General features: G+C 34.3%; 57 protein-coding genes, 2 tRNA genes and 2 pseudogenes (2 of these 61 running past the window's edge). 21 read left to right on the forward strand and 40 right to left on the reverse strand.

Going from position 1 to position 57,671, the window contains the following annotated elements; genetic code table 11:
• A protein-coding gene (locus AAGD39_RS06270) for an HD domain-containing protein (RefSeq protein ID WP_341756500.1) crosses the window boundary here: on the forward strand, window positions 1-422 show its 3' portion. The gene continues 250 nt to the left of window position 1, outside the view; only the last 422 of its 672 coding nucleotides appear in the window; the start codon falls outside the window, past its left edge; it ends in the stop codon at window positions 420-422.
• Here AAGD39_RS06270 and AAGD39_RS06275 read toward each other — a convergent pair.
• From AAGD39_RS06275 to AAGD39_RS06330, 12 genes and pseudogenes are all read right to left on the reverse strand, one after another.
• Window positions 362-1,597 carry an MFS transporter gene (locus tag AAGD39_RS06275; protein WP_341756501.1) on the reverse strand — a complete coding sequence of 412 codons (1,236 nt, stop codon included), beginning with the start codon at window positions 1,595-1,597 and terminating at the stop codon, window positions 362-364. The genes AAGD39_RS06270 and AAGD39_RS06275 overlap by 61 nt on opposite strands.
• A complete protein-coding gene (locus AAGD39_RS06280; RefSeq protein ID WP_341756502.1) occupies window positions 1,572-1,727 on the reverse strand; it encodes a hypothetical protein in 156 nt (51 codons plus the stop codon). Before AAGD39_RS06280 ends, AAGD39_RS06275 begins: the two co-directional genes overlap by 26 nt.
• 96 nt (window positions 1,728-1,823) lie before the next feature.
• Window positions 1,824-2,315: a hypothetical protein gene (locus AAGD39_RS06285; RefSeq protein ID WP_341756503.1), complete on the reverse strand. Its 492-nt coding sequence runs from the start codon at window positions 2,313-2,315 to the stop codon at window positions 1,824-1,826.
• Between the two features lie 98 nt (window positions 2,316-2,413).
• Window positions 2,414-2,866, reverse strand: a complete 453-nt coding sequence (locus tag AAGD39_RS06290) for a lysozyme (RefSeq protein WP_341756504.1) — start codon at window positions 2,864-2,866, stop codon at window positions 2,414-2,416.
• Window positions 2,850-3,392 carry a hypothetical protein gene (locus AAGD39_RS06295; RefSeq protein ID WP_341756505.1) on the reverse strand — a complete coding sequence of 181 codons (543 nt, stop codon included), beginning with the start codon at window positions 3,390-3,392 and terminating at the stop codon, window positions 2,850-2,852. The genes AAGD39_RS06290 and AAGD39_RS06295 overlap by 17 nt, the downstream gene beginning before the upstream one ends.
• Before the next feature lie 28 nt (window positions 3,393-3,420).
• The gene (locus AAGD39_RS06300; protein ID WP_341756506.1) at window positions 3,421-4,401 is read right to left on the reverse strand and encodes a hypothetical protein; all 981 of its coding nucleotides are present in this window, start codon (window positions 4,399-4,401) and stop codon (window positions 3,421-3,423) included.
• A gap of 212 nt (window positions 4,402-4,613) precedes the next feature.
• The gene (locus AAGD39_RS06305) at window positions 4,614-5,012 is read right to left on the reverse strand and encodes a hypothetical protein (protein ID WP_341756507.1); all 399 of its coding nucleotides are present in this window, start codon (window positions 5,010-5,012) and stop codon (window positions 4,614-4,616) included.
• Window positions 5,013-5,154: 142 nt separating this feature from the next.
• Complete coding sequence (locus AAGD39_RS06310; RefSeq protein ID WP_341756508.1) at window positions 5,155-9,318, reverse strand: hypothetical protein; 4,164 nt, start codon at window positions 9,316-9,318, stop codon at window positions 5,155-5,157.
• A 1-nt stretch (window position 9,319) separates the two neighbouring features.
• Window positions 9,320-11,461, reverse strand: coding sequence for a hypothetical protein (locus AAGD39_RS06315; protein ID WP_341756509.1), 2,142 nt, complete (start codon window positions 11,459-11,461; stop codon window positions 9,320-9,322).
• A gap of 14 nt (window positions 11,462-11,475) precedes the next feature.
• Window positions 11,476-12,048, reverse strand: coding sequence for a hypothetical protein (locus AAGD39_RS06320; RefSeq protein WP_341756510.1), 573 nt, complete (start codon window positions 12,046-12,048; stop codon window positions 11,476-11,478).
• A gap of 72 nt (window positions 12,049-12,120) precedes the next feature.
• Window positions 12,121-12,690, reverse strand: coding sequence for a Panacea domain-containing protein (locus AAGD39_RS06325; RefSeq protein ID WP_341757256.1), 570 nt, complete (start codon window positions 12,688-12,690; stop codon window positions 12,121-12,123).
• Window positions 12,669-12,959, reverse strand: a pseudogene (locus AAGD39_RS06330) (integrase core domain-containing protein); the annotation flags it as partial. The pseudogene AAGD39_RS06330 and the gene AAGD39_RS06325, both read right to left, overlap by 22 nt.
• Before the next feature lie 1,127 nt (window positions 12,960-14,086).
• Between AAGD39_RS06330 and AAGD39_RS06335 the strand changes: the two are divergent.
• Window positions 14,087-14,839 carry an IS5 family transposase gene (locus AAGD39_RS06335; RefSeq protein WP_341756107.1) on the forward strand — a complete coding sequence of 251 codons (753 nt, stop codon included), beginning with the start codon at window positions 14,087-14,089 and terminating at the stop codon, window positions 14,837-14,839.
• Here the strand turns inward: AAGD39_RS06335 and AAGD39_RS06340 are convergent.
• The 18 genes from AAGD39_RS06340 to AAGD39_RS06425 form a co-directional block, all read right to left on the reverse strand.
• Window positions 14,823-16,577, reverse strand: coding sequence for a hypothetical protein (locus AAGD39_RS06340; protein ID WP_341756511.1), 1,755 nt, complete (start codon window positions 16,575-16,577; stop codon window positions 14,823-14,825). The two genes, AAGD39_RS06335 and AAGD39_RS06340, sit on opposite strands and share 17 nt — an antisense overlap.
• A 108-nt stretch (window positions 16,578-16,685) precedes the next feature.
• Window positions 16,686-17,156, reverse strand: a complete 471-nt coding sequence (locus tag AAGD39_RS06345; protein ID WP_341756512.1) for a hypothetical protein — start codon at window positions 17,154-17,156, stop codon at window positions 16,686-16,688.
• Between the two features lie 357 nt (window positions 17,157-17,513).
• Window positions 17,514-18,074: a hypothetical protein gene (locus AAGD39_RS06350; protein ID WP_341756513.1), complete on the reverse strand. Its 561-nt coding sequence runs from the start codon at window positions 18,072-18,074 to the stop codon at window positions 17,514-17,516.
• A gap of 54 nt (window positions 18,075-18,128) precedes the next feature.
• On the reverse strand, window positions 18,129-19,403 hold the full coding sequence (locus tag AAGD39_RS06355) for a phage capsid protein (RefSeq protein WP_341756514.1): 1,275 nt from the start codon (window positions 19,401-19,403) through the stop codon (window positions 18,129-18,131).
• A 200-nt stretch (window positions 19,404-19,603) separates the two neighbouring features.
• On the reverse strand, window positions 19,604-20,395 hold the full coding sequence (locus tag AAGD39_RS06360; protein ID WP_341756515.1) for a hypothetical protein: 792 nt from the start codon (window positions 20,393-20,395) through the stop codon (window positions 19,604-19,606).
• A gap of 3 nt (window positions 20,396-20,398) precedes the next feature.
• Window positions 20,399-21,406, reverse strand: coding sequence for an Rpn family recombination-promoting nuclease/putative transposase (locus AAGD39_RS06365; RefSeq protein WP_341756516.1), 1,008 nt, complete (start codon window positions 21,404-21,406; stop codon window positions 20,399-20,401).
• A 31-nt stretch (window positions 21,407-21,437) separates the two neighbouring features.
• Window positions 21,438-21,716: a hypothetical protein gene (locus AAGD39_RS06370; protein ID WP_341756517.1), complete on the reverse strand. Its 279-nt coding sequence runs from the start codon at window positions 21,714-21,716 to the stop codon at window positions 21,438-21,440.
• 7 nt (window positions 21,717-21,723) lie between these two features.
• Window positions 21,724-23,301, reverse strand: coding sequence for a portal protein (locus AAGD39_RS06375; RefSeq protein ID WP_341756518.1), 1,578 nt, complete (start codon window positions 23,299-23,301; stop codon window positions 21,724-21,726).
• Window positions 23,294-24,895 (reverse strand): hypothetical protein, encoded by a 1,602-nt coding sequence (locus AAGD39_RS06380; RefSeq protein WP_341756519.1) that lies wholly within the window; start codon window positions 24,893-24,895, stop codon window positions 23,294-23,296. The genes AAGD39_RS06375 and AAGD39_RS06380 overlap by 8 nt, the downstream gene beginning before the upstream one ends.
• A gap of 56 nt (window positions 24,896-24,951) precedes the next feature.
• Entirely contained in the window at window positions 24,952-25,656 is a 705-nt protein-coding gene (locus tag AAGD39_RS06385; RefSeq protein WP_341756520.1) for a hypothetical protein, read from the reverse strand.
• A gap of 42 nt (window positions 25,657-25,698) precedes the next feature.
• The gene (locus tag AAGD39_RS06390; protein ID WP_341756521.1) at window positions 25,699-26,088 is read right to left on the reverse strand and encodes a hypothetical protein; all 390 of its coding nucleotides are present in this window, start codon (window positions 26,086-26,088) and stop codon (window positions 25,699-25,701) included.
• Window positions 26,089-26,098: 10 nt separating this feature from the next.
• Entirely contained in the window at window positions 26,099-26,242 is a 144-nt protein-coding gene (locus AAGD39_RS06395; protein ID WP_341756522.1) for a hypothetical protein, read from the reverse strand.
• Between the two features lie 15 nt (window positions 26,243-26,257).
• Entirely contained in the window at window positions 26,258-26,533 is a 276-nt protein-coding gene (locus AAGD39_RS06400; protein WP_341756523.1) for a palindromic element RPE1 domain-containing protein, read from the reverse strand.
• Complete coding sequence (locus AAGD39_RS06405; protein WP_341756524.1) at window positions 26,499-27,035, reverse strand: hypothetical protein; 537 nt, start codon at window positions 27,033-27,035, stop codon at window positions 26,499-26,501. Before AAGD39_RS06405 ends, AAGD39_RS06400 begins: the two co-directional genes overlap by 35 nt.
• A 463-nt stretch (window positions 27,036-27,498) precedes the next feature.
• The gene (locus AAGD39_RS06410) at window positions 27,499-29,325 is read right to left on the reverse strand and encodes a DnaA N-terminal domain-containing protein (protein ID WP_341756525.1); all 1,827 of its coding nucleotides are present in this window, start codon (window positions 29,323-29,325) and stop codon (window positions 27,499-27,501) included.
• Between the two features lie 126 nt (window positions 29,326-29,451).
• Window positions 29,452-29,526: transfer RNA gene (locus AAGD39_RS06415), tRNA-Ala, on the reverse strand.
• 130 nt (window positions 29,527-29,656) lie between these two features.
• On the reverse strand, window positions 29,657-29,806 hold the full coding sequence (locus tag AAGD39_RS06420) for a hypothetical protein (RefSeq protein ID WP_341756526.1): 150 nt from the start codon (window positions 29,804-29,806) through the stop codon (window positions 29,657-29,659).
• Window positions 29,807-30,085: 279 nt separating this feature from the next.
• The gene (locus tag AAGD39_RS06425) at window positions 30,086-30,289 is read right to left on the reverse strand and encodes a hypothetical protein (RefSeq protein ID WP_341756527.1); all 204 of its coding nucleotides are present in this window, start codon (window positions 30,287-30,289) and stop codon (window positions 30,086-30,088) included.
• Window positions 30,290-30,748: 459 nt separating this feature from the next.
• Here AAGD39_RS06425 and AAGD39_RS06430 point away from each other — a divergent pair, with 459 nt between their 5' ends.
• The 10 genes and pseudogenes from AAGD39_RS06430 (at window position 30,749) to AAGD39_RS06475 (ending at window position 38,367) form a co-directional block, all read left to right on the forward strand.
• The gene (locus AAGD39_RS06430) at window positions 30,749-31,117 is read left to right on the forward strand and encodes a dihydroneopterin aldolase (RefSeq protein WP_341757257.1); all 369 of its coding nucleotides are present in this window, start codon (window positions 30,749-30,751) and stop codon (window positions 31,115-31,117) included.
• Window positions 31,104-32,504 (forward strand): annotated as a pseudogene (gene folP / locus AAGD39_RS06435) (dihydropteroate synthase). Before AAGD39_RS06430 ends, folP begins: the two are co-directional and overlap by 14 nt.
• Window positions 32,501-33,007: a dihydrofolate reductase gene (locus tag AAGD39_RS06440; RefSeq protein WP_341756528.1), complete on the forward strand. Its 507-nt coding sequence runs from the start codon at window positions 32,501-32,503 to the stop codon at window positions 33,005-33,007. Before folP ends, AAGD39_RS06440 begins: the two are co-directional and overlap by 4 nt.
• Window positions 33,004-33,669: a CADD family putative folate metabolism protein gene (locus AAGD39_RS06445; RefSeq protein WP_341756529.1), complete on the forward strand. Its 666-nt coding sequence runs from the start codon at window positions 33,004-33,006 to the stop codon at window positions 33,667-33,669. Before AAGD39_RS06440 ends, AAGD39_RS06445 begins: the two co-directional genes overlap by 4 nt.
• Complete coding sequence (locus AAGD39_RS06450; RefSeq protein WP_341756530.1) at window positions 33,659-34,396, forward strand: coenzyme F420-0:L-glutamate ligase; 738 nt, start codon at window positions 33,659-33,661, stop codon at window positions 34,394-34,396. The genes AAGD39_RS06445 and AAGD39_RS06450 overlap by 11 nt, the downstream gene beginning before the upstream one ends.
• Before the next feature lie 191 nt (window positions 34,397-34,587).
• Complete coding sequence (locus tag AAGD39_RS06455) at window positions 34,588-34,881, forward strand: IS110 family transposase (protein WP_341756531.1); 294 nt, start codon at window positions 34,588-34,590, stop codon at window positions 34,879-34,881.
• Window positions 34,882-34,917: 36 nt separating this feature from the next.
• Window positions 34,918-35,667, forward strand: a complete 750-nt coding sequence (locus tag AAGD39_RS06460) for an IS3 family transposase (RefSeq protein WP_341756532.1) — start codon at window positions 34,918-34,920, stop codon at window positions 35,665-35,667.
• Between the two features lie 498 nt (window positions 35,668-36,165).
• The gene (gene ltrA / locus AAGD39_RS06465) at window positions 36,166-37,428 is read left to right on the forward strand and encodes a group II intron reverse transcriptase/maturase (protein WP_341756533.1); all 1,263 of its coding nucleotides are present in this window, start codon (window positions 36,166-36,168) and stop codon (window positions 37,426-37,428) included.
• A gap of 44 nt (window positions 37,429-37,472) precedes the next feature.
• The gene (locus AAGD39_RS06470; protein WP_341756534.1) at window positions 37,473-37,949 is read left to right on the forward strand and encodes a DDE-type integrase/transposase/recombinase; all 477 of its coding nucleotides are present in this window, start codon (window positions 37,473-37,475) and stop codon (window positions 37,947-37,949) included.
• Window positions 37,950-38,055: 106 nt separating this feature from the next.
• Window positions 38,056-38,367: a transposase gene (locus AAGD39_RS06475; RefSeq protein ID WP_341756535.1), complete on the forward strand. Its 312-nt coding sequence runs from the start codon at window positions 38,056-38,058 to the stop codon at window positions 38,365-38,367.
• A 35-nt stretch (window positions 38,368-38,402) separates the two neighbouring features.
• Here the strand turns inward: AAGD39_RS06475 and AAGD39_RS06480 are convergent, their stop codons facing one another.
• Complete coding sequence (locus tag AAGD39_RS06480; protein ID WP_341756536.1) at window positions 38,403-39,101, reverse strand: M15 family metallopeptidase; 699 nt, start codon at window positions 39,099-39,101, stop codon at window positions 38,403-38,405.
• A gap of 508 nt (window positions 39,102-39,609) precedes the next feature.
• Here AAGD39_RS06480 and AAGD39_RS06485 point away from each other — a divergent pair.
• Complete coding sequence (locus tag AAGD39_RS06485) at window positions 39,610-40,245, forward strand: epoxyqueuosine reductase QueH (RefSeq protein ID WP_341756537.1); 636 nt, start codon at window positions 39,610-39,612, stop codon at window positions 40,243-40,245.
• Between the two features lie 412 nt (window positions 40,246-40,657).
• Here the strand turns inward: AAGD39_RS06485 and AAGD39_RS06490 are convergent, their stop codons facing one another.
• The 5 genes from AAGD39_RS06490 to AAGD39_RS06510 form a co-directional block, all read right to left on the reverse strand.
• A complete protein-coding gene (locus AAGD39_RS06490; RefSeq protein WP_341756485.1) occupies window positions 40,658-41,146 on the reverse strand; it encodes a DDE-type integrase/transposase/recombinase in 489 nt (162 codons plus the stop codon).
• 44 nt (window positions 41,147-41,190) lie between these two features.
• Window positions 41,191-41,901, reverse strand: a complete 711-nt coding sequence (locus AAGD39_RS06495; protein ID WP_341756484.1) for a reverse transcriptase domain-containing protein — start codon at window positions 41,899-41,901, stop codon at window positions 41,191-41,193.
• A gap of 626 nt (window positions 41,902-42,527) precedes the next feature.
• A tRNA-Arg gene (locus tag AAGD39_RS06500) sits at window positions 42,528-42,604 on the reverse strand.
• 42 nt (window positions 42,605-42,646) lie between these two features.
• A complete protein-coding gene (locus AAGD39_RS06505) occupies window positions 42,647-43,504 on the reverse strand; it encodes a M23 family metallopeptidase (RefSeq protein WP_341756538.1) in 858 nt (285 codons plus the stop codon).
• A gap of 8 nt (window positions 43,505-43,512) precedes the next feature.
• On the reverse strand, window positions 43,513-44,817 hold the full coding sequence (locus AAGD39_RS06510; RefSeq protein ID WP_341756539.1) for an APC family permease: 1,305 nt from the start codon (window positions 44,815-44,817) through the stop codon (window positions 43,513-43,515).
• Window positions 44,818-45,748: 931 nt separating this feature from the next.
• Here AAGD39_RS06510 and truA point away from each other — a divergent pair.
• Entirely contained in the window at window positions 45,749-46,594 is an 846-nt protein-coding gene (gene truA / locus AAGD39_RS06515) for a tRNA pseudouridine(38-40) synthase TruA (protein ID WP_341756540.1), read from the forward strand.
• A gap of 245 nt (window positions 46,595-46,839) precedes the next feature.
• Here truA and AAGD39_RS06520 read toward each other — a convergent pair whose 3' ends face one another.
• Window positions 46,840-47,331 carry a copper chaperone PCu(A)C gene (locus AAGD39_RS06520; protein ID WP_341756541.1) on the reverse strand — a complete coding sequence of 164 codons (492 nt, stop codon included), beginning with the start codon at window positions 47,329-47,331 and terminating at the stop codon, window positions 46,840-46,842.
• A gap of 255 nt (window positions 47,332-47,586) precedes the next feature.
• Window positions 47,587-47,844, reverse strand: a complete 258-nt coding sequence (locus AAGD39_RS06525) for a DUF2671 domain-containing protein (protein ID WP_341756542.1) — start codon at window positions 47,842-47,844, stop codon at window positions 47,587-47,589.
• Between the two features lie 145 nt (window positions 47,845-47,989).
• Here AAGD39_RS06525 and AAGD39_RS06530 point away from each other — a divergent pair, with 145 nt between their 5' ends.
• The 7 genes from AAGD39_RS06530 to gltX all read left to right on the forward strand — a co-directional run bounded on the left by AAGD39_RS06530 (window position 47,990) and on the right by gltX (window position 56,439).
• Entirely contained in the window at window positions 47,990-49,726 is a 1,737-nt protein-coding gene (locus AAGD39_RS06530) for an ABC transporter ATP-binding protein (protein ID WP_341757258.1), read from the forward strand.
• Between the two features lie 331 nt (window positions 49,727-50,057).
• Window positions 50,058-50,660, forward strand: a complete 603-nt coding sequence (locus tag AAGD39_RS06535) for a peroxiredoxin (protein ID WP_341756543.1) — start codon at window positions 50,058-50,060, stop codon at window positions 50,658-50,660.
• A gap of 443 nt (window positions 50,661-51,103) precedes the next feature.
• Window positions 51,104-51,292, forward strand: coding sequence for a hypothetical protein (locus AAGD39_RS06540; protein ID WP_341756544.1), 189 nt, complete (start codon window positions 51,104-51,106; stop codon window positions 51,290-51,292).
• A 210-nt stretch (window positions 51,293-51,502) separates the two neighbouring features.
• Window positions 51,503-51,802: a DNA processing protein DprA gene (locus AAGD39_RS06545; RefSeq protein ID WP_341756545.1), complete on the forward strand. Its 300-nt coding sequence runs from the start codon at window positions 51,503-51,505 to the stop codon at window positions 51,800-51,802.
• Entirely contained in the window at window positions 51,796-52,659 is an 864-nt protein-coding gene (gene dprA / locus AAGD39_RS06550) for a DNA-processing protein DprA (RefSeq protein WP_341756546.1), read from the forward strand. Before AAGD39_RS06545 ends, dprA begins: the two co-directional genes overlap by 7 nt.
• 1 nt (window position 52,660) lies before the next feature.
• Complete coding sequence (gene topA, locus AAGD39_RS06555) at window positions 52,661-55,090, forward strand: type I DNA topoisomerase (RefSeq protein WP_341756547.1); 2,430 nt, start codon at window positions 52,661-52,663, stop codon at window positions 55,088-55,090.
• A gap of 14 nt (window positions 55,091-55,104) precedes the next feature.
• Complete coding sequence (gene gltX, locus AAGD39_RS06560) at window positions 55,105-56,439, forward strand: glutamate--tRNA ligase (protein WP_341756548.1); 1,335 nt, start codon at window positions 55,105-55,107, stop codon at window positions 56,437-56,439.
• On the opposite strand, the gene dksA is transcribed toward gltX, so the two are convergent.
• Window positions 56,434-56,853 (reverse strand): RNA polymerase-binding protein DksA, encoded by a 420-nt coding sequence (gene dksA / locus AAGD39_RS06565; RefSeq protein WP_341756549.1) that lies wholly within the window; start codon window positions 56,851-56,853, stop codon window positions 56,434-56,436. The genes gltX and dksA overlap by 6 nt on opposite strands.
• 63 nt (window positions 56,854-56,916) lie before the next feature.
• A protein-coding gene (locus tag AAGD39_RS06570; RefSeq protein WP_341756550.1) for a tyrosine recombinase XerC crosses the window boundary here: on the reverse strand, window positions 56,917-57,671 show its 3' portion. The gene runs 190 nt beyond the window's last position; the window shows 755 of its 945 coding nt (coding positions 191-945); the start codon falls outside the window, past its right edge; it ends in the stop codon at window positions 56,917-56,919.

Genomic DNA, 57,671 nt, shown 5'->3' on the forward strand with positions numbered 1-57,671 from the left:
TATTTAAAACTGACATGATAGTTACCAGTTTACTGCATGATACTATTGAAGATACAGCCCTTACTGAAGAGATGATTGCTCGAATTTTTGGGAGTTTAGTTGCTAGCCAAGTGGAAGCTCTAACAAGGGTAAAGCCTTACGGTAAAATTAGCTCCAAAGAGACTTTGGATTTATTATCTCAACAAAAGAGATTTGATGTGGTATTGATTAAGTTATTTGACCGTATTCACAATCTACAAACACTAGGAGCTAAATCACCGGAAAAAGCACTGAAGATAGTTAAGGAAACTATATGCTATTTTATAGATATTTGTTACTATTTGGAAATACCAACAGCCGAACAACAATTAATAAATCTATGTTACAAAAATTTACCTATTACCCCTAACCCATTTGCTTTAGAGTACACATTTTTTGGGTAGATGATTTTAGCTGGTTTTGCTAGATTTTCAAAATGAGATAGTCCGTAAGTAAAACCGATCATTGTCGGAATCATAATAAACCATATTCCACAATTGCCAAAACACTCAATTAGGTAGACAAAACCAAAAGCACTAATAACATACATTAAAGCACGAGATACAGCAAATGTTATGCTGGCACAAGTAAAGCGTTTAAATATAGGAAAGCTTTTTAAACAAATGGGAGTAGCAGGGTCAAAGCATTTCTTCCATAAGATTATAATGAATTGAATCAGAAATAACTGATAAGGAGAATTAAGATTATTCAATAAATACGGACAAAATATCATAAAAATAGAAAATATTAGCAATATAATTTTTATGATTGATAATGGATATACTTTTAAACTTAAATAACATAATATTAATGTGGTTAACAGCTCCATTATACAGACAAGAAAATTATGGTGAATAACTTCAGGCAGTGTGTAACCAAAACTAGTTTGTAAAACATTACCACAATATATATAAATAAAATAAATACATACCGGTAAAGGACATTGTAATAAAAAGAAAGCTAGTACGGTTTTTTTATTAACTTTTTCTTGCCAAATAGGACGGTTATATAAAATATTTATATCTGTATTAGTTTTTTCAAAAACTTTTTTAATCCGACGTTTGGCATCAGCAAATTCGGGAGCTTCTCTAAGTTTGGTTCTTGCAACAGCACCAATCAGGGCAACTGCTGCACCTACCCAAAATGTTACACGCCAGTCAAAAGCATGCCAAGCAACAAGTGAGGCAATTGCTAAAGCCCCTAACTTTCCTAAGGTAGCACAAGCCCCTATAAATCCAACACTTGCATATTGTATTGGAGGGTGAAGCATCTCAGTCAAATAAAGTTCTGTCCCTACTATTTCACCTAGAGAAGATATACCTTGAATAGCCCGGCAGATGGTTACTAACCAAGCAGCTAAGATTCCTATTTGTTCGTAAGTAGGCAGATTAGCCATAACAACGCAAGCAAATGCCATCATGAAAGTTGTGATGATAACTGTTGCCTTACGCCCTATATTATCACCTACCCATCCAAATATTAAAGCCCCTAATGGTCTAAATAAGTAAGTTGCACAAAAAGCACCTGCAGAATACAAAGCCGTAGTGTGTGGATCAGTTTTTGGGAAAAAATAATTCATTAAGAAATCCCGCCATATGAACGTAAATCATCAAATCAAAATATTCAAGGAAAGTTCCTATTGACAGTAACCCTATAGTTTCTTTTTGTTCTTTGTTTAAACTTCTTTGTTCTTGAGGGTATCCTATCATTTTTCTTACCACCAATAGCTTGGATAATAATGATAACAAGAAAAAATAATATTAAAAGTGAAATAATAAATTTTAGTTAGTAATATTACAACAATCTTAATAAAGCCTAAATAACCTAGGAGAAGTCTCCTTGACATATTCACTATATATTTCAGGATAATCACTTTTAAACTTTGGTATGTCAAATGTTTTACGCGTGCAGTTTTTCCACGAGACAAGCATATGATCACCCATTTTTAGGTAAATATGGAATTGCATATAGTTCATTACTTCTAACTTTAAGCTATCTTCCTTGCAGAGTAGCTGTTGATGTATCTCCTCCAACTGATTCAGCTCTTTCACTTTTTCAGCTATTAAGTCATTTGCTTCAATAATATTCTGACTGGCAATATTATCATTATTGCTAGAAATAGCGTAGTGTTTTCTTGCCTGCTCAATAGTTTGGGGCATCACCTCAGGTGCAGTCTGTTTCTCAGTATCATTTACCACAACTTCTTGAGGTTTATTTTTCTTGTTGCTCAAATTAACAACATTTTGGTCTTGATATTGTTGTTGATTTCTTTCTATTTTTATCCTTGCGGCTTTCATTTTTTATCCTTGTTTATATGATGCTGTTTGTTTATAAAATAAATTCTCATATAACTAGATATGACAGGTAATTTTGACAACAAAATTACCTGTCATATCTAGTTCTGTAAAAATATTGCTCTTTCTAATAATCGTCTTTTTACCAAGCCCTTAAGCTTGACACCACGGGCATAAACCCATTTAGGGAATTCATCGGCAGCTGATAAATATTCACCTCGTAGCAGTTTTTGTCGTAAACTGGAAGCTTGAAATACACCAGCTCCACAGTTAAAGACAAATGATATCAAAGCCCCTTCTTGGCAGTAGTTTAATGGTACGCGGCAATGTCGATAAATAGCATATTTAGCTTGTTCTATATCTTGCTCTAGTAAGTAGTCAGCGTGTTCTCGCGAGATACCATCAGACATTTGTTGTTGTTCGTACTCTTTTATCACATGCCCCCAGCCAATAGTTTTTAAACCAGCTGGGCAGTAATATGGTTGTAGTCTCAGTCCTTCAAAGCTTTTAATGATATATTCTGCTTTACTATTGCTATCAATATTTGTAGCCATTAATCTTACCATTACCACTACCATTGACATAGGTGTAACCATTACCACTGCCATTACCATAGAGATAACCTTTATTGTTACCATTAACTCGGTATCTGCCAAAAGCTAGATGACCAAACCAAAAACCGATAACTGCACAGAATATCCCCTGATCTTCACTGCTCCATATGGTGTCAATTGATGCACCAAATTTTATGAAGATGGCTATTTTTAATGCTACATAGAGCAGAAAAAATATATAAGTAATCATTGGTCTAACACTGGTAGCTAAAAAATCCACCCAATTATTATTGTTGTTATTAGCTGTTTGTACACCAGCATATTGATACAGATATTTATTCTCATCATTATCAGCCTTAATTTGGATTTCCTCAAGTCTAGCACTATGGATAGTACTTGAAGCTTTTATTTGCAGACCGATTAATTTCAGCTCATGTTCCTTGTCTTTCTTATCCTTAAGAAAATGCAAAATTTCTGGTAAAAAACTACTGCAAAATCCTATAAAGGCACTTAATATTGCTATCATATAAATAATCTAATTTTCTTGCTTTCTATCAACTAGGAGTAAATTGTATATCCAAAGTAGTACGAAGCTCACTATTACCAGTAACTATTATACTACAATTACTAAAATCGATACCGGCATTTGCTCTTAAGCTACCGGTATAATTAGTCAATCTATATGTCTTACGACCTCCTTGGTCATTTTCGAGATAATAGCCATTCTTATTACTATTAAATTGGTTAATTTGGTTAGAATAAGAATTATTGCTAGCTTGTAGATTATTAACTTGCGTAGTTAAACTATTAACTTGCGATTTCATATTATTAAATTCCGAGGTTTTACTGTCAACTTGTGTATTTAAGCTACTGACTTGCGAACTCATGCTATAAACTTGTGTATTTAAGCTATTAACTTGCGTAGTTAAACTACTAATCTGAGCTTGTTTCTGATTAATAACATTATCTCTTTCTCTTAGACGTTGTTCTAAATCGCCTATTTTATTAAGCAAACTTTCGGTTTCATCTTCTGCCACAATATCTGATAGGTGCAAACTAGCGAGCGAGGTTAGGCTTTGGCTTAAATCTTTGCTACTCTCAAGACTATTTAGGTTACTCTGACTATTATTATCATTAATACAGATGATATATTTTAGCTCTTTAATATTGCCGCGTTCAAGACGTTCATTTAGGTTCTTCAGATTATCTCTACCAACCCGGTTGCCTAAATTCCAAGGCAGGACGATATAATTACCTTCATCCTCAGAATTCATGGATATTTTAGTGAAAGGATGTTGCTTGCCCAAATAAAAGCTTAGTGATGCTTTAGGAAATTCTTTAATTTCAGTGCCGTTCGTAGTTGTTATGTGTAACTCTGCTCCATCTACCTGATGCGGTATAAAGACCTTATCGTCAAAATGAAATTTAGCGACATCCGGTAAATGATCACTATTACTTGCGTGAACATTTTTCATGATTGTTCTAAGATTTTTGATATCTTGTGACCCGTGAAATCTGACTGCAATTCTTCTCATATAATCCCTTATAATACATGTGTTTTAGAGGATTTATTATAGCATAAAAAATTGTAATTTGCATCAAATATTGTGATATTTTTACATCATAAATTGTTAAAATAAATCAAGCAATGCAGGAGCAGAATAGAAACAATGAAAAATGTTTAATAAGAAGAGGAGCTATTTGGCAAGTAATCAATATTTGTTAAATTGAAACTATAAAGTGCAATTTAGACGTTGTCATGTAGTTGTATAATGCGAGAATCATTATTTGTTGTTTTTGGCTTACTAGAGAAAAAACATGAAGGTATAAAGTTTTTGGTATAAAGCAACCTTTCTAAAAAGGAGGACTCCACGGGCATTGTTTCAGTACTTTTATTAATAAAATGGACGGCTCTTAGCAAAATATATTTTTCTCTTTCATTTACAATAAAAGCAGCTTTTTCCTCAAGATAATTTTTGTTAAGCTTTGCTGGATTAAGCATATACCATTTTTGGTCTCGCTCAGATTCTTCCAATTTTTGATAATCTTTAGCTTGGAGATCAAAAAAATCTGATTCTAATATTTCTGCTTTTGCGTATTCATAGAGTACTTGGATTCCTCTACCTACTTCTAAAAAACCAAACACACTACCTATATTTTTAATTTTTTTAAGGAATAGAAAAATGATAACAATGTTGTCACAAGTAATATGAAACTATTTTTTTAAGAGTTTTGCAAGCATAATTTTGCCTTATCGTCATTTTCAATTATTATGTGCATTCTTTCTCCTACCAATTCAGGCTATGGCAGTCATGGAAGGCACATAAAGCTGGCTGTAGATAGAATAAATTCCTACCCGGGATGTGTCTTTGAAGGGATTTTTTAAGCAATTCTTCTGCCCTATCCAACTCGCCATTTTTGATTAAAGTAAGCATTGTGCCAAAATCAATGATGTCACTACCTGCCGTTCCTGCTAACGCTTTAAGCAGATTATTATAACTATCATACTCATTAAAGAAAAAATCCCCAAATAATCCAAGACCACCGCCCTGTAATAAAGATGCCATAAATACTCCTTCTTCATTTGGATCAAGCCATTCTTTCCCTTCTACCAACCTTTTGGCATTGATCGATAAGTAACCAAGCCCTATAGAACCCGGTAATAATTGAAACAACATTTTAATAGTAGTTGGGTTTCTCATTGATTTAGCGATATCTTTCCATGTTCCTAAATCCAATAAATTGCCACTACCTACTTGTTGATGAAGTGGTATCTGATCGATGGTTACTGATTTTAACGGTCTAGTAATGTAAGTATAGGCAAAAGTTTTGAATTGCATTATACACTGAATCACCGCGGCAGCTGGCGAGCCTACCTTAATACCTAAATTGCCGAGTAACACGGCATTTCTCTCGGCAGTATGCGGAGTGGCAATAGCTGTATCGACCCGGTCAAGTAAATATCTTCGTAAATTATTGGTCAAATCCTGCTTAAGTCTAGTTCTATTGAGATCACTAACTATACTATTACTATTTTGTTGTAAATACTGGTCTAGCAAATGATCAGGTAGTAATGCCATATCAGGTATTAAATATGGTTTATTCTCTATTTGTTGTACTAAATGCTGATAAAGATGCCAATTACTTTCATTAATGCCATATCTATTAAGCAAAGTTTGTAAGTTATGATATAGTGAGTTAAAGGGCTTATTAACTTGTAATGCTAAATTATGCGATAACAAATTACCAACTGTAGATTTCCAAACATTATCCCACCAATTCATACAATTTAGTTTAAAAAATGCATTGGTAAGTTTAAATATGCTACCAGATACTGGATACTCTCCTGCAAAGCGAGAATGACTATGACCAATCAATGAATCTACAGCCACACCAAGTAAACTAGCAAGCTCTTTTTTCTTTTCACCATTAAGTCCTGTAGCCGCCACTTGTAATATATTCGCATAAGATTGCATTATTGGTATGCCATTATTCTGTAGCTCACTGACAAAACTTATCATATCAGGTATTGAAGAAAGTACCACCTTGCCAAGATTTGCCATACAGTTCCAAGCACGATAAGCCCCAAGGATACGGTCAACTGATGGTATTTGTGGTTTAACTCCTAGCATTAGGTCTAACTGATTGACAAAACTGTTGGGATTGCTAAGTACCGCTAATTGCTTTAGACTTTCTGCATAAGTCAATCTAGTTGGTGATTTTGTCGTCGAAACTCGCCTCCGTTCCTCACGTACGTCTGTGTACGCTGCGGTACTCGGCTTCGTTTCTCCTAAAAATCCCTCAACTATCTTTGGCTTATGCAGAAAGTCTTTTAAAATAGCTGGGTCTTTAGTTGCTAACTCTTGTAGCTCTCTAGTAAAAGTACCTTTGATTGATTGTAGCATTAACTCAGGATTACAACCCATACTCTCCATTATCCCGATGCTCCGACCTAGTATATTAAGGTTACTAACTACCGAATCAGCAATGAAAGACCGGCTTTTAATTAAAGGGCTAATGAGCTTGTCAACAAAGTCATTTTGTACGTAATTACCAAACTCCTTCTGATATGCTAACCAAGCTTCGGGCGATTTAAAATGTAGCTTTCTACTAGCTGACACCACATCAGCTACGTTATTTCCTTTAATGTGAGTAAATGCTATATTTAAATATTGGTCAGTGTCTTTTAGATGAATGCTACTGGCTAGATTATTAAATATTGCCCTTAAATCTATTTCATCATTTAGTTTAGCCATTCTCTCGAAATCAAGTAGTGGATAGATAAATTTTAACCACGCTTCATAACCAGCTTCTCGGAGTTTAAGACTATTATGCTGTTGTTTAGTAATATAACCCTCTAGCGGGATTATATAACCACCTGCTAGATTAGCTCTATTGATGGCGATTGTTTGCCATTTATTGATTATTTGAGCGACTATCATTGCCCTCTCACTACCAGTTGACTTTTTATCAGGATGGCTGATATTCCATAATTCCTGTATTACGTCCTTTTCATAAGCAATATCGCCGTACTCGTGTAGTACACCAGCTTTCTCTAAATCTCTTGTAAGACCAAATAACAGCTCGTTAGCAATAGTTTGTTGCCGTAAATCAACTTGCCGTAAATATTCTTTTATCGCAGCAACCTTATTGGGATGATTTTTAATAAATCTCTCTATGGCAGCCATCTTAATTAAGTTTAGGGCATTATTTCTTTTTTTTACAAAGTACTCCTCCTTAAAATCATCAATGAACATATCTATTTGTTTGTCTCTCTCTAACAAATCTAATCTTTCCTGTCCGACAAATTCTTTATGGATAGTCTTTAGCTCATCCACTAACTGTGGATCGATGAGACTTAGAGTTTTAAATAATTCCTCTAATTCTGAAGGGTTAGCACTTTGCTTAACCTTGCGTAAAATTTCTTCGGTTTGCTGGTAAATAACATCTTGCTTGATAGATTCTGCTTGATAATTAACCTTTTGTTGTTCCGGTAAATTGGCTATTTCAGTTTCTAAAGAAGCTAGATGCTCTTGTAGATTAGGACTAGCATTGTTATTATCAAATTTCTTATCATCACCATGGTAAAAAGATTCAGCTTCTTGTGGATTCTCAAGATTGATATGTTTACCTTCCTCTAGCTGTTTTCTTGCTATATATAACTCTTCGGGTGATAAATCATAGCCTTTAGTCTCCCATTGCTGACGTCGTAAATTATTGATAATTTGCTGATCTAATTGTTTTACTGCTGTCAAATATTCCTGAAACTCCGGGTTATTAATATGCTCCTGATATAATTGTTGTAATTTGCCTTCTTCCTCTAGTAAAATATCCAAGAACCATCTTGGTATTGCTTCAGTCTTGCCATTAGTACCAAACTGATCATGCATATGTTGTTGTAATTCTGCTATTTGCCTCTGCTGGGTAGAATATGAGGGAAATTGTTGCTCGGCTGCCGTAATTAATTGTAGCTTCTTTGCTTGTAACTCAGCTAACCTTGATAAAGAACTGTTTCCAATATTAGCATCGGTACTTGTTGGTACTTGACTATCAACTTGCTCAGTTTCTATTATATTCTCCTGAGGAGATGATTCTTTTAGTACAGTGTCAATATTATCTTTTAACTGACTATCAACTATCGGATGTAAGGTCTCAATTTCAGGATGTAGCTTATTTGAATATAAATACAATCTGTCTCGCAAATATTTAGCCGAATAACCAAGACCATGCAATGTTGCACCAAATAAACCACTTTCTATAATATTAATCAAACTATTTGACAAGTCATAAGGTCTTTGTTCAGTATGTCGTTCATTATGAAGAACTGGCTCGGTAACTCCCTGACCTGTAGCCCCGCCTACCAAGCCCTTAGCTAGTGTTGTTGGAAGTTTGCCATATTTTAGGCTAGCCGCCGCCCACATTGCTGGTCTACCAATAGGAATGAAGCTAGCAGCAATATTAATTACTGACAAATTACCAAATACTATCTCAGCTCCAAACTTGCCAATAGCTTCAACTAATCCACCTTTACCTGCAGCAATGATATACTCGTTAATTTCTCGCTGCTTTTTCCTCTCTAAAATATCTTCTACTTGTGTTTCGGTAAAATTAGGGTCGTATTTTAAACCTGAATCACTATATTTTTGCTCAAAATCTTCCTTGGTTAATTTATTATTATAAGTTTTAAAATATTCAGCAATATCCTGCAATTCAGGATCAATAATATGTTGTGGGTTAAAAGATTGCCATAAAGTTAATAGGCTTGGACTATCTGCATAAGCTTGCTTAGCTGATGCCCACCAAACATCTAATTTACTACTACCTAACAGATCAACGACACTATTAGTTCTAAAACTCGGTATTAAGATAGAATAGTAAAGTGATTGATTATTTGCGTAGTAACGTGATTGGTCATTTGAGTAATTATTTAAGCTGTCATTATTTTTCATCATACTAATCTATTGTATATGATTCAGAGATACTTTGTAATATTCTTTGCTTTTGCTGCTCTAAAGCTTGAGGGTTATTTAACTCTGACAAATCAAATTTTAATATTTTACCAACTCCTGCCATAACTGGCAAATACTGACCATCTTTGGTAGGGAAAGTATAATAGACACTCTTTTTGTCAGGCGTTAGTTTCCATTTACCTTGTTGCAACCATTCTCGTATTATTGCTGCAGCGGCATATTGTCCTATTGGGTCATTGATATTATCAATAATATTGCTATTACGACTGTCCCTAAAACTAGTAATATAATCATAAGCTATAGTTCCGTTAATGATACCATGTTGCAACTCTGCTAGACTACTCTCTATGTAATCGGCATTTAAATCAATGATCATACCTCGTACTATCATCTGACGGGGTATTTGCAGATTTTTACTATCTATTCGCATACAGACCTCACTAATCAATTTGGTGGTTGCTTTTTTTACTGCTTTGGCAATTGATAAATCTTCAGTACGTTGGTAGTACTTAGCTAAATATTTTATAGCTTGCCGTGTTTGGTTAATCTCTGTTTCGTTTTGAATATCAGTTTTAGCTAAATCTTTACCCCATCGCTCGAATACATAATTTTTGTCAATTTCTTTGTTAAATTCTGTCATTTCATGACCGATAAATAATGGCTGACTTTTTACTGATAGCTCATTAACTAATGCGATCATCTGTATAAATGTTGATGCTGTCTTACGGTTATATAGCCTATTTTCAGCATAAAATTGAGTCAGACACTCTAAATCTCCTTTACCCCTTAAGATTTCTTCCAGTATCTCCAAGCCATATTGTTCACCACCTCCTGTATCATCATCTCGCAGACTAATTATACTGTCGATGGCTTGTTTAATTTGGTTTACATCTTTACCCTGAATCTTTTTTAAAAACTCAGTACGTTCAGATTCCATTAAATATCTCTGTGCATAACTCGGTATGCCTTTTTGCTCCTGCAATTGTTTTCTCAGCAAATAACGTTGGAATAGTGCCATGTCTTTGGGTATTTCATCGCCTTCCTCAACCAACCTAGCCGGGTCTGTTTGAGCCAATTTAAGTTGTTTATTAAACTGCTCTACCAAAATATGATATAGTCTCTCTTTCTTGTCATAATCACTATCCCCACCCTTTGGGGCAATTTGTTGTAATATTTCCTGACCTTGGTTGAATGGTAGGTGTTTTATTTGTTGTGAGATAACAAAAGCCTGCTTATACAAAGCTTCTTGGCTGCTAAATTGCAGTAATCGTGGATCATCAGCATTAAAGCTGGCTTGCAGTAGGTTTTCAATGCCCTTAACACGCTCTCCAGTATTTAGGATACTGTGCAAGTCGGCATTGATAAGCGAACTAAGTTGATGTTGTCTCAGTAATTGCTGATGATGCAGTAGATTATTTGCTTGATGTTCTAGCTTAACCCTTTGTTCAAGCGATAAATCTCCCTTCCATTCAGCCTTGATATTGGGATTTAATATAGCATCCGGCGAATGTTTTAAAGTACCTAGTGCCGCAGCAAATGCCAAAGATTGTCTAGCATTAATCAGCATTTGTTCTTTTTCTTGGGGCAGTAACGATAAAGAGCTAATAGCTACTATGCTATCTTGTAAATTACTACTATAAAACTCAGGATTATCATAAGTAGCAATCTTAAACTTTTCGATAGCTTCAATTGCTAAATGGTGACGTTTACCATCAATCAGTTTGGCTTCTGTATAGCTTATATGTCCAGCTAAAGATATTTTATATTCATTAATCTTAGCTTGCAACATACGCTTGGTCAGTGGGTTCTTAGCTCGTTGCAGATAATCTACAGCCCGCTGATCATACTTGCCTAAAAAATAGTCGCTGAACGGTTTGTTGTTTTCTGAGAAATCTGGATGCAGTTCATCAAATTGCGTCAAGCAACTAAAACCACCAGTTTTGTTATCGCTAGCTACTTCAATATTGTTCTGTGATTGATGCAAGTGGTTAGTGGTATCTTTAATAAAGTCTGCCCATAAATTCGGCATTTCTACGCTAGCATCTTTCTCAAGCTTGCGTATCAAATAGCCTTTAGCTTCTTCATTAATTTTCTGACTTATCCCTGCTATAACTTGCCATTTCATCTTTGTTTATCACTTTACTTTTTCTTTTCTATTATTCCTTCATTAATTCTTGATATTTCAGCAAGATCAGATACACCGCTTAAAACCGTACCAAGATTTTGCCAAGGTGAAGCTGACTTGATCGAACTAATATTACGGTTAATTGCTTCCTTATTTAAGTCAATCATTGCCGTGTTTAAATTTGATCTTGGTCTTTGGTGAAAATGTTCAGCTTCTACGCTTCTTGCCTTCATCTCATCCATATAAGCCATATGTCGTAGTAATAAGCCAGCTGAATCAGTGCCAGTTATACCAATACCAGTTTTCAGGATATTATAGCCCAGCTGTTGGCGATTATATAACTGCTCTTGCCTCAGCATATCGACATGATAACTTGATATTGCCCCATATTCTGCAGTTCTTTCCATTAGTTGTTGACGGTCAAACCTGACATTCTCCTGTTGTTGTCTCAATAAATGCTGCCGTTCATATAAAGACTGCTTGGTTTTCTCTTTATTAGCTCTTAGTTGAGCGTAAGTATTAAATACAGATGCTCCTGTAGCAAATATACTAGCCCCACTCGAGAAAAAATTTAGAAAATCAAACATCGCTATTTTTTACCTTTTAGAAATTTTTGGCTATTTAATTTGTTGCAAAAATATGCTATATTATAGTTAGTATTATTTTAAAAACTGTTCTGTAATATCTTCTGCAGGCACTCCGCTGTCATAATTCATCCACCATTGATCTTCAGCATTTTCTATTTGGACAATATCTTTTTTTGAAATTGATAAAAGATAATCTTTAATATCCTTTATTACATCAGTCTTAAAGAACTTACACATTTCTTCTTTCGTAATAATTTTATTTTGGCGTATAATAGCTTCACAGCAAATAGAATGTGTATGTGTTAAATTACGTAAATACGCAGCTGTATGATCACCATAAAAAGAATAGACTTTATAAATTAATTCTTTCTGATTTTTGCTATAAATATCAAAATCCATTTCTCTAGGTGGAGGAATGCCATCAGCTTCAAAATTACCAAATGTTAAACGTAAAGCTCGTACTACTGGTCCATGTTTCCATGCTTCCACTTCTTCTGCAAAAAGCGGTCTATCAAATAAAGCAAGATTTATTCCTTGAGCAAAATATATTAGTTTTTGTAGTTTTAGCTGGGTTATGGTATCACCGGCTTTTCTATCTACTAAAACTAAAAAATAATTAGCTATATCCCAACAACTAAGTATCTGTTTAGTCCCAGGATGTGGCGGTTAGGGTTAATAATAAATTTATTTGGATCAGATGTCCATGTTTTTATGATAAATTCATAAGGAGTTAAACCTTTAAGAGCTTTAAGTCTTTTTGCGAAATTGTAGGCATTGATAAAATCATATAAATGTTGTTTAAGTTGCTGATGATTGTCATAATAAAAACGTTTAACAGTTGCCTCTTTAATAGTACGATTCATACGTTCTACCTGTCCATTAGTCCATGGATGATTAACTTTTGTTAGCCTGTCTATTTGCCCATTATCAAGCCTTTCTTCAATATAACCACCTTTACTATTAAAGACCTTCAATCCTAATTCAGCATCTTTTTTTGGAGTATGTTCTACTTCATCCGGAAATATCAGAGGAAAAGTCTGTAATATCGAAGAATAAGGAAAACCTACCGACAAATGTCTTACCGGATGTTTTAGCTTAATCAATTCATTATCGATAATTCGTAAATCATGTAATTCTTCGTCACCAATGATAGATACGACAATTTTCTGAAAAATTGGCAATATAGTGGCAATATTTATTTGCTGAAATGATGGCAAGCAGTTACGGGCTATACTACTTAATTCATAACCACCAATATCAGGAAATAGTTTTTTAAAAACTGGAAAATATCTTTTTGATAATAGTAAATATTTCTCTAATTTTATGCTCTTCTCATCTTCAAGGATATCTTTCAGTAAAGCCGGATGAAAGCTCGGCATAATTAACTGACAATACTCAATAATGTTACGCTGCAAATAAGCTAGCCCTTCTTTGAGTTCTTGCATTTGCTCAAATATTCTACTCGCTAATGGCTCAGTATAATCTGCTTCGCTATATACTGATGCTCTAGAGGACGATAATGAAGACTTACGATCTCTTCCCATTATCGGGGCAATTCTGTTTGTTACTTCATCTACAATCCCATCGATAGTTTGACTAAAACTATCAGACAGAATATATTCCCTAACATCTTTACTTAATGGTTTATCGAGTATGATATTTCTTAGACAATCAACTATTTCTTCTCGTCTTTTTGAATTGGTCAGCTCATAAATCTTGTTATCATTATGTATTTGTTGTAATTTATCGATTAATTGATTAGTAATAGCTGATAATTTATCATTTATTTGTTGCTTACTAGTATGTTGGTTAAATTCAATAATTTGCTGGTCAATTAATTGTTTGGTTTGCTCACCAAATATATATTTAGTCAGTTCCGGATGAGCGATATTTAGCAATTCTTGGTAAAAATCCACTCCAGTTTTGGCAAAAAAGTTTTTTAAATTAACTAGGTTCTGTGAAGTTTTGTAAAAAAATAAATTAAAAAGAAGGAGAGGTAGTGTATTTTCTATTTTAGACAATCAAAAACACTACCGGAATGAATTATCATATAAAAATCAGAGAATGGCAACAAATTATTGAAATATTAAGAAAAAGAAAAGATATAAAAACAAGAAATGAGGATAAGCTTAGACGATTTATTGAAGCAATATGGTACATAACACGTTCAGGATGCCAATGGCGGTTGTTACCGAGTGTTTATGGTTCATGGCGAGCAGTGCATATGAGGTTTAAAACTTGGTCTAATAAAGGAATATGGACCGATTTGTTTGAGCAAGTACAAGCTAATCCTGACATGGAATCAACAATGATTGACGCTACTATAGTTCGTGCCCATGCATGCTCAGCAGGTTATAAAAAAGATAGCCAAGATCAAGAAGCTTTAGGGCGTAGTAAAGGAGGTTTTACTACTAAAATCCATGCCTTAGTTGACGCTCTTGGTAATCCTTTAAAGTTTATTTTAACTGCAGGTCAAAGACATGACATTACACAAGCCAACTCATTGGTTAAAGATATTAAAAATACTATGCTCCTTGCCGATAAGGCATATGATAGCAATGCTTTTATTGAGCAGCTTGAAGAGCAAAATTGTATAGCTGTTATTCCATCAAAAAAGAACCGAAAACAGCAAAGGGAGTACGATAAACATATCTATAAAGAACGTCATTCGATCGAATGTTTTTTTGGTAAAATTAAACATTTTAGACGAATTTTTTCGAGATTTGATAAAACTGCTACTGCTTTCTTGTCTTTTTTGCAATTTGTTGGAGCTTTTATATGGCTTCGTTAGAAAACTTCACAGAACCTAGCAGACCGGATTTTTTATCACTATCCTGCTCGGCATAATATAGCAATATTTTTTTATTGATGTGGCTAACCGCTAGTCGCATCTCTTGTATTTCTCTACTTATTTCAAATTGCAGATCAATATTTTGCTTAGCAGTTGCCATAATATCTTGCACCGTACCAGCAATGAACCTAATTAGTTCGGTATTTAGCTTCTTTATTTGTACACAAATAGTTGGACGAAAGGAAAAAGCACTATTAGGCAGATATTCCATCAAACCACCATCTCTTAAAATATCCGGCACATCTATTTCGTTTAGTAGCTCCACGACTTCAATAATATCACCACCAAGTCGCTCACCATCATATAATAATTGCTCGATTGTCACAAAGCTTTCAGGATTATTTAAAAACAGATTGTCTAACTCTGCATAAATACGCGAGAATATTCGATGATAGGCAAAAGATACCGCCAAAATATTCATAATCTTAGGCAAATAATTTTGATAATATTTTTGTAAAAAATTCTCTATCTCAGCTTTATATTCGTCATAATTAGCAACTAGCCTATTTTTGTATTTAAAAGAATTACCAACATTATCGAGCTTAAGTCTCAAAATAGTTTCTGCTTGAGCTTGTACAATATGCTCTAGCTTGGTTATATCACCTCTAAACTCATAAGCACTATCGTCTTTTAATGCTTGTATGATTGTTCGGTAGGCGGCATTCTCTCCGGGCTGTTGGATATTCACATGACAATCAGCATAAACTGCTTTATCGGTAACAAAATGCTTAGCAGAAAAATAACGAGTTTGTAGCACTTCTAGATATTCCTTGATGCTTACACCAGTATCATCACTTCTCCGAACATGCAAATATAACATGTCGGCACTTTCAGCATAGATTGATGTGATACCTAATACTTGACCATTGCCACCCAGCCAATGTTGTGACCAGCCCATAATTTTTAAATCATGCGAATAGATAAAACTAGCAAAAGAGCCATTTTTTAGCACTGCCACTATCATCGAAAATGGACTATTACAGCCGACAATTTGCCTAATACCACCAGCAAATATATGCTCAGCATAGGCAGTGATGTCTGATATCTGAAAGCCACCTTTTTCTTGTGAGTAATACAAACTATTGATTTTACAGCCATTGCCTTCGACAAAAAAGATGGTCTTAGCGATTACTACTGGTTTCAGTGGTGATATCGGTAGCTCAATCTCTTTATGGATTTTAACAAACTCTCCCTTAGCTCGATCTCCTTCTTTGACTAAATAAATGCCATCACTAGTACCTAATAATAACTCATCGCCAAAAGGCACAGACCATAGGACATTATCAAAAGTCGCGGAAGAGAAAGTAGCTGAAAAAGCACTTAACGGGTTGCGAGCTTCCAGTAAAGTCCTATATGCCATCCTAAAATCACTAAAATCTCCTTTATAGCTTGCCCAAATTGAATGAATATTTTTATTAACCCCAAAGCACCATAATCGGTTTTCAAAAGTAACTACTGAAGTACAATATAATTTCTCCTTATTGGCTTGGTAGATAGGAGATTGATTAGTATATGATAAGCTTGCTGCTCGTTGGTAAAGGTCTTTTAATGTATTGTTAATTTGATCTACTTCCGCTCCATAGATTACCTCATTAAAAGGTTTTTGTATTGTATTATATCCTTCTTGCCTTACAGTAAAATAATTAACTTGGCATTTTAGCGGTTCGATAATAAACATCCTATCTTTATTAGGAAAATTACTGGCTAGCTCATAGCTACTACTTGATGCTATCTCAGCTCTTTCACCATATTCTACTTGTCTCTTTCTTGCCTCCGTTTCAATATGTTAGTAAAATTGCTCAACAATTTGTGGATCAACTGAGAACTTAAAAATTGGTCTCTTATCACCAAAGGAAATATAAGCAATCCCTTGAAACACTACATAAGAAAAATCCTTAGGACGAAAATGAAAATTTTGCCCCTCATCCTGTATAACTTTACTAGTTAACAACAATTCACCACCAACAAAGAATAAGCAACGAGTCTCTAGCGGGTGCGATTCGAAAACCAGCAAGTAGGATAATTTCCTTGAGAAAATCACAGCTGCCATTTTCTTTGACACATTATCAGCGAACAAATGGACAAATTGTGTACCATGTCTACGCATAATGCCACCTGATGGCAATAGCATGAAATTAATCAGCTTTTTAACACCATTCTGATATAATGCTAGCTCCGTCCTTCCTTCAATGGTTGGCGTTAGCTCACCACCTGAAAAGTTGTTTTTCTGTGAGTAAACAAATTGTTCTTGTTGCATATATTCTCCCATTCTTTTAAAAATTGTTAATACAATTTTTAAAAGAAATGCATAAATAATGAGCTGGCAAAAATTCAAGGCGGCTTTCATTTTTGCCAACAAACATTATGATTCCTATTAATTATTAATAAATATAACATATTTTTATGCTCCACTAATATCTGTTCTTATTATTTTTACAGAATTGCATATTTTTTACCTCAATACAATATTACTATTGTTCGCATCCTTTAAAGACTTATCCTCATCCTGAATTAGGTTATTAGTAATTACCCTAATATTATTTATATTCTACCTATAGTTGCTTGTCAAACAATTATTTTCTATTTTTATGCAATATTGTTAAAAAAATTTTTATTATACTTCGCCGGAATTAATCAGATTATAATCAACCGCGTAAATCCTTTTTGTTTCTTCTAATTTGATTAAATATTGTTTCTTTAACCCATCAGCAAATATACTATCGGAATACATAGCAAATGATACTTGTGAGGCTAACGATAAAGCCGCTAATAACTTAAAGCTAGCAGGTACTTGTTGCCAAATAGCCGTATCGTTATTTAGTAAATTATCAACAATCTTTCTGCTGTAGTAAAAAAGCGAGGTAAGTTTACCGCCCTTGAAGTAAATCTTACCTGCTTCCGTATAAAATTGTAGATTAGATGGTACTATTACCGCACATTTAATACAATCATTAATGTCCGGTACTTCGGTAAAGTTTTGTCTATTACCTTCGATATTATCGACTCTCCGTAAGGCAAATGACCATTTAACCATTAGCACAGTATCTTCAATGGCAGGATTAACAAACTCCTCACATAATTCCTCGGCTTTTGATATTCTGCCACCACCAATGCTACTAATACCAACATTTGACCCAAGTAGTACTACTGCCTTCTTGATAATCTCATATTTCATGGTAGTTACACTCAACTACAAATAATACAAATTTCCCATAAATAAATTTTGTAGTTAGGCATCTACAACCTCACCATCACCACCACCCGCTGCTCTTCTCGCAATGATTTGTGGCATAGCTAAATTATTATTAGCAATTACTGCTAAAGCATCATTATTAATATCAGCAGTATCATTAACATTACGACATTGATGACCAAACATCTGCCATGGCATTGTTATGCTATGCACACCTCTTCGGTGATTCTCATTCGCTGTTCCTTCCCACAATACACCATGATGGCTGCTGCGGTCGTAATCTTCTAAACATTTAATTACTACTACTGCTTGTTCATTATCACGACTAGCTCCAAAAGCTTCACTGTAATATAGTACTTTGGCATAGTGATATTGTACTAGCTCTTCAATGCCCTTTTTGTTAGAACCACTGACCGTGTTAAATCTTATAGCTCCTTCATTAAAGGCGTAGCAATCCTTTACAGCATATCTAGGGCGATTAGCATCCCCAGTATCATCAAATATACCACCCAACATCTCGCTAGTAATAAAGGTAAATCCTAAGAAACTATTAACTTCACCACTCACTAAAGCTCTAACATTATTATAGTCATAATTGGTAATTTGCGGATCGCGTAACAAGTCGGAGATTTGATTACTTGAACATAATAAGTATAATTTATTATACATACCAAAAGAGCGTTTTTTTAAGATATGATGAGCTTTTATTAGTTTATCAACAGTTAGTCCAGCTCTTTTTGAATCAATAATACCTCTGTTGGCAGCAACTGCAGCTTGAGCATTTAAGGTTAAATTAGCATCAGTAACCCTAATTCCTACCGGTATCACATTATTAGCTACATCAAAGTTAATAACATTATTGCCTGTTCGTCCTGCTCTGACTGGACTGGCAAAAGCACTAATAATTACCCGATCTTGTTGCCTACCCATTGCCCAGCCTGCCATTTTAGGAAAATGTGATGAGGGGTCGGTTAATAGGTTTAGCTTATCGTTCCTATCCATGGTAGCGTTCCAATGGTAAGCGGAAGCAGTCAAAAAGCGTCTTGAAATAGTTGGTATTTTAAATTCTATTTGTTCTAGCCTAGCAGGGTCTCCATCATCAGCATAATGCCCATGCAAATGATTATCAGGGTCAATTAGGTGTCTAGTTCTACTCTCTACCTCATGGGTAGTCATTGACTCAAAACTAATTACCTCAGTGTCTTGCGTACCATTAGTAACGCATTTTCGTAGTTTAGAACCTTCTTGTTGAATAACTAGGCTGATATTTTTAGCAAATTGTTCTTTAAGACCATCTGTTATTTGTTCCATTTTTCCTCCTCAAATAATCTATCAATATTTAAAGTGCGATATCATTTATACTAGAATGTAGTCGTTGTCCGCCATGCAGTTGACGACATTTCGGATATATATGCTATTAGTGGCTCTTTTATGATAGGTTACTGCGAAGTCGCAGCCTTAAAATGAGTTGTCACATCATGACTTTAATGATTGGTTGGTTACGTTATTTTTTATCGTTCTTTATCATAAGCAATTTTATATAGTTGTTGCATACGTTTAACAGCTTGATCATGTCCCGTATGGTCTTTAGTTCTTAATTTTACCACAAATTCGGGGTCAGAATCAAGTTTTTCTATCTCTGACAATGCAGCTTCCCTGCTATTAATTACAGGTAGCTCTTTACCAGTTACTAACGAGTCAGATTTTAAAGTTTCACCGACTCGTACTAATAAATCAACTAAAGCTGGTGCGTAGTTTGTTCCTTCAATTAATTCAGCCAGTTCTTTAGTACCAAACTTAGATAAAGCTGCCTGCATCACTGTCATTTTATTGTCAAAACCTTCACCATAAGTGTCTTTCAGCCATCCAATGTGAGAATGACGTGTTTGCTCAATAGCATTTTGTTGCTGTTTTTGTAAATCCTGCGAGAAACCATACAAAGAATTAAGCAACTTCTCACCTTGCCTTTTAGATAATCCGCTTTGGTAAAACATGTCTTCATAACGAGTTAAATACTCCTCATCTTCCTTAGAGCGTTTATCAGTATATCTCTTATCTTCAGGCAATCCAAGTCGACAATAAAATTTATGCCACTCTTCATCAGAGCTGTCATCTTTTGGCACAGCAACTCGCTGATTCAAGCTCTTCTCTGCTTCCAAATAGCTCTGAGCTAAAGATGAGACGTCCTTGAATTTACCCAGTGACTCAGCTTTACGTATTTCTTCAGGCATATTGGCTAGCCAATCGCTGCCAGAGGAAGTATGGCTAGTTTCATAGTTATTAGCAATTACTTCTTTGCTCATAGGTTATTCTTCTCTTAACTGTTCTATTTCTTCTTTTAACACTTTTATTTTTTCAATGGTTAGTTCGGTTAATTTACTCATAGTTTCCATAGGATAGCCTTCTTTCAGCATTCTCTTTGCTAATTCTATTTTTTCTTCAGCTTTACCTTCAGCTTTACCTTCAGCTTTACCTTCAGCTTTACCTTCAGCTTTACCTTCAGCTTTACCTTCAGCTTTACCTTCAGCTTTGCCTCTAGCTTCGCCTCTAGTTTCAGCATCTTCAATTTTTTGCTGCTCTACCGCTAAATTATCAAGATGAGCTTTGGTCATTTGCTCATAGGTGTTAAGTTCTGCCTCTGACCAACTAGCTTGATCTACTGCCTCAAAGGCTCTTCTAATAATTTCATCCTTACCTATTAACTGCTCTATTTCTGTTAATGTTAATGTACTATCTCCTGCATGCTTAAAAAAATACATCCACTTCTCTTCAATAGTCTTTAGCTCATCTATAGTTTTTTTAAATTTCTCAAGCTCTAAAAATACAAAGTCAAAATCTTTTAAATCATGGGCATAGCTCTCTGTATCTAAAAGACGATGTTCTGATTTCCAATGTTTTTTATCTTCAAACATCACAAAATCTGCTATTGCTAAAAATATTACTCCTTTTAATTTGGCGTATACTGCCAATTTCTTGTGCTTCTCATCTTGCTCAATTCTTTGCTGAGAATATGCTTTAGCAGCATAAAACTGAGCTCTTTTTTCAAATCCTCGATGCTTGTCTACCTGCATCTCCACTATAAATTGATTACCATGTTGATCGTTACACAACACATCAACAATAGACTTTCTGTAAATTGCAATATCAGGGTCTTGGATAGTTGGTAAAAACGTCACCTTAATTATTTTCTCATTTCCTTCACGCTTAAGAACATCATTTAAAAAATGCACAAGTATATCTTTGTTCTTTTCAGTACCAAAGATTTGATGAAAACAAAAATCATTTTTAGGATCAAGAAACTTTGATAAAAACATATAACCTCTTAATTATTATTAAATATCATCATTATTTATCTGAGTCATTAGCATTTTTAGCACCATCAATATTATTAACTCCATCATCTTCTGAAACCTGCGAGCATATATATAGGAACAACGCCCGATGTCCTTCCAAAAAGGCAGTGTACTCACTTTCTTGCCGAACAAAATTGCTGCGATATATGCCACTCACTTGAGCTAAATCCTCTAATATTATTTTACCATCTTCTCCACTAAAAAGCTTGCAATAAATTGATTTTAATTGTTCTTTTGTTCGTAAATTTGATGGGGATGATGATAGTTTCATGTACTCCTTACCCTTGTATCTGTTGTTGCTGTTGTAATTGTTGCATTTGCACCATCTTAAGTTGTTGTCTGACTTGTAATACTTCTTGCTCGTTCTTGAGGATTGAGCTTGGGGCTTCTCGTAGTTCAAAAAATAGTTTAAAACACTCATCCCAGTTAATATTATCATAAATCTCAGGAAAAAAGTTACTTATACCACTTCTTTGGAAAAAACCTAATACCTGTTCAACGCTGGCTATTGCTGATGTTTTTTGTACCCTTGATAATGGTGACACATATTCAAGCCCTATCTCGGGCGGGCTATTTGCTCCCTCTAAGATCGGTACTCTGTTATATTTGATTAGTGTTTGATATATTGCCATAATTAACGGATTTAACAACTCACTCTCAATTCTACCAACCATTGGGGACATTAAACGATATTGTTCCTCCGTCCTAATTTGCACCTCGGTGGCAGTCATTTCTTTGTTTTCCTTTTGCATCCTGAATATATCGATATAGAATGCCTTGTATATAGCATCGCGACATTGATTTTGTTCAATTTCAGTAGGTATAAGATTTTCCATACCAGTTAGTGGTATTATTTTATCTGCCATACCATTACGGTAAAAATTAACACTGCCCGGCGTAGTATAGAGTGGTAAGTAATACCCATCTTTTGGCACTAATAATGGTGGGTCTAGCTGTTTCTGGGCTACTTTTAGGGTAATTTGTCTTAAACTATTGAGTAATTTAATATCAGGTAGCACATGATGAGCTGGAGCATAGCCATATACTTCACCTTCTTCTTTTACCCACCGCGTTACAAAAAATGGGAAATAAGAATAACCTGACTGACTAATAATTTTTTGTTCAGCTAAGTAGATATATTCTGAGCTATAATCTAATGTTGATGAGCTAGATGTTGAAGGACTGGCTGCCGTTGATTTTCTTCCTCTACTTTTCTGATTTTGAGCTTGCGGGCTAACTATGTGCAATATTTCTACTATTTCATCAGGATTTCGGGCTAACCTCTCCTTGAAAGGGGCAAAATCTGACCATTTAGCTGACGCGGTTTTAATTGGCATGCTAAATAGTCGGTACATTGTATTAACAAAACCAAACTTGTTCTCTTCAAAATAACATTCTTGCAAATTAATATTACGAAAGAACAGAGTTTGTGCTAATTCTAAATCTTCTTCAACATAGAATATCGCAGTGCCAAAAGCTGATAAATTCAAAAAAAACTGATGAATCTGACTATAAAAATTAGAAGCCGGATTATTGAATATGTCCATTAGGGTTTTTTCTAGCATTTGGGCTAACATGCCGCGTTCAGCGGTGGTTAAATATTGCTGTTGCTCGTCATTTTCAGCAACTATAGTAAGGTTAAACCAATTCATTGCTGGGTTTACCAACAAGCTTTGTAAACCTGACGCTAATTGTTCCCGTGACCAAATAGAAGTTGAATCAAATATTACCTTATTGCTCTCTGTTTGTGGGCAAACATATTTCTTTAGCTCATCCCATATATGATGCCATTTCTCTCGTTTAGTTTTGAGATTATCAAAATATTCAATCTTTTTGCTTAAATCACTATCAGCCATATGCTGTCACCATATTTGTGTTGTAATTGGTACGTGTTGCATTTGGGTTTATGGTTGAGTTTGGGTTTAAATATGGCGTACCAAGCTTCTTTGATACTTTCTTGAGTTTCTTAATAAACTCATCATCATATAACACCTCATAATTATATTTCTTACCACTAGCTGCCGTCATACTAGGCAAACCAAGGGTTAACCCTTCAATATCCTTAAGCGATACTATCTTGCCTAGAGATTCAGATAATTGCGGTAAATCTTCTAACCTAGGTACTGACCGCATGTTAAAATGTTCTACTGCTTGTTTTAAACCACCAAGCTCAGCTACCTGCGTTTTTGCTAATCCTGATGGACCATATCTTGCCATTTGCTCTAAGTTGCCTGACATACCATCATACTGATGGTTATTAGCAAGATCAACTTGTTCAATTCCTCCTCTAAGGTTAGGTATAATATTTGATGTATTCATATAATGACCAATACCAAGCAATGGAGCTAAACATTTCATCCCAAAACCTATCTGTCCAAGCATTGAAGAGCTGCCTGCTGCAGTTGCTGTTCCTACTGCACCGGTTGCACCTGCTGCTCCCGCTGCACCCACTCCTCCTAATCCTCCAACTAGCATCCCAGCTCCAAAAGTTAATGCACCAATACCTGCCCCCTGTATCAAACCTGTAGTACTTGCTGATTTCTGAAGTTTCCCAGCCCGCCACTGTAAATGGCTAGCATGGGAATCCATATCCCTTTGGGCAGATTCACTATAACTATTTAATTGGTTTTGTAGACTTGCAACATACTTTTGACGTTCAGCATAATCAGCAGCTATTTGTTCTTCTATAGTTTGATATTCTTTACATTGTTCAATCATACTGGTTAATTGATGTCTTGCCTGATCAAAATTACTAGTATCTTGCAATAGACGATCTTGACTTGCTTGATAGTTACCTAACTGATGCTCAAGCTCAGCTTTCTCCATACTTATATTTTTATGTTCCCTAGTAATATCATTCATAGAATAACGTATTTTCTCTTCTATTGCCTGACGTTGCTTTTTTAACGATTCAACATCTTGCTGATGTTTAACAATTGCACTGCCGGCTTCTTCTTCGGTTAAGCCTCGTAAGCTTTCTTTTTGCTGGGCTACTCGATCGTAGAGATTTTGGAAGACGCCTGGTAACTGTTCCACTTCACTCATTCTTGCTTCAAGAGCTGGAGCCTTCTGTTTCAAGCTTTCAAAAGATTGTTTAAGCTGGTCTGCTGAAGAAGCTAGCCTAGCCCTTTGGGCTTCTATATTCTTTAAACCACTATCATATTGCCTAACATACTGATTTAATTGGTTGTCCATCTCATAGTTTCTAACGCTAGCTTGATATTTCTGCTCCTCTAAAGAACGTAAACCATACACTGCCTGTTGTAATTCACGCGATAGATTATTGATAGTAGTTTGTACTTCACGACGACGATTCTCATAGTGAACACGTGATTCATTATAGAGGCGTTTCTGCCTTGCTAAATCATCACCAGTAAGATATCTACCACCGGGAATATACTTATTAACAAAACCTTTAATTGCTTTCCCTGGTTTATTCCAAAATGACATTATACTATCCCATCTATATTATAACTGTTCATACTCCTTCTCTTCATATCACCTATTTACCTCTCCAAAGCATTATAATCATTCATTACTTGACGATATTGTGATATATTATATTGCGATTGCTGTTGTTCATTACCAGTTTTAACATCCATCGCTAAATAACAAAAACTCTCTGTTATATCAGTGGCTCTTGTGGAATTAGAATGCACGCCCCTTTTGGTGGCATCAAACTCATAGAGACCGTTAATACCACGCTGACATTTTTCGGCATCTATTCGGCACGTAGCTAGCAAATTTCTTGCTTTAGTTATCATCTCTTCCCGTAAATATTTCCTGCCAATAGCAAATGGTGAGAAGCCTACCTTTTCTGCTATTTCATTAGCTTGTTGTAATCTTGTATCCAAAGTTGGCATTTGTCTTCGGCTCATATCATGTGGCAACACGTTGCGTCCATATTGATACGGTCTAGTTCTTAAATGATTAAGATAAAACTCTAAATCTTTGCCCCTATTCATATAAAAATCGATAATATCGATATAGTCTTGTTTTTCTTGAACAAACCAAATCACCGTATAATCAACAATGCCTATATCCCAGTAAGTATTAACCTGATAGCTTGCATCAAATGGCACATAGCCAATACGCCCCTGACTTTCAGCAAGCCGTAATTGTTCAACAAAAGTACCACCTTGGTCAGCTCTCTTGTAACGATAGGCAGCAAAGTCGCAATAAAACTCTCTTTGAATCTCTTCGTTAGTCATATCGACTGAAGCTAACTTATTTTTATCGACTAGTGGTTGTCCCTAATTATCTGTAGTATCTTCAATAGTTTTTATTTGGCAAAATACTTCAGGATTATCTTGGTGTTTCCGGTATAATTCTTCACCATGTGTCAATTTTGGATTATCGGAAGGAGTATACAAATAAAGCAACCAGCCATTATTACGAATTACCATCGGCTCTATAACGCAGCTCATAGCTCTTGGATCATGGTAAGAATATTCCGAGATAACTGCTCCCTTAATACCGCTACCCCTGATAGTAGCATAACGGTCACTACCAACAAACTGAATCACTGAGCCATTTTTAAATAATATTCGTTGCTTATATTGCTGACTACGAGCAATAATGCCTTTAGGAATAAATGACATATAAGGACGTCCCGATAATGTCATACCATCCCATATGCTCATTTTAGCTTGATTATAGATAGGATAGACACCAGTAAATGCCTACTTCTCGAATGGCACTAGCAGTGATCCAGTTAATACCCATAATATCCTTGCCAGCTCTTCTATGCCAAATGGCTATAGCTTTCTTACCACCAGAGTATAAATATCTCCACAAAGGTAGCTGAAATGGTTAGGGTGACCAGTCCACCGGAAATTTATTAGGCTTTCTGCAAAACTCTACTTCTGCTGGTAATTTGTACGTCAATGCGGTACTCGAATCCTCACGTACACTTGAGTACGCTACGGTTCGAGGTGAAGCGTTTCCTTCAAATTTCTCAGCATGAGCGATTTTTGCAGGAAGCTTAATGCTCGTAGAGTTAGAAACCTCTTTGCTGGTTTTAGCTCTACTAGTGGTCTTCATCACTTTAGTCTTACTGCCCTTTGACAATTGCATATTCTGTTTCATACGATTCTATTTCAAAATTAGTTACATCTATCGTCTTTGCCATTTCCCGAGCTTTTGCCGATTGTTCAGATTCATTACTGTTTTTCCTATGATAACTAGTATCATGCTTTCTCATTTGATATTTTTGCGAATTAGCTTTAAGATATTCCAACAATGACTTAGAACAATATTTTTTCTTAGTAGCAATTGCCTGATTATCCTTGTTATAAGTCACTTCCTCATAACCGTTAATAGCCCTATCATATAACACGCCTTCTGCTCTATCTACCGCAATGGCTAGAGCTAAATTGACACATTTGGCTAAATATTTATCGCTATTAATAACTCGATGTAACCTAAGTGGCGAGATACAACCAGCCTTCTTAGCGGCAATAACGATGTTACCATGTTCACAAAGATATAATAGGAAATTAGATATATCCTCTATTGAACCAAACTTACTGATGGCACTAGATGATATCTTTGCTAAATATTTTTCAAACAAACCATAATTTTTAATCATATAGATATTTCTGTAAAAGTTTCTTGTAATTCCCTTTATTATACCTGATTTCCGGGTTTTTTACCACTTGAAAAATAAAAACTAGAAAAAGTGAAAATTTTTAATAACAAGTGATTAATTACCTCAAAAAATTTTTCGTGAAACGCCCCCTATACCCCATTTTGCGTAGCTAGCACCCCCCGAGTGATTTTTGCCAGCAATTTTGCCAAAAAATGTAAAAAACTGCTAAAAACCTTGGCAAAATAGCTACAAATGGTGGATTTATGGACGAACATCTGCTGACGTAGCAGAGGTTCTAACTTTGTAAGCCGCATTACTCTAATACTTTCTAAACCCTTACAATTTCATATGTGATTTGTATGCGCTTTTCAACCTTCAGTAATTGGTTGATTATTATTAACTTCTTTGTAATCATTCTTTTTTCTTGCTAATACAATTAGTCTTTTCTTCTATTTACCATAGCTTACAGCCCAGACATTCTATCGACTTTCATAAACTCAAAAGTATAATTCAGTATACTGCAAGCATCTTCCAAATCTTTGCTGTACTTATCCTTAATCCAATACCCAATGAAGGCAGTAGCTGGTTTGAGAATAAGCTTATTACAATCTTCTTCAATTGCTTCTAACTTGCTAAACCATGCTTTATCAATGGTTTCACCGTATAACTTTAATAGATATTTCCTTATTTTATACCACGCTGACTCTGGATTTAGTCCACTTAGCTCTAAATAATAATTCGATATTTCTCTTTTGTTGGTAATACGCAATTGCTGAATCTCTTTGCCATATACCTCTTGCACTGTCTGGAGCAATTTACATTTATCAGTTTCTAACAAAGAGATATCTGCTAGATCAATCTTGTATTCATCGTCACATACTCCAAAAAAACTGCACCTCTTCAGCAATTGATAAGCAGTACTAGGCTTACTCTCAAAAGCTTCAACAATCTTGCGTTGTAACTGATTCAGCGGTTTAACGCCCTTACTATCTCTTACCTTTTGCAAATAAGCCTTTCTTGTCCTAGTAGCATTGTTCAGATCGAAGTTAAAGTTTGGGTTATTTGCCACAGATGGTGGACGCATTTCATGACGCAAAGTTTTCTTCATGTAATTCAGTACTGCTTGCTTGCAGGGAAAGCGATTGTTAGGAGAATCCACGCTATGTTTAATCAACAGCTTGTTGATGTAACTCAATTCATAGTTACGACCTGTTTGCTTTCTTAGCCAAATAGCATCTTCTTCGGTCAATGGGTAAAACGTCTCTAGCTCCCTAGGTGAATACCAGCCTTTAGCCTTTTTGGCGATATCACTGAGCCACCCAGACAATTTCCCACTAGCTTCTTGCTCAGATTCACTACCTCCTGAATATCCATCTGTTGAATCAGAATCTGAATCGGAGTCTGAGCCTAATTTGTCATCGGTTAGAGCTACATCGCCGGAATTGTCGTCTGTGGAATTGTATGGTAACGCTTCATTTAGTGAGCTTACCGTTATCTCTATAGGTAAATTAAAGCTTTTTTCCTCAGCTAATCCAAGCTCTGCTAAGTTTTGTTCACCTGAGTTTATCATTATCTCCGGCGATAAGTTAAAGCTTTGCTCCGTAGTTAACGCAGTTTCTAACACACTTTTTTTACCTCTTTTTTCCGTTACTTCAAGCGGTAAATTAACGTTTTGTTCCTCAGTTGATTCAGGCTCTGGCACAGTTTGTCCACAGACTTGTCCACAATTTTCTTTATTTTTTTCGTATCTAGATAATATAGATATATATATAGATGCATTTTTTTTTAATTTTTTCTGAGTTGAGTTAGAATTTTCTCTAGGTTGGGTTAAAATTTTTTGATAGCTAGACTGGATATTTGTGTGATTAAAGTGATAAGAATTATTATTAGCTTTACGAAAATTTGTAAATTTCTTAAGAAGTTTGATACATAAAATATTACGGTATTTTATATTATATTTGACCGTAGTAATTAAAGTATGATAAATGAACCCACTTTTTTGTAATTCTGTTAGACATTGTTTTACCCTACTTTGACTAACTCCTAGCTCTTGTTGGAAAAAATGATAGCCTTCTTGTAACTCTTGAGAGTCTTGTGTATTGTCATAACGATTAGTTTTTATACAAGAAACTATCAAAGATAGAAGTTGACGAGAAGTTTTGCTTAATTGTTTACCACAATTATTGGTAAGATTTCGCCACTCAGGCGGGATGAAATTACCAACAAAATTATAAAAGATAATATCCTGATTTTCAACTATAGGGTTGGAAAAAATTAACGATTTTGTCATATTTTTCCCCCTTGTAACAGGGTTAAAAATAGATTTTTTTGTAGGTCAAATTTTAGAATTTTCACATATGTTGCACATATGAAATTTTTAGTAAAAGTAAGAAAACGCCGGAAGTGGCATAAGGATTGGTGGAGACGAAGGGAATCGAACCCCCGACCCTCTGCGTGCAAAGCAGATGCTCTACCCCTGAGCTACATCCCCAAATCGTATAATAACATCTAATATGTTTAAATAGAAAAGATATTATTCTTAGCGACGGCAAGAATCTATAGCATTTTTAGGGTTTTTTTAAGCGCTATTTTAGATCCCCGACACCAACTACACTTAATGGTTAAGTTGGTGTATCAAATGACACCATCGCAAGGATACCTAAGGTTAACAAAGCAACCCCAAATATTGGTTTATCTATACCTAACCTAGCGGATTGCTTCGTTGCTACTACAAGTAACTCCTCACCAATAAACGGTGTATTATAATGCACAAGTCCTTTTTGAAGTTGTTCTAACAAGCATTAGACTGAACTATAGGACTTATACTATATATAACTATATCACACCATATCTAGCCCGGATACTAGTACGCTGTAGTTAAACTATAAAAAATCATAAAGTTTTTAACAAAGTAAGAAAAATCTTATGATTTCTAATGTAATTCTTGACCGCAAACCAATAATCTTTTATGTTTACAGCCTTTTTACGGAGCAATTATATACCTTTTCACATGTAAGGTCAACACCCTTATCTCAAAATTTAATCTTAAATTAAATTTTTGTTCTGTCCCAAGGTAATGCCTTGCCGTCAGACCCAATTACTAAATCTCCCGAGGCATCATATTCTGCTGCCAAAAAAGAAAACTTGCCGGATATAAGTTTTACTGGTTTAATTTTTTGTCCATTATGAAAATACTCTTTAGTTTGCTCTCTAGAGGTTGGGTTGTTTTTAGATGCTGTTTTAGCTTTTGACATATTATATAATTACCTCAAATGTTTTTCTATATACTACTCGAATGTTTTGAAGAATTAGCTACACAAATACTTGGCTGGGTATTCGCCTATCTAGGTGTTTGTACGCCTAGCCATCGCTCACTTCTTATTTTGCGTTCCAATTTCGTAGAATCACTTAATGTGTACAATCTAAAGTACAAAATAATCTTACCTATAATATTTGTCAACATAAATTACAGCCAGCAATTATCATGACAACTATTCATTTCCGTAATTTAGTATTTTATATCAGTAGTTGTGACTTTTAAACTACCCTGTCTTTTTAGTGTAAAAAAGTTATTGACTCAATATATTATCTATATTACCCTAATTAAGGTGCTTTATGGACATTTTTAGGTAAGTATTTTTATAAATTTATATAAGAGGTAAACTTTCGATAAGAACTTTTTAAAACTTATAATCTCAGATTTACGGATATGGATTCATCTTGGATGTAGCGATCAAGAAAAGTTTCATTCACAATTAGTTAGTTTTAATATTGAATTAGAATTTACAACTCCCCCACAAGGTACAATTACTGACAAACTTGAAGATACTGTTTGTTATTTTGAGCTTGTTCAAAGTATTAAATCCCTTTGCCAAACTAAACATTTTAATCTTATAGAACATTTAACGATGGAGGTTTATCATGCTATTGACAAATTTTTAATGAGATATCGAGATCTTGTTCAATCTGTCAATGTAACAACACGTAAAATGTCACCACCCATCCCAGATGTTCATGGAGATATCGCCTTTACTTATGGCTCTGCTTTATATAATAAAGGAGGGAGAAATGATTTATATTAGTCTTGGTTCTAATTTAGGAAATCGTATTAATAATTTAAATATTGCTGTGAATCTATTAACACAAGGTTATTTACGCAATGTTAAATCTTCAATTGTACTTGAAACCAAAGCAATTTTGCCAGATAATGCTCCTCCATCTTGGAATAAGCCATTCTTAAACATGGTAATTGCAGGAGAAACGGATTTATCACCCGATGCACTACTTACAACCATAAAATTGATAGAATTTGATATGGGGCGATTGGCTACTTATGAAAAATGGAGACCTCGTATTATAGATATAGATATTTTGCTTTGGGATGAACTCCAGATTAATACTCCTTATATTACAATTCCACATCCAGAATTAAGTACACGACCATTCTTGCAACATCTTTTAGCCCTCATGGGAGTACAACCTTGGACAAAGATGTCTGTGGCAAATTCTTTTTCTAAAAGCTTTGTTCTACATCCTTCATTTGTGGGAATTGTTAATATTACAAGCGATTCCTTTTCAGATGGAGGACAATTTAACGATCCAGATAAAGCAATTGAGCAAATTCAAGAATTAGCTAGTGATGGTGCTAGTATTATTGAAATTGGTGCTCAATCCACAAGGCCAGGGGCTGTAATTCATACACCAAAGGAGGAATATAATAAGTTAAAACCTGTTCTAGATGGTATTACAACATTAATAAACAATGAAATGATTAAAGTTAGCATAGATAGTTTCTGGTCATCCACTGTTAGGAAGCTTCTTGAAAATTATCAGATTAGTTGGATTAATGATGTCAAGGGTGATTTTGATGATCAGACTTTGAAGATTATTGCTGAAAAAGGTTGTAAACTATGCCTCATGCATTCATTGAGCATTCCACCTAATCAAGAATTAATTCTATCTTTAGAACACAGGCCTATTAGTTTGTTAAAGGAATAGGGAAAGCAATCCATAGACCATCTATTAAATATCGGCTTTTCTCAAGAAGATATTATCCTTGACCCAGGTATTGGCTTTGGGAAATCGTCATATCAAAACATAGAGATTTTACGATATGCTCAAGAACTCAAAAACTTAGGGGTTCAAGTAATGGTTGGGCATTCTAGAAAATCCTATATTCAGGCATTTTCTCTAACTGAAGCTAAGAATCGAGATATTGAAACTATTGCTATTTCCCTTGCATTAAAAGATAAGGTAGATTTTCTGCGAGTCCATAATGTAAAAGACCATATGCGGTTTTTTGCAACCTATCAAAACTTTCAGCAGGAGAGTATATACTCAAATGATTTGGAGAATTGGAACGTAAAACAAGGGGTGAGCGAACGGAGCGTAGATGAACTACGTGAGTACGCGAATGTCCCGAAGTTTTACGGAGCCAATTCTTCAAAGCAGAAGAGTATACTCGAATGAAGCAAGAAAATAAGATAATAGGTATCATGGCAGCAACGGCACAAGGAGTTATTGGTTATAGAAGTGTTTTACCTTGGAGCTATCCTGAAGAACTTGAACATTTTAGAACCACAACTATTGGACATATTATGATTATGGGACGAAAGACTTATGATGTAATACCAAAAACTTTGTCGACTAATAGAGAGCTTATTGTTTTTTCTCGTAATCCTCACTTTGTTTCTAGTGATACAAAGATAGTAAGTTCATTGAATGACTTCTTACAATATATTCAATCTTTAAACTCAGTAAAGAAACTTTTTATGATTGGAGGTGCTAATATTGCTCATTTATTTTTAGAAAATAATCTGATTTCTTATTTTATACTAACAAAAATACACCACTTATATTCTGGTGATACATCCATTGATTTAAAGTATTTTAAAGGATGGGATGATAAAATTTTAAAAAAACACCCTAATTATACTATTTGTAAACTTACAAACATAAAGGAGTTCTCTTGACATTTTGTACAAACCTTAATACCTCTCTTGAGGTATTTCATTTACTTAAACACCCATTTTATAAGGCATGGAATGAAGGATTACTGGAACGTAGGATATTACAAATCTATGCAAAAGAATACTATCATCATGTTTCTGCCTTTCCTAGATATATAAGCCAAATCCACGCTCTTTGTAATAATGTTCAAGCAAGGCAAATTTTGCTAGAGAATTTGATCGATGAGGAAAAAGGTGATGAAAATCATCCTGAATTATGGTTACGCTTTGCTGAAGGGATAGGCGTATCAAGGAAGTCAATCCCTAATGCTCCAGAATTACTTTCAACTTGCAAGTTAGTTGAAGGATATTTGGAGCTAGTGAGAACAGACTACCCTACAGGATTAGGGGCTTTGTATGCTTATGAAAGGCAAACGCCAGAAGTCGCTACTTCTAAGATTGCTGGTTTAAAAAAGCATTATGGAATTCAAAATGGCAAAATATTGCAATTTTTTTCTGTTCATCAGGAAGCTGATAAATGGCACACAGACCAATTAGTTAGTCTGATAGAAGAGCTTAACAAGGATGATCAGCAGAAAGTTTCATATGGTGCAAAAGAAGGAGCTAAATTACTATGGTTCTTTCTTGATGGAATGGCAAAAATGATAGAATGCCATGCTTGTTAAAGGGGTAAGAACTCACAGGATTGAGGTTAATGATTGTCTAGAACAAATTTTAGATCAATATATTCAAGATATTGTAGATGGGGATATTGTTGCTATAACCTCCAAGATAATTAGTGTTATGCAAGGACGTTTAGTTCCAAAGGATAGTATATGTAAAAATTTGTTGATTCAGCAAGAAGCAGACTTAGTGTTGGAGACAGATAATAATCCTTATGATCTTTATTTAACTATCAAGAATGGTATACTTATACCTTCTGCTGGCATAGATGAATCAAACGTACATGGAGTCTATGTTTTATATCCTGAAAATATTCAAAAAACAGCTATTTGTATCTGGGAGTATTTGAAAAAGAAACATAATATAAAAAAAATTGGTGTTGTGATTACAGACAGTCATACAACAATCATGAGGCGAGGTGTAACAGGTATCGCCCTTGGTTGGTGTGGTTTTATCCCCCTTTATTCATATATTGATAAACCTGATCTTTACAATATCCCATTAAAGGTTACACAAGTAAATATTTTAGATGCTTTGGCTACTGCAGCAGTTTTTATTATGGGTGAAGGCGATGAACAAACGCCTATTGCCATTATTAAAGATGCACCCAAAATTTGCTTTCTTGATAGATCACCCACAATAGAAGAAGAAAAAAATATCTTGATTCCTATGGATGAGGATTTATACTCTCCGTTATTACGGGCTGCTAAATGGCATGTTGTCAACTAAAGCTATAATGCCCCCTAGACACTTATATCTTTAAATTATGATATAAGTAATTGTAAGAGGGTGACTTGATAGACACTGGACTGAAATAGTCGTAAACAGAATAAGTACCCTCTTACAAAGTTTGCTTTGAACAAATTGCAGAAGGTGCTGGAAACAGCAGCCTTGCACAATAAGATGAAGGAGATTATATCATGAGTAAAATAATAGGTCTAGATGTAAGTAAAAAATGGTTAGATATATGTTTATATGAGTCTAACAATAAACCGATATATAATCGTTTTTCCAACGATAAGTTAGGGCATGAAGAACTGATAAAATTAACAAAAGAACAAGAAATTAAGCTAATAGTATGTGAACCTACTGGAGGTTATGAAGCGGATATTTGCCAAAAATTGTATAATAATAAACAACAGGTACATAAAGTCAATACATATTATAATGGACTGAAAAAAATGGACAGAAAAAAAGAGGTATTAGTTTCCTAATTAAGATAAAATAATAAGAAAAAATTAGGATAAAAAATGACAAAAGAAAAAGTAAAAGTTTTTAGTGCTGAAGAAAAAACTAGGGTAGTATTAGAAGTACTGAAAGAAGATAGTCCATTATCAGTGATAGCATCAAAATATGAGATAAGCTCAAAGACAATTAGTAATTGGAAGAAACAATTTATATCAAATGCAGCATTGGCTTTTGAACCAGCAAAACTAGTAAGTAAATATCAGGAACAAATTAATATGCTGAAAGAACAAAATGATGACTTAGCTAAAACTCTTGGAAAAACAATAGTAGAGAGAGATTGGGCTGTGGGAAAGCTACAAAGCTTGGAGTTATCAAATAGAAAAGAACTTGTCGATTCCAAGCTAGCAATGTTACTAAAGACAAGGCAATATAAATTATTAAAGATTAATCGTTCTTCAATGTACTATAAAGTAAAACCATTTAGTGCGTATAACTTAAATATTTTAAATAAAATAGATGAAATATATACTGATAATCCTGAATTTGGTTATCGTTATATCCATAGACAATTATTAGAAGATGGCTTGGTTATTGGTAAGGATCGGGTTCTAAAATATATGAACATGATTGGCATAGAGGCTATTTATCCAAAGAGGAAAAAATTAACGTCTGAAAAAGATAAACAGCATAAAATTTATAGTTATTTGCTTGATAAATACTGGTCTAATTTAGGCACAAGTAAAACTGTAAATGTACCTAACAGTAACGAGGTTTGGAGTGGAGATATAAGTGTGCCGTGCCAAGCGGCTTGAGAGATGAAGGTAGGCCCTTCGCAGTCGATTTACAGGAATAGGCTGCAAACCACTGCATGCGGCAATTGTTTAAGGGCATTGTCGTGAGCGATGCAGAAAAGGCATCCTTGAGGTGTCAGGTATAGACTTAAGAAGACGAACAACAGTGAACCACCGTTCAAGTGTCGAAAGCGCTTCAGATGATGTCAAAACCAAGGAGGTTATGTTGCTTTGGGATAAATTTAGCGGGAACCTGTTTACTGGCTAGGTGGCATCCGGCATAGAGGTGGCGTGAGTTTAAGTCAAGGCTTTCAAGCTGAACACGGGAATCTGTGCAACGATGTTAAAGGAAAGGCACAAGCGGAAATAAAACCGTGAGGCTGATAGTACTGATGCGTATACACAGGGGCGGACAGACATGTAGTAATGATGAAGTTGCTGTAATGGCAATGGAGTGAAGGTGTCTGACCATTTTAGCTGTTCATCACAGTGTCAACTAAATTTATTTAGGAGGAGCTTATGAAGACAGTAAAGCCTTTTGAAATTTCTAAGCAACATGTATGGCAAGCATACCAATGTGTCAAGAATAATAAAGGTGCAGCAGGAGTTGAACAACAAACTATGGAAGAATTTGAGCGAAACTTAAAAGATAATTTGTATAATATATGGAATCGTATGTCCTCAGGCAGCTATTTTCCTCCTGCAGTAAAAGCTGTGCCTATTCCAAAGAAATCAGGTGGAGAACGAACCCTTGGGATTCCAACTATTTCAGATAGAATAGCACAAACTGTAGTGAAGATGGTACTTGAGCCATTAGTTGAGCCCATATTTGACGAAGATTCATATGGTTATCGCCCAAAGAAATCTGCACATGATGCCATAGCAGTTACAAGAGCAAGATGCTGGAAATATGACTTTGTTGTTGAATTTGATATCAAAGGTTTGTTTGATAATATCGATCACAAACTATTAATGAAAGCATTGGAGAAACATTGTAAGTGCAAATGGGTACTACTTTACGTACAAAGGTGGCTTAAAGCACCATTGCAAGATAAAGATGGAAATATTATTATGCGCGATAAGGGAACACCTCAAGGAGGAGTGATAAGTCCAATATTAGCAAATTTATTTTTACATTATGTATTTGATGCATGGGTAAGAAGAGAAATGCCAAGTGTAGCATTTTGTCGTTATGCTGATGATGGTTTACTCCATTGTCAGAGTCAAAAACAGGCAGAATATGTGTTACAAGTTATTAGACAACGATTCCAGGAATGTGGTCTTACGATACATCCTGATAAGTCAGGTATTATATATTGTAAGGACAATAATCGTCGTAATGAATATGAACGAATCAGCTTTGACTTTCTCGGATATAGTTTTAGACCAAGAAGATGTGTAAACAAACAAGGCATGGTTCATCCAAATTTCTTACCTGCGATAAGTAATAACTCTAAGAAAGCAATCATACAAACCATAAGGAGTTGGCACATTCAGCTTAAGAATGACAAGTCCTTATCTGAACTTTCGGAAATGTTTAAAGCTGAGTTAAGAGGTTGGTATAACTATTATGGGCAGTTTTATCCATCGGCAATGCACAACATATGGAAGCACCTGAATTGGTATTTGGTGCAGTGGGTTAGGAGAAAATATAAGAAACTTGCATGGCATAAAAGACGTGCAAGAGAATATCTAAATAGATTAGCAAATCATAATCCTGAAGCTTTTATACATTGGAAATTAGGAATATATCCAAAGGCTAAAATGGTGGGAGCGGTGTGAGCTGAGAGGTTTCACGCACCGTTCTGAGAGGGGCTGAAGCTGTAATGCTTCAGTCTACTCACCCTTATGTTCGAACTAATTCGGGATTTATGTACATGGCAGGAATTATCGATTGGCATAGCAGAGCTGTGTTGAGTTATAAATTATCAAATAGTATGGACGTAAATTTGGTAACTGAAGTATTGCAGGATGCACTTAACAAATACTCTGCACCGCAGATATTTAATAGTGAACAGGGCAGTCAATATACCAGTAATGAACACATTCAAATTTTACAAGAGCATAACATTAAAGTTTCGATGAATGGTAAAGGAAGAAGTATTGATAATATAATCATGGAGAGATTTTTTCGAACTTTAAAATATAATTGTATATTTATTAACGATTTTAAAGATGTTAAAGAACTTAGGAGAGGTATTGATGATTATATAAATCACTATAATTATAGAAGATTTCATTCAAGTATTGGTTACAAAAAACCTATGAATGTCTATCTAAATTCTATACAAAATTATGAATAAATTGCAGCTTGAAAAATGAAAAAATGGGAAACAAAATTATTATTTTTTTGTCTTGATTTTTCAGTCCAGTATAGAATTAGGGAATAAAAATTATAGTAGTAACGAATTGTCAGCAATTGTAGGGATAGCTCCTTATGCCCGTGATAGTGGTAATAAGCAAGGACGAAGATTTATTAGAGGTGGCAGAAAAATACCACGAGATGCTTTATATATGGCGGTATTGGCTGGTAAAAACGGTGTCAAAAATGGTTTTCAATATTTGAAAGCTTTATATGATAGGCTTGTTAACAATTTTAAACCTAAAAAGGTTGCTATAGTTGCATGCATGCGTAAACTACTTGAAGTATGCCATAAACTTATTCAACAAAAACGTTGTTTTGTTAAGTGTCTAAAACATTATAGATTCTTGCCTACGTAGGAATGACAAGGGTTAATATCTTCTACTTTTAAATATTATTCAACATCAAAATCAAAATACTGATCTTTATAAGGTTCGTCTCGTAAAGTATAATGCCACCATTCAGGAGCATATTCCCCAAAATTATATTTTTTCATTTTCTCGCGTAAATAATTACGATTTTGTAAGTAACGTTGATCAATTAGGTTACTATCATGGTTGGATACTGAATCCATAAGGTCTACAGAGCTAAACATGTCAACCGTATTATCATCAAAATAAGGTATAGAACGACCGTCTTTTATGGTTCTTTTTATCATTTTAGGGTTGATATGTAATTGTTTTCCAAGTTCAATAATAGTTAAATCCACCGTACTTCCACGACTATGAGCTGATTGCTTGCAAACATAACCTAACAGAAAAATTTCAGTTTTATTGATGTACGGATAATGAGAGTCTTTCATTCTTTGATCAGCGCTATCCGTCCCCCAACTAACAAAATGTTGTACAGCTTTTTGGGGTCTATAAGCATCATAAACTACCAAAGAGTAATTATCATTTTTTATATCTTGCTGAACATTTTTTAGGGCAATCGCTGCTTCCTTAGTTAGCACTACTCTAGGAGCTTTGTAGCCCCTGATTTGTTCTCCCACAAAATTTTTATTACTATAATACATCATTTGTTGAATTATGGTTGGGTCTATTTGATCCAAATACTCAAATCCTTTAGGCAAACTAGTTGTTTTATTTAACATATATATATCTCAATTAAACTAATATTAAATATTTAGTGACAAAATTATTGTTAATAAAAAATAATAATTTATTATGCACTTTTCTACAAAACAATACAATATCTATATTATTGAATTGTTCTTGTGATAATATAACCAACTTAAATGGTATTTAGCTATAGCTAACTCGAATAAGTTCTAGATAATTCCTTTGTCATTACGAGGAGCTACTTTAGTAGCAACGAAGCAATTCAAAAAGTGATTAGAAATGGATTGCCACGACCGCTCTCATGGTCTCGCTAATAGACGGAGACTATCTAAAACTCTAACGGGTTAGCTATATTTGTTTCAACGAAAAGGATGTCATTCCCGCGAAAGCGGGAATCTATAATATCTCAGAGTTTTCTGAGTACTATTTTATATCCTCGCCTACGGGGGAATGACAACTTACACTTGTTATGTTCTTTGTCATCTAATCCTATGGGCTTAATTATATTTTAAAATTTTATAAAAAAATTAGCAGATAATTATGAATGAAATTCTATCAGTACCAAATGGTGAAAGTAAAGTTCTACTACATTCTTGCTGCGCTCCATGTTCAGGAGAACTTATGGAAAAAATGTTGATGTCTAGCATTGACTTAACTATTTTCTTCTATAATCCCAATGTTCATCCTAAAAAAGAGTATAAAATTCGTAAAGATGAAAATATTCGTTTTGCTAAAAAAATGGGTATTAATTTTATTGATGCAGATTATGATGTGCAAAATTGGTTTGCTAGAGCAAAGGGTATGGAATGGGAGTCAGAAAGAGGTAAACGTTGCTCTATGTGCTTTGATATGCGTTTTGAACGTACAGCACTTTATGCCTATGAGAATGATTTTAAAGTTATTACCAGTTCTCTTCGTATTTCCCGCTGGAAAGACATGAACCAAATTAATGAATCGGGTATCAAAGCTGCTTCTCATTACGATGGAATAACTTACTGGACTTATAATTGGCGTAAATATGGAGGCAGTAGTAGAATGTACGAAATAGCTAAACGTGAGAATTTTTATAAGCAAGAATATTGTGGCTGTATCTACTCACTTAGAGATACCAATAATTGGCGTAAGTCAAATAACCGTGCTGAAATTGAAATTGGAGAAGAATATTATAAGGAATAAAAAGAAAGACAAAAAGCAATCCAAATCTTAATATCTTTTCATCCTTTTGGATTGCTTCGTCGCAGCAAAGCTGCTCCTCACAATCTGATATATCCCCACGAAATCAATCAAGGTCGATTCCTTGGGATATAATTAAATGCAATGGTTGTAGCAATGGAAAAATAACACTTAATTTATTGTATTCAAGTAAAAAAATAGACTTTTTCTCGTGGTATTTGCTTGGAAAAATTTTTGTGTACCTTGACTATATCCTATTATTGGTTCAATATATGTAAGTGATTTTTATTGTTTGTTAGCAACTAATTCCGTGGGGATATATCAGCTCGCAATGACGCTTGTGTAGCATAATATTATACTGGACTGAAAAATCAAGACAAAAAAATAATAATTTTGTTTCCCATTTTTTCATTTTTCAAGCTGCAATTTGTTCATAATTTTGTATAGAATTTAGATAGACATTCATAGGTTTTTTGTAACCAATACTTGAATGAAATCTTCTATAATTATAGTGATTTATATAATCATCAATACCTCTCCTAAGTTCTTTAACATCTTTAAAATCGTTAATAAATATACAATTATATTTTAAAGTTCGAAAAAATCTCTCCATGATTATATTATCAATACTTCTTCCTTTACCATTCATCGAAACTTTAATGTTATGCTCTTGTAAAATTTGAATGTGTTCATTACTGGTATATTGACTGCCCTGTTCACTATTAAATATCTGCGGTGCAGAGTATTTGTTAAGTGCATCCTGCAATACTTCAGTTACCAAATTTACGTCCATACTATTTGATAATTTATAACTCAACACAGCTCTGCTATGCCAATCGATAATTCCTGCCATGTACATAAATCCCGAATTAGTTCGAACATAAGGGTGAGTAGACTGAAGCATTACAGCTTCAGCCCCTCTCAGAACGGTGCGTGAAACCTCTCAGCTCACACCGCTCCCACCATTTTAGCCTTTGGATATATTCCTAATTTCCAATGTATAAAAGCTTCAGGATTATGATTTGCTAATCTATTTAGATATTCTCTTGCACGTCTTTTATGCCATGCAAGTTTCTTATATTTTCTCCTAACCCACTGCACCAAATACCAATTCAGGTGCTTCCATATGTTGTGCATTGCCGATGGATAAAACTGCCCATAATAGTTATACCAACCTCTTAACTCAGCTTTAAACATTTCCGAAAGTTCAGATAAGGACTTGTCATTCTTAAGCTGAATGTGCCAACTCCTTATGGTTTGTATGATTGCTTTCTTAGAGTTATTACTTATCGCAGGTAAGAAATTTGGATGAACCATGCCTTGTTTGTTTACACATCTTCTTGGTCTAAAACTATATCCGAGAAAGTCAAAGCTGATTCGTTCATATTCATTACGACGATTATTGTCCTTACAATATATAATACCTGACTTATCAGGATGTATCGTAAGACCACATTCCTGGAATCGTTGTCTAATAACTTGTAACACATATTCTGCCTGTTTTTGACTCTGACAATGGAGTAAACCATCATCAGCATAACGACAAAATGCTACACTTGGCATTTCTCTTCTTACCCATGCATCAAATACATAATGTAAAAATAAATTTGCTAATATTGGACTTATCACTCCTCCTTGAGGTGTTCCCTTATCGCGCATAATAATATTTCTTTTGTCATTTTTTATCCTAATTTTTTCTTATTATTTTATCTTAATTAGGAAACTAATACCTCTTTTTTTCTGTCCATTTTTTTCAGTCCATTATAAAATGGAAAAATTTTAGTGATTATTTCTCGCGGAGTAAACACCAATATCTAGCTCGTTTATGTCACTACTAAACTAATACTAAACTACAACTGTAGTACTAGGGTACATAACAATTATCTTTTATCTAAATTTTCAAAAAAATAAAAAATAGCATCAGTATTTTTAACTAACCTGGATATTGCATGAAGGTATCAATATTTATCTCTGAACCCCTTGTAATATAAGGAGTTTGGAAGAATTGCACAAAAATACAAATTGTATATTTAAAATTTTATATATTTTAGCCTGTAGTCCTCATGAGACAAGGGCTAGCATAATTGGTTCATTTCTATCATGCAATATCCGGGCTAAATTGTTAGGAAGAGTTAATGATACCGTCATACTTCCTCCCTGTGAAAAACGGTTAAAAATAGACTATTTTGTAGGTCAAATTTAGGGGCTTTTAACAAAAAATAGTAATGAAATAGTAATGGAAATTCTTTTAGAAAATAAAAAAACTCTAGAAAATCCTTTAGGGTTGGTGAAACCGGAGGGATTCGAACCCCCGACCTAGTGATTAGGAATCACTCGCTCTATCCTGCTGAGCTACGGCTTCTCTTCGCACTATTTCTAGAGAATAAGCATTATAGCAAAGTTTTTAACAGTTACAAGCGTGTGATATGAAATCGAATGGATCGACATGTTTGTCATTGAGCCGGATTTCAAGATGCAAATGCTCCCCCGTACTATTACCGCTATTACCTTGTACCCCAATAATCTGGCCTTTGATAACCATATCTCCTTCTTTTACGTGTATTTTTTTTAAGTGAGCATATTTTGTAATAAATTTATCTGAATGTTTTATTTCTATCAAATTTCCATAAGCACTTTTTCGCTTTACGGTAATAATGATTCCGTTAGCAGAAGCATAAATGGAAGAGTCTTGGTATCCTTTTAAGTCTGTTCCACAATGGAACTTCTTTTGTTTTTTCCTATGATGTTTACGTATGCCGTAATGACTAGTAACCTTTACATTGTATTGTGGTAACATTATAGGAATAGTGGCAGTTAGCTTATCTAGTTGTCCCAACTCATCAATATTATAAGAACTATTTTTATTACTAGCTTTTTGAACAAATTGTAATTCTTTTTGAGATAGGAACTTATACTTACAATGTAACTTTAGCAACAAGTCTTTTATTTTTGTTGATTTAATCATTGCCTGACTATTAATTGCTTGGTTATTAATATTTTTAGCTCTAATAGCTTTAAATTTTTGTAAAAAAGCCTTGTTATATTTTTTATTATTAATAATAAGACCAAAATTTTTTGCATAGATGCAGTTATTTTTACTTAGTGCTGCCAAATTATATTGTATAATTAAAGTGCCGTGATTTAGTTTATGATCTTTTTGTAATTGTTGTGCAGTGATGTTTAAAAGCGTCTTGTTGGTAGATGAGGTGCTACATCCTTGTAGGAATAATATAGTTAATAATAGTATAAAGGACTTAAGCATTTATATCCTTATAAAATTTGTCTACATAACCTAAAAAGCCATTGCTTATACCAAAGAAAATAAACAGGTATTCCGCTTAATACAAATGAGATAGCTATTATTGTAACCTTTAATGGCGTTTCATAAATAATCCATAGGCAAAAGACAATTGATCCAAGGGCAATTAACCATTCATATATGGAAGATTTTTCTGATTTTGTTAACAATAATTTTAAAAAAGCTATGCTACAAGCTAGATATACAAATAAAAAAGAGATAACTGAAAAATCAATTATGTCGGTAACTTGTTCCGATAAATCTTCATTGGTTGTACTAATCAATAATGCTAATATTCCAGTACAACTTATGACTAAACTCCAAATTGGAGCACCATTTTTATTTTGTTTAGCAAAAAAAGATGGCATTAATCCGTCTTGGGCTAGTCCCAAAGAAATCTGTCCACTAATTAGTACCCAAGCGTTTAACGTTCCAATACAAATAATTGAGGCAATCAAAGAAATAAGTATATGCCACTGACCACCAAAGATTATTTGGGTAGCATCTACATAAGGAGCTTTAGAATGTATTAAATCTTTTGGTGGGATTAAACCAATTATTCCAACACTATTAATGAAATACAAAATAGCAACACAAAGCGTACCTATTACTACGGCTCTTGGTATTGTTTTCGATGGGTTAATTACCGAACCAGCTTGAGCAGTTGCTGACTCTAAACCAATGAATCCCCAAAATGTTAATAATGTTACCTTACCAATAATTTGAGAAAAAGTTAAATTATTTATTTGCTTATCTATAACAAAATTGTTACTATCAAAATGATATAATGCGGTAACTGGCACTACTATTAGTGGAATAAATTTTAACATTGTTAGTATGAATTCAGCCCTTCCTGCTGCTCCTATACCTTTAAGATTTAGCAACATAATAGCAAATAATAATAATATTTGCAAAATTAAGCATATAAAACTATTATTCACCCCAATTAAAGGTGTTAGATATGTAATAGCTGAAATCACCACTACAGCCGTACTAACCCATGAGATAACCCAATAAGTCCAACCGGTGAAAAATGCTACATCGTTGCCAAATGCCTTTTTTAAATAAACATGTGGTCCGCCTGTTTGTGGGAATCGTGAACAAAGTATAGCAAATAGCAGCGCTAAAATTACAGCACCGCACGAAGATATTACCCCTCCAACTAAACTAAAAATACCGAATGGTGCTAAACTTGCTGGTAATATTAAAACGCTGGTACCAACTTGGCTACCAATAACTAAAGCAAAAACTGACCAAAAACCGAGCTTCTGTGACATATAATCCTGAACTGTATGAATAAACCCTGAACTTATTTCAGGAGACCTCAGCATCCGTAATGGCAGTCAATAACTCACCTTACGCATAACCCCCATGACAATTTAAAAATTGCAGAAAAGTACAAGACGCTATTAGCGAAACCACGTAGTGGTTGTGGCAATCCACATTCATTAGATTGCTTCGTCGCTACTAAAGTAGCTCCTCGCAATGACTCTGTGCTGTTTTCCCTATGGCTTTCAAACTCCATGCGTAAGGTGAGTCAATAAAAAAATAGTAATTTAACTTAAATCTTACAATTATTTTGTCGGCTCACGCTTCCTCGTAATAGGCGTCAGTTACTATGGCTAAAATCTTTTCGGGTTAGCTATATCCTAAATCAGTAAAAGAGTCAATCACTTATCGTTAACAAGCTAGCATAAGTTCTAAAGTTCATATATAATGCCTGCTAGGAGACTTTCGGAAATAATTAAAGTAATCTATATTTGGCTCTTTTTGGCTGCTAATAAACAGGATTTTCTTGAAATAGGTATACTCAAATGATTTAGACACTGTTAACAAAGCTTATTTAATTGGTGAATAAAGTCTTTTTTGCTGCAAATTATAAGATTTTTTTGAAATAGGTATACTATTCCGGCAAAAATCTTATTAATTTTCGCTAAAAAATCCATTAATTCATCAATCAAATAAGCTTTGTTAACAGTGTCTAAAGAATTGTTTTTTGAAAATATCAGGGATTCGCATACTCACGTACTATAGTACGCTGCGTGTTCTAGCCCCTCATTTTTAAATCCAATTCTTCAAATCATTTGAGTATACACATCCTATCAAAAATCCTATTTTATTCTCGCCGAAAAATAGCTCAAAATATAATTAATTAGTCATCTCCGAAAGTCTCCTAGGACAACAAAATTCCCAGTGAAGAGATTTTTTATGAGGCTGTGTTTTGGTTTAGATTCTCATCTATACGATAATGATATTAAAGATCATGAGAGTGATAATGACAATCCATCAATTTTGCAGACCACTAAGAATTTAGATTTTTATAGATATAAAATTACTATTGAATATTTAGGAACTGCTTTTGTTGGTTGGCAGAAGCAGAGTGATGCTGTATCTATTCAACAAACATTGGAAGATGGGATATATAAATTTACCGGTGAAATAGTAACCGTACACGGAGCTGGTAGGACTGATGCAGGGGTGCATGCTTTAGGGCAAGTAGCACATTTCGATTTAATGAAATATATGCATCCTTATAAAGTTATGCAGGCTATCAATTATTTTGTGAGATCTTATAATATAGCGGCAGTTGATTGTGTTCTAGTAGACAGAGATTTTCATGCAAGATTTTCTGCTCTAGAACGTCATTATGTCTATAAAATTATCAATAGACCTAGCCAAGTTATAATAGATTTAAATCGTGCTTGGTGGATAAAATACCCTCTTGATGTTGAAGCAATGAGATGCGGAGCTTCCTTCCTTGTAGGACATCATGATTTTAGCTCCTTTAGGGGGAAGTTTTGCCAAGCAAAGTCACCTATAAAAACCTTATCCGAGTTAATTATTACCCAGAAAAACGAAGAAATAAAAATATATTTTTCTGCTCGATCTTTCTTACACAATATGGTTCGAAATATTGTTGGTAGTTTAGTATTAGTGGGACGTAATATATGGCAGGAAGATGATATCCAAAAAGTTCTGGATGCTAAGAAAAGAGAAGCAGCAGGAGCAAAAGCTCCAGCATGTGGTTTGTATTTCCTTAGAGTTGACTATTAACTTAATCGCTACTTCAAAAATTGTTTAAATAACTTTTAAAGTAATGGTTAGCCTGAATATTGCATGATAGATAATAAACCAATTGTTCTAGTCCTTGTCTCATGAGGGATACGGGCTAAAATATATAAAACTCTAAATATACAATTTGTATTTTTGTACAATTCTTCCAAACCCCTTATATTACAAGGGGTTCATAGGTAAATCTTGATACCTTCATGCAATATCCGGGTTAGAATGAATAGTAATTATTGTATCTTTACTTCTACTTTCACAACTTTCTGAATGTTGTTATCGAAATATAAGAATAGATCAAATTTATCACCAACTTTCAGTATGGTTTTTAAATCTAAAAGCATAATATGCATACCGCCCGGTTGTAGAATAGCACTGGTTTTAGTTGGGATAACTAACTTATCAAGTTGTACCATTTTGCTAACACCTTTTTCGTCAACAAAACTTTTATGTAACTCAACCTTGTTAGCAACCTCGGAAGAAACATTTACTAAATTATAATCTGTATCAGAATTATTAACAATTTCAAGATATATTGCCGAATTATTACGTTTTCCAACAACAGTTGACGTCGAAGGTCTTGCCCAAGCATTTCGTATTTCGATAGACTCTGCTGATACCGCTGTATTATCCGGATTATTATTGCTTGGGGTAGCAGCAAAACACACTGATAGGCTAAAACATAGGCTAACAGCAATGATGGTTATTATATTCTTAAGTATCATATTATCCTCATAAATTAAGTTACTAGAAGCCTGTCGGAGATAACTAGTTAATTATATTTTGTGCTATTTTTAGGCGAAAATAAATAGGATTTTTGAAGGAATAGTAATAGTGTGCCTATTTCAAGAAAATCCTGTTTATTAGCAGCCAAAAAGAGCCAAATATAGAATTACTTTAGTTATTTCCGACAGTCTCCTAGAGTCACTTTAGTATACATCATATTATATGATACACTAAGTATTATTTAGTATATAGTTCTAATTTTGGTTTACTTTAACAAATTTTTGTTTAACAGTATCCCAATTATAGTGAACATTTACTGTTTTAATTTCTGTGACTGTAATATCTCCATTAGATAACTGTGCAACATCAAAGCCTCTTTGGATAGATTCAGTAATTAAAGTCGTTGATTGACAAATATACCTAACATTAAAAAAAGGATTATTATCAGTATCTAATGAATTAGTATCTTTCTTAGTTGGACTATTCAAAATAGGTATGTTTTTTTCTTTCATTCTAGATAACTTCAGATATTCTGTACTGTTTTATAACAGTTTCGTAATAAGGTGGCAAGACCTGTTTGTTGTTAATTTAAGTTATTTAGTATTTTGTAATGAGGAGGGTGCTGTGCTAGGAGATTTTGGTTTCTCAAATTCGGCAATGGGGTTATTTTTTTATTTTTTAAAGAAAAGAAAAATTAAACTAATTATTCTAGGGTTGTTATGCATAATGTTGGGAATGATACCAGCTGTTGATAGTGTGTTGCTGCAAAGAATTATAAATTTGCTAGAGTCTTTTTCTGATGAAAAGGTTAAAGAGCTACCTTCCTCTATGATGTTTTGGGCAATAATATATGCAGTTTGGTGGATAGGTGTAAATGTTATGTGGCGAGTGTATGATTATGTTTATTTAAAAACAATGCCTTATATCAAAGGACAGATATTAGATGAGATGTATAATTATACTCAGTATCATAACCATAAATTCTTTCAAGAAAACCTTGCCGGTCATATTACCAATCGTATCACTGAGGCTGCTAGATCTTTTGAAATAGTTTTATCCTTATTTGGTGAAAAAATTATATATAAACTAGCTATAATTATTTTCTCTCTAGTAGCCATGTACTCAGTTCATCAAGTATTTTCCACTATATTTCTGATATACATTTGCACTTTTGTCGGGATTACTGTTGTTTGTTCAAGTGCAATAAATAAATATTCAATAAATTATGCACGCAGCAAATCAATAGTTGCGGGTAGTATTGTTGACTTAATAGCCAATATTAGTGCAGTGCGAATGTTTACTTCTCATAAATTTGAACGTCGTAATCTAGAAGAAAAAATAGATAATTCGATAGTTAACGAACAGATCATGCAGTTTTTCATGTTCAAACTACGTTCTGTATTGGGGGTAATTTGTACTGTAATGATTTTTATCATGATTTATTATTTGGCGATACTCCGTAGTCAAATGCAAATAACTATAGGAGATTGTGTCTTGATACTTACTCTATGTACGGCTGTTACTGATGAAATATGGGTTCTAACTCAGGAAATAGGGGATATATTTGAAGAATTTGGTTCTTTTAACCAAACTATATCATTAATGAAACCTCATATTACAAAAGATATTGACAATGCCCATCTTCTAAATGTTACAAAAGGTGAGATAGAATTTAGAAATGTTAGTTTTACATATTATCATAATAATAATTTATTTGAGAATAAATCCATTACAATTTTGAGCCAACAAAAGGTTGGGTTAGTAGGATTTTCTGGGTCAGGAAAAACAACTTTTGTCAATCTTATTACACGGTTGCATGATATAGACCAAGGAGAAATTCTAATTGATGGACAAAATATTAGATATGTAACACAAGACTCTTTGCGAGAAAACATTAGTATAATTCCGCAAGAACCAATCCTATTTCATAGGACAGTTATGGATAATATTAGATATGGAAAAAAAGACGCTAACCTAGAAGAGGTTATAGAAGCGGCAAAAGCAGCTCATATACATCAAGTTATTACCACTATGCCAGAAGGATACCAGAGCTTATGTGGTGAAAGGGGTAATAACTTGTCAGGTGGTCAGAGGCAGAGGCTAGTAATAGCACGGGCAATATTAAAAAATGCTCCAATATTAATCCTTGATGAAGCAACAAGCAGTTTAGATAGTGAGACTGAGAGCTTAATACAAGATTCTCTATCTTACTTAATGCAAAATAAAACTGTATTAGTTATAGCTCATAGATTATCAACTTTGTTAAATATGGATAGAATTTTGGTTTTTAATGAAGGTAGTATAGTTGAAGATGGGTCGCATGAGGAATTATTAAAAAACAGTAAATTGTACAAAAAATTATGGAAATCACAAGTAAAAGGTCTAATAATTTAAAGTCCGACAGGGATTATGTCATCCCCGCTTTCGCAGGTATACTCAAATGATTTGGAGAATTGGAGCGTAAGGGGTGAGTGAGCGGAGCGTACAGCTAGTACGTGAGTACACGAATACCCCGAAGTTTTGCGAAGCCAATTCTTCAAAGCAGCAGACTATATCTAAAAAGTTTTGAGGTGCTATAGATTCTCGCTTACGCGGGAATGATATTAATATCACAAGAGTTTTTAAATTATTAGTAGAAACTATTTTAGATTTGGTATTGTAATAGGTTATAATTCTGTGTATCATAATAAATATTTTGTTTAATTATATTAATTGGAGAAATTTAATGCAAGTATTCGTTGGAAAAGCTGCTCCGGATTTTACAGCTAAAGCTATTATGCCTGATAATAGTATAGAATCTGAATTTCATCTTAGAAATTATGCCAAGAACCATAAAGTGGTCTTGTTTTTTTATCCACTTGATTTTACTTTTGTTTGTCCGTCAGAAATTATAGCTTTTAATAATAGGCTGGGGGAATTTACTGAGAGAAATACAAAATTAGTAGCAATAAGCGTTGACTCTCATTTTTCCCATTTGGCTTGGAAGCATACTCCTTACAATAAAGGGGGTGTTGGCAATATCCAGATTCCTATGGTGTCAGATATTAAAAAGAGTATCTCGCATAGTTATAATGTACTGCATGATGATGGAATATCACTACGTGGTACTTTTGTTATTGATGAAACATTTATAGTGCGTCATTTGCTGGTAAACGACTTGCCAATTGGTAGAAATATTGATGAAGTAATAAGAGTGATAGATGCTATAGACTATAATACAAAACATGGTGAAGTATGCCCAGCTGGGTGGAATAAAGGTGATGAAGGTATTACTCCTTCACATAAAGGAGTGGCACATTACTTAGCTTCTAATGCAGAGAAGTTATAGTATATACTTAACTTACCTTACGCATGGTATTTAAAAGTCATAGGGAAAACAGCACAACTGTTGAAAATTATAAGAGGAAGCTGGTTTAGAAGTTATTAGGACAACTTAAAAATTGCGAGAAAATAACAAATGTCATTGCGAGGAGGCATAAACCGACGAAGCAATCCATTTTTAGCTGTTTTTATGGATTGCTTCGTCCGGCCCTACGGCCTTCCTCGCAATGACATTAGGCTGTTTCCCCTATGGTTTTTAAACGTCCTGCGTAAGGTGAGTACTCAAATGATTTGAGATAGCTCACTAACATTACTTTGTCATGCAAGGAATATCAAAGTAATCCAGTAGATTAGGTATAGCTAAGCTAATATATTGGATTGCTTTAGTTATTTCTGACAGTTTTCTAGTTATATTTGAATAATTTTTTCTAAATATACTTAGTGGTGAGAATGGATTGTGTTATAAGTATAGTTGACCTAGACATTATTTTGTCATTGTTAGTAGTTACAAAGCACGATGAAGCAATCCTGTTTTGTCACCCTTGCTTCGGGGCGGGATATAGATCACAATTGTTGAAAGCTAGAAGGGTAGGGGGGGGTAAAGGACATCATGGCAGTTTAAAAGTTGTGGGTTTATAGTCGCTGTCATTGCGAGAAGGCGTAAGCTGACGAAGTAATCCACTTATGGTTATTTTTATGGATTGCTTTGTAGGCCTATGGTATGTCTCGCAATGACATTACCCTACTTAAAACCGCTTCTTCTTTCAACTTCCGATAGTTGTGGAGTTGGTCTATGATTGGAGAAATGTTAACCGGATTAGCTATATAAATCCAGCCAGAGAGGTTTGATTGCTTAAGGGGTTATTTTTGGATACTAACCAAGTGTCTTATACAAAAGAAACTATTGATATTCTAAGGCTGATTAGGAGTGAAAATGTTGGTTCAAGAACTTTTTGGAGTTTAATAAAGCTATTTGGTAGTAGTGGGGCTGCTATTAACAACATACAAGAATTTTCTTTGCGGGGTGGACGTTCTAAGCCAGTAAGGGTATTTTCTCAGAGTGAGGCAAATAAAGAACTGGAACTACTGCAAAAGAATAATGCTAAAATTATTACCTATAAATCTCCAGAATATTCAAGGTTTTGTTAGAGATTTTTGATTGCCCGCCAATACTAAGTTATAAGGGCAATATTGGATTATTGTCACATGAAAGATGTTTAGCAATTGTGGGGGCAAGAAATGCCTCGGTAAATGGTCGTGCCTTTGCTGCTAAAATTGCTAAGGAGTTGACAGATAACGATTATATAGTAGTTTCTGGACTTGCCAGAGGTGTTGATACAGCAGTGCATCAAGTAAATGTATCTAAAACAATAGGAGTTATAGCTGGAGGAATTGATTATGTTTACCCCCCAGAGAATGTTAGATTATTTGAGCAAATCCAGCAAGATGGTTTGATAATTGCTGAATTACCAGTAGGGTCAAAACCGCTCGGGCAACATTTTCCACAGCGTAATCGATTAATTTCTGGTATATCTCTTGGAACAGTAGTAATTGAGGCTAGTCTAAAATCTGGTTCGTTAATCACAGCGCGGTTTGCGTTAGAACAGAATAGAGAAGTATTCGCTGTACCAGGATTTCCACTAGATCATAGATGCCAGGGTACTAATAAACTTATTAAGGAAGGAGCTCATATGGTAGAATCTACTCAGGATATAGTGGCTAACTTACCACATGTTGCCAAAATTGTTAATAAGTCTAAAGAGGTAGCAAATGATTCAGCTGAGAATAATCAATTTAAAGCGTTAGATATAAAATATGCTAACTTAATTACCAATGATATGCGTATGAGAGTTAAGGAGTTTTTATCTTCCACTCCTATAGATTTTGATTGTTTGCATCAAACACAGCTACCTTTGCCGGCTATATATATGATAATATTAGAGCTAGAATTGGCTGGAAAAATAACCAGATATCCTGGTAATAAGATATCTTTAATTTATAAATAATATGAAATTAGTAATAGTAGAATCGCCGGCAAAGGCGAAAACGATAAATAAATATCTAGACAGTGATTTTAAAGTTATTGCTTCGTTTGGACATATTAGGGATTTACCATCTAAAAATGGTTCAGTTTTGCCAAATGAAAATTTTGCCATGAAATATGTTATATCAGACAAAGCGGAAAAATATGTTGAAGCAATAACTAAAGATGCTGCTAAAGCTGAAATGGTTTATCTAGCAACCGATCGAGACCGAGAGGGGGAAGCAATTGCCTGGCATGTCGCAGAAATAATAAAAGAAAAAAACTCGATTAAATCTAATGATTTCTTCAAGAGAGTAGCGTTTGATGAAATTACCAAAAAAGCCATTTTGCATGCAATGGGAAACCCAAGAAATATTGATATTGATTTGGTTAATGCTCAGCAAGCAAGAAGAGCGTTGGATTATTTGGTAGGATTTACTTTATCACCGATATTATGGCGTAAATTGCCAGGATGTAGATCAGCAGGTAGAGTACAGTCTGTAGCCCTCAGGCTTATTTGTGAACGAGAAGATGAAATTGAACGTTTTAAATCGCAAGAATATTGGGATATTAGTCTTAATGTTCTTAATAGTAATAAAGAGCAGTTTTTAGCGAGATTAACTCATGTCAATGGCAAAAAATTAGAAAAATTCTCAATTATTAACGAATCTGCAGCTAATGATCTAGTCAAGGAAATAAAATCAAAGAATTTTCATGTTGCAGTTCTAGAAAAGAAACAGCAGAAACGTCAACCTCAACCGCCTTTCATTACTTCTTCGTTACAGCAAGAAGCAGCTCGGAAATTAGGGTTTACTGCCAAAAAAACTATGCAAATTGCCCAGAAACTTTACGAAGGCATGGATATAGGTAATGAAACGGTAGGTTTGATTACTTATATGAGAACCGATGGCACCACACTGGCTAGTGAGGCTGTTGAACAAATACGTAAGTTGATACATAAGAATTTTGGTGACAAATATCTGCCAGCTGGTCAGCGAGTTTATAAATCTAGAGCCAAAAATGCTCAAGAAGCTCATGAAGCTATTAGACCAACTAATGTTACTCTACTACCAGAAAAATTAAAAGATAAACTAGATAAAGATTATTACAGGCTTTATGAGTTGATTTGGAAAAGGACAGTAGCCTGCCAAATGGAAAATGTTATTATTGATTTAGTAGTAGCTCAGCTTGATACAGAAGATAAAGAATTTACCGCCAGAGCAACCGGTTCAATTATTGCTTTTGATGGTTTTTACAAAATCTATCGTGAAGGTCTAGATGATGAAACGGAAGAAGAAAATCGGTTGCTACCTTCGCTAAAAGAAGGAGAAAAATTAACTACGATTTCAGTGGACCCAGCTCAGCATTTCACCGATCCACCACCAAGATATTCGGAAGCTAGTTTAGTGAAGAAGCTTGAGGAGCTTGGGATTGGTCGCCCTTCTACCTATGCTTCTATTATATCAGTGTTGCAAGATAGGAAATATGTAATTGTTGAGAAAAAACGTTTCTTTCCAGAGGAATTAGGACGTTTAGTGACAACGTTTCTAACAGGTTTTTTTAAGAAATATGTTGAATATGATTTTACAGCTGATCTGGAAAATGATTTGGATGAGGTGGCAGAAGGTAAAATAGAGTGGAAATTTTTACTAAAAAAATTCTGGGATGGGTTTAATAATAACGTAGAAATAGTTAGTGATAAGAAAATATCTGATATAATTCTTTATGTTGAGCAAGCATTAGATTATCACCTATTTGGAGAAAATTCAGAAAGTACTAATTCAAAAAATTGCCCATCATGTTCTACAGGTCAATTAGCTCTAAAACTTGGTAAGTTTGGAGCATTTTTAGCTTGTAGTAACTATCCTGAATGTACTTTTAAAAAACCAATTACTTCGAAAAATAGTGATATTGTTGACATGGTTGAAGAGAACAAATTATTGGGAGTAGATAAGGAGGGTCATGATGTTTTGTTAAAAAAAGGTCCATATGGTTTTTATGTTCAGACTAGCAAACAAGTTGCCAAGGGTGAAAAACCAAAACGTGCGTCATTGCCGCCGTCGGTAGCACAAAGTGACGTGACTCTTAGTTTGGCTCTGAGGCTTCTTGAGTTGCCGGTTAGATTATGCCTGTACCCTGAATCTGATCAAGAGATTATACTGGGTATAGGTAGGTATGGTCCGTATCTTAAATATCTTGGTAGGTTTATTTCAATACCTAAAAGATACGATCCTTTTACCATTACAATAGAAATGGCTGTGGAAATAATTGAAGCCAGTAATAATAGGTTGAAAAATAAACCAGAGAAAGATGCTGATAAGCCAAAAGAAATGGTAACAAAAGTTCCTAAAAAGAATGTTAGGGCAAGGACTGTTGCTGCAAAAAAAGTGACAAGAAAGAAAAAAACCAAATAAGCGGTTAAAAAATTATGAAAAAGGTTATCACAAGATTTGCCCCATCACCAACTGGTATGCTGCATATAGGTAACAGTAGGACAGCTCTGATAAATTGGTTATACGCTAGAAAGCATAATGGCATATTCATTTTAAGGTTTGATGACACCGATCTTGAACGTAGCAAACAACAATATAAAAATGCCATTGAAGAGGATTTTAAATTTTTAGGACTTAACTGGGATCAAACTTTTTGTCAATCTAACAGACTTGACAGGTATGAGGCGGTAAAAACATTATTATTACAAAAGAAAAAATTATATCCTTGTTTTGAGACCCAAGAAGAGCTTGAATTGAAGCGTAAATTACAATTATCAAGAGGACTCCCTCCTATATATGATCGTGCAGCTTTGAATCTCACTGAACAACAAATAAATGATTATATTGGCCAAGGCAGAAAACCACATTATCGATTCTTGGTATCACATACTCCAATTATTTGGCAAGATATGATTAAAGGTGAAGTTAAATATGAAGGTAAAAATATTGGTGATCCGATAGTTGTCAGAGAGGATAATAGTATGACTTATATGCTTTGTTCGGTTATTGATGATATTGATTATGGCATTACCCATATTATTCGAGGAGAGGATCATGTGACCAATACTGCAATTCAGGTGCAAATGTTTGAAACTCTAGGGGTAGAGGTACCAAATTTTGCCCATCTTAGTCTAGTGATCAGTCGGGATGAAAAAATATCTAAAAGAATAGGGGGGTTTGAGATTGCTTCTCTAAGGGATGAAATTGGATTAGAACCGATGGCAATTAATAGTTTCTTTAGTCTGCTTGGCTCATCATCGGCTATTGTACCGTTTAAGAATTTAGATGAGCTAACAAAAGAATTTGACATTAATAATTTTTCTAGAAGTCCAACAACTTATTTACAGGAAGAATTAGAGCGTTTAAATCATAAATTGCTAATCAACCTTAGCTTTGGTGAAATAAAAGATCGCTTAAAAGAGATTAAGGCTGAACAAGTAAATGAGCAATTTTGGCTAGCAGTTAGAGGTAATTTACAAAAATTATATGAAATAAAAGATTGGTGGAATATTTGTTATTCGCCATCTAAAGTTGAAGGATTAGATAAAGAATTTTTACAGCGAGCAGCTACTTTGTTAATAGACGAGCAGATAACCATCGATAGTTGGAGCATATGGACTAAAAAGATTATGATCGTTACTGGTAAAAAAGGCAAGGAAATATTCCTGCCTTTAAGACTTGCTATAACGGGAATGACATCTGGGCCAGAAATGTCGGTCATATTACCTCTACTTAGCAAAGATGAAATTATAAAAAGACTATCACTATAAATCTATATGCTGTTTTTCGTAGATTTCATGTCTCTCTTGTGATTCAATACACAAAGTTGCAACTGGTCTTGCTTCTAAACGTTTTAAGCCAATTGGCTCTCCAGTTTCTTCGCAATAGCCATATTCATTTTTTTCTATCCTTACCAAAGCTTCTTCTATTTTATCAATAAGCTTACGATACCTGTCTCTTGTTCGTAATTCGAGTGCTGTATCCGTTTCAATTGATGCACGATCATTAAAATCTGGCTCATTCCAATTTTCTTCCTTGAGATGGTTTAAGGTCTCTCGCGACTCCTCTAGCAAAGAACGTTTCCACTCAAGAAGTTTTTGCCTAAAATATTCTAGCTGTTTAGGATTCATATATTCTTCATCATTAGAAGGCTTATATCCTTCCAGTAAAGTAATTCTAGGCATACGGGTTTCTCAATATTAAAGTATGGATAATATAACGTATAACTAAAAATTATGGCAAGAAGATTATAATATTTTGCTATCAGATTTTGATATTGGGTGGGCATTATTATAAATATTCTCCAAATACTTTAGACTAACTTTAGTATAACGCTGGGTAGTTGATAAGCTTTTATGCCCAAGTAATTCCTGAATAGACCTTAATTCTGCTCCATTTTCAAGCAAATGAGTTGCAAAACTATGTCTAAAGGAATGAGCTGATAGATGTTCCGGTAATCCATAGAAGCGACGTAATCGTATCAATTCACGATTAAATACTGGAGCTTGTAGCTTTTTACCTAACTTACCTCGGAATATTGGATCTTTTTCACCGATACTATAAGGTAATTTGCCCAAATATTGTTCTATAAAATCTCTAGCTATTGGTGTCCATGGTATTAGTCGCTCCTTTTTGCCCTTTCCTATTATTTTTATAAAATCTAAGTCTTGTAGATGAGATTTAGTTATCGATAATGCCTCAGATATTCTAAGACCAGCAGCATAAATAAGCACCAATAGGGCTTTATTCCTCAACTCCACCCATTCTGAATCAGTAAAATTATTAATATGTTCAATGGATAATTGAGCATCATACTGCGATAAGGATTTAGGTAATATTTTCGCTTTCTTAGGACTTTTGATGGAAAAAATTGCATGGCAAGTAATATTAGTGGTCTTTTCTAGATATTTATAAAAATTCTTGATAGCAGACAAACCTCTAGAATTAGAAGCTGTTAGGTAATTATCCTGTTGCCTTTTGGAAAGCCAGCTTCGTACTAGTC

The organism is Candidatus Tisiphia endosymbiont of Nemotelus nigrinus (genome assembly GCF_964026475.1).
Classification (GTDB): domain Bacteria; phylum Pseudomonadota; class Alphaproteobacteria; order Rickettsiales; family Rickettsiaceae; genus Tisiphia.

Bases quoted from the DNA above. Each gene is read 5' to 3' on its own strand.
- ltrA (WP_341756533.1), top strand. From the start codon at position 36,166: ATGAAGACAGTAAAGCCTTTTGAAATTTCTAAGCAACATGTATGGCAA.
- AAGD39_RS06300 (WP_341756506.1), bottom strand. From the start codon at position 4,401: ATGAGAAGAATTGCAGTCAGATTTCACGGGTCACAAGATATCAAAAAT.
- AAGD39_RS06375 (WP_341756518.1), bottom strand. From the start codon at position 23,301: ATGGCTGATAGTGATTTAAGCAAAAAGATTGAATATTTTGATAATCTC.
- AAGD39_RS06485 (WP_341756537.1), top strand. From the start codon at position 39,610: ATGAATGAAATTCTATCAGTACCAAATGGTGAAAGTAAAGTTCTACTA.
- AAGD39_RS06385 (WP_341756520.1), bottom strand. From the start codon at position 25,656: ATGACTAACGAAGAGATTCAAAGAGAGTTTTATTGCGACTTTGCTGCC.
- AAGD39_RS06285 (WP_341756503.1), bottom strand. From the start codon at position 2,315: ATGAAAGCCGCAAGGATAAAAATAGAAAGAAATCAACAACAATATCAA.
- AAGD39_RS06360 (WP_341756515.1), bottom strand. From the start codon at position 20,395: ATGAGCAAAGAAGTAATTGCTAATAACTATGAAACTAGCCATACTTCC.
- AAGD39_RS06490 (WP_341756485.1), bottom strand. From the start codon at position 41,146: ATGCTTCAGTCTACTCACCCTTATGTTCGAACTAATTCGGGATTTATG.
- AAGD39_RS06460 (WP_341756532.1), top strand. From the start codon at position 34,918: ATGACAAAAGAAAAAGTAAAAGTTTTTAGTGCTGAAGAAAAAACTAGG.
- AAGD39_RS06390 (WP_341756521.1), bottom strand. From the start codon at position 26,088: ATGAGCATATGGGATGGTATGACATTATCGGGACGTCCTTATATGTCA.
- AAGD39_RS06530 (WP_341757258.1), top strand. From the start codon at position 47,990: ATGGGGTTATTTTTTTATTTTTTAAAGAAAAGAAAAATTAAACTAATT.
- AAGD39_RS06290 (WP_341756504.1), bottom strand. From the start codon at position 2,866: ATGGCTACAAATATTGATAGCAATAGTAAAGCAGAATATATCATTAAA.
- dksA (WP_341756549.1), bottom strand. From the start codon at position 56,853: ATGCCTAGAATTACTTTACTGGAAGGATATAAGCCTTCTAATGATGAA.
- AAGD39_RS06470 (WP_341756534.1), top strand. From the start codon at position 37,473: ATGCTTCAGTCTACTCACCCTTATGTTCGAACTAATTCGGGATTTATG.
- AAGD39_RS06275 (WP_341756501.1), bottom strand. From the start codon at position 1,597: ATGAATTATTTTTTCCCAAAAACTGATCCACACACTACGGCTTTGTAT.
- AAGD39_RS06405 (WP_341756524.1), bottom strand. From the start codon at position 27,035: ATGATTAAAAATTATGGTTTGTTTGAAAAATATTTAGCAAAGATATCA.
- AAGD39_RS06455 (WP_341756531.1), top strand. From the start codon at position 34,588: ATGAGTAAAATAATAGGTCTAGATGTAAGTAAAAAATGGTTAGATATA.
- AAGD39_RS06350 (WP_341756513.1), bottom strand. From the start codon at position 18,074: ATGAAATATGAGATTATCAAGAAGGCAGTAGTACTACTTGGGTCAAAT.
- AAGD39_RS06425 (WP_341756527.1), bottom strand. From the start codon at position 30,289: ATGTCAAAAGCTAAAACAGCATCTAAAAACAACCCAACCTCTAGAGAG.
- gltX (WP_341756548.1), top strand. From the start codon at position 55,105: ATGAAAAAGGTTATCACAAGATTTGCCCCATCACCAACTGGTATGCTG.
- AAGD39_RS06295 (WP_341756505.1), bottom strand. From the start codon at position 3,392: ATGATAGCAATATTAAGTGCCTTTATAGGATTTTGCAGTAGTTTTTTA.
- AAGD39_RS06440 (WP_341756528.1), top strand. From the start codon at position 32,501: ATGAAGCAAGAAAATAAGATAATAGGTATCATGGCAGCAACGGCACAA.
- AAGD39_RS06400 (WP_341756523.1), bottom strand. From the start codon at position 26,533: ATGAAACAGAATATGCAATTGTCAAAGGGCAGTAAGACTAAAGTGATG.
- AAGD39_RS06480 (WP_341756536.1), bottom strand. From the start codon at position 39,101: ATGTTAAATAAAACAACTAGTTTGCCTAAAGGATTTGAGTATTTGGAT.
- AAGD39_RS06370 (WP_341756517.1), bottom strand. From the start codon at position 21,716: ATGAAACTATCATCATCCCCATCAAATTTACGAACAAAAGAACAATTA.
- AAGD39_RS06505 (WP_341756538.1), bottom strand. From the start codon at position 43,504: ATGCTTAAGTCCTTTATACTATTATTAACTATATTATTCCTACAAGGA.
- AAGD39_RS06540 (WP_341756544.1), top strand. From the start codon at position 51,104: ATGGATTGTGTTATAAGTATAGTTGACCTAGACATTATTTTGTCATTG.
- AAGD39_RS06280 (WP_341756502.1), bottom strand. From the start codon at position 1,727: ATGATAGGATACCCTCAAGAACAAAGAAGTTTAAACAAAGAACAAAAA.
- AAGD39_RS06450 (WP_341756530.1), top strand. From the start codon at position 33,659: ATGCTTGTTAAAGGGGTAAGAACTCACAGGATTGAGGTTAATGATTGT.
- AAGD39_RS06345 (WP_341756512.1), bottom strand. From the start codon at position 17,156: ATGCAACAAGAACAATTTGTTTACTCACAGAAAAACAACTTTTCAGGT.
- topA (WP_341756547.1), top strand. From the start codon at position 52,661: ATGAAATTAGTAATAGTAGAATCGCCGGCAAAGGCGAAAACGATAAAT.
- AAGD39_RS06355 (WP_341756514.1), bottom strand. From the start codon at position 19,403: ATGGAACAAATAACAGATGGTCTTAAAGAACAATTTGCTAAAAATATC.
- AAGD39_RS06365 (WP_341756516.1), bottom strand. From the start codon at position 21,406: ATGTTTTTATCAAAGTTTCTTGATCCTAAAAATGATTTTTGTTTTCAT.
- AAGD39_RS06320 (WP_341756510.1), bottom strand. From the start codon at position 12,048: ATGTTTGATTTTCTAAATTTTTTCTCGAGTGGGGCTAGTATATTTGCT.
- truA (WP_341756540.1), top strand. From the start codon at position 45,749: ATGAGGCTGTGTTTTGGTTTAGATTCTCATCTATACGATAATGATATT.
- AAGD39_RS06310 (WP_341756508.1), bottom strand. From the start codon at position 9,318: ATGATGAAAAATAATGACAGCTTAAATAATTACTCAAATGACCAATCA.
- AAGD39_RS06535 (WP_341756543.1), top strand. From the start codon at position 50,058: ATGCAAGTATTCGTTGGAAAAGCTGCTCCGGATTTTACAGCTAAAGCT.
- AAGD39_RS06495 (WP_341756484.1), bottom strand. From the start codon at position 41,901: ATGCGCGATAAGGGAACACCTCAAGGAGGAGTGATAAGTCCAATATTA.
- AAGD39_RS06340 (WP_341756511.1), bottom strand. From the start codon at position 16,577: ATGTTTATTATCGAACCGCTAAAATGCCAAGTTAATTATTTTACTGTA.
- AAGD39_RS06315 (WP_341756509.1), bottom strand. From the start codon at position 11,461: ATGAAATGGCAAGTTATAGCAGGGATAAGTCAGAAAATTAATGAAGAA.
- AAGD39_RS06335 (WP_341756107.1), top strand. From the start codon at position 14,087: ATGAATTATCATATAAAAATCAGAGAATGGCAACAAATTATTGAAATA.
- AAGD39_RS06525 (WP_341756542.1), bottom strand. From the start codon at position 47,844: ATGAAAGAAAAAAACATACCTATTTTGAATAGTCCAACTAAGAAAGAT.
- AAGD39_RS06410 (WP_341756525.1), bottom strand. From the start codon at position 29,325: ATGACAAAATCGTTAATTTTTTCCAACCCTATAGTTGAAAATCAGGAT.
- AAGD39_RS06510 (WP_341756539.1), bottom strand. From the start codon at position 44,817: ATGTCACAGAAGCTCGGTTTTTGGTCAGTTTTTGCTTTAGTTATTGGT.
- AAGD39_RS06520 (WP_341756541.1), bottom strand. From the start codon at position 47,331: ATGATACTTAAGAATATAATAACCATCATTGCTGTTAGCCTATGTTTT.
- AAGD39_RS06380 (WP_341756519.1), bottom strand. From the start codon at position 24,895: ATGTCATTTTGGAATAAACCAGGGAAAGCAATTAAAGGTTTTGTTAAT.